The sequence below is a fragment of the Spirosoma sp. SC4-14 genome (assembly GCF_037201965.1).
GTDB lineage: Bacteria > Bacteroidota > Bacteroidia > Cytophagales > Spirosomataceae > Spirosoma.
In genome coordinates this window covers 1,511,447-1,569,117 of record NZ_CP147518.1, presented here as the reverse complement: position 1 = coordinate 1,569,117, position 57,671 = coordinate 1,511,447, and the positions used below count along the sequence as shown (strand labels likewise).

Below are 57,671 nucleotides of genomic sequence, written 5' to 3'. Positions count from 1 at the left end.
GGCATACACATCGCCAAACGCCGACTGGCCCGCTTCCAGCCCCAGCATATCGGGCACAACTGAGCCATCGACCTGACCGCAAATGCCCCGAATCAGTCGGTGCCCGATCTCTTCATTGGGTGCCATCAGAATGTCGCAGGTCGACGTGCCAATGATGCGCACCATAGCATAGGGTTCGATTTCGGCCCCAATAGCCCCCATATGCGCATCGAAAGCGCCTACACCAACCACCACATTAGTCGATAAGCCGAGTTTTTCGGCCCATTCGGCCGATAGGTTTCCCATTGGCTGGTCCGATGTGTAGGTATCCAGGAAGAGCCGGTCGCGCATTCCTCGCAGGAGCGGATCGAGCCGGGTCAGAAATTCGTCGGAAGGCAACCCATCGAACTCACTATGCCACAAGGCTTTATGCCCCGCAGCACAACGCGACCGACATAATGTCAGCGGATTGGTATTGCCGGTCAGTACAGCCGATACCCAGTCGCAGTGTTCGACCCACGAAAAGGCGTGCTGCCGAACAGCTTCATCGACACGAAGCGTCCGTAACATTTTGGCCCAAAACCACTCCGACGAATAAATTCCCCCAACATATTTAGTGTAGTCGGTATCCCAATGATGCGCCAGTGTGTTGATTTCTTCGGCTTCGGCATTGGCTGTGTGGTCTTTCCAGAGAATAAACATCCCGTTGGGGTTTTCGGCAAAATCGGGACGCAGAGCCAGCGGAAGCCCCGTTTCATCGACGGGCCCCGGTGTCGATCCGGTGGTGTCGATCGAGATACCGACCACTTGCTGCCGAACCCCGGCTGGTGCGCTGTTCAACGCGCCTTTGATCGACTCGGCGAGCCCTTCGAGATAATCGAGCGGATGTTGACGAAACTGCGACGTAGCCGGATCGCAATACAGCCCTTTCTTCCAGCGCACATACTCGTGAACATGGGTTCCAACGGCTTCGCCTGTGTGCGCATTAACGATTAGCGCCCGAACCGAGTCGGTACCGAAATCCACGCCGATAACATACTGATTGTTCATTGGTTAAGTAACGTGTGTTTTAGACACAATTTAGGAACGACAAATAGCCTCTGCTATACCCTTCTGACAAGGTGTTAGCCTAGCATACTATCGGGTACAAAATTCCAGAAAGCATGAAATTTACTCTGATACTTATCCTGATTCAGGCGGTATAATACGGCCTTTTTTGTGGTTGAATTCTGATCTTTCTCACCGGTTTCGAGCAGTAATCCTGTCGATAGCAGCTTCCGGCTGAAATTACGCCGATCGAGCGGTATTGTATAGATGGCTTCGTATAGTTTCTGCAATTGCGGTATCGTGAATTTTTCGGGCAATAACTCAAAACCCAATGGATGCAGGGCAGCTTTATAGCGCAGCCGGTCGAGCGCCAGACCAACCATTTCGTTGTGGTCAAAAATCAGGTCGGGCTTCTGGCTTAAACTTATCCAGAAAGCATTGTGGCTCCGAACCGCTTCGGTATCATGATCGGCAATATTGATGAGGGCAAAATAAACAACCGATACAGTACGTTCGGCCGGATCGCGACCTACTTTGCCAAAAACCTGAAGCTGTTCTACATATACATTCGTAAGACCGGTTAACTCATACAGAATTCGACTTGCGCTAACATCAAGATCTTCATTTTCCCGAACAAACCCACCCATAAGCGACCATTTCCCCAACTCGGGTTCAAAATTGCGCTTCACGAGCAACAGTTTTATTTCCTGCCCATCGAAGCCCAAAATAATACAGTCTATAGCAACCAGCAGATGAGGTTGATCAGAATAATAACTCATACTACGATAAATAAATCACCGCTTACGACGTATTTCAGAATAATTTTAATGGGAAAATCCAGATTGTGTCTCTGTGACACGAAATAGCATAACTTATTTGTTATTTACAACTCTATCTTTAAATAAAAAACTACTGCCCCCCTAAAAGCCTATCTAGAAGCTATTGATAAACACTTATTAATTATATGTTACCTGGTTTTATTTCAGCAGGAAAGCCAATATCTTTAACTACCTTTTTAAACAAAAACTCATCAGCGATACTTACCGTATAATCAGCCACCACTCTATGTCATTCACAATTACAACCCAGCCCTTCGGCCCGTTACCGCTTCCGTCTGACCGGAAGCCACTGACCGAGTATATCTTACAATATACCGGTACGGGAGAATTTGCCGCTGTTATTCCAGAGTTTGGCGGTATCCTCCGCCGACTGGTACTTCGTCGGCAAGGGCAGTTATTTGCGCTATTAAAAGCCCCCGAATCGCCACAGGCCTTACTGGCCGACGAATCGTATGCCAGCGCGTTGCTGTTTCCTTTCCCGAGTCGTATTCGGCACGGAATTTATGCCTTTGAAGGGCAACAGTATGCGCTAAAAATGAACGAGGTCAGCCGTAATAATGCGATTCATGGCTTTGTTCATGGGCAGGTGTTTACGGTTATCAATCAGGAAACAACGCCCAACCATGCCAGCCTGACAATCCGTTACGACTACCCTGGCGATGCAACTGGTTATCCGTTTCCGTTTGCGCTAACAGTTACCTATGAACTAACGCGCGCCGATTGGCTAACGCTCGGTAGTAATCCTGAGGCCGATCGGCTGTGTGCCTTGCGCATCAGCTATTCAGCCCTTAACACCGGAACAACCCGCTGTCCTGTTTCCTTTGGCTGGCATCCCTATTTTACGTTCAACAGCGAACCAGTTGATGAACTGACGCTGAGCTTACCGGCCCGAAAAGCCATTGTGCTGGATGGCGACATGATCCCAAACGGGCGTCTACCCGACAGCCGAGCCGAAACATTCAGCCTGCGGGAGCGCCAGTTGGATACACCCTTTATAATCGAACCAACGGGTACCACTCCCAACGGAATCAGCTATGCCGAAACGGTGCTCAACTCAGATCACGCCGGAGTGAAGTTGATAATTGGACAGGAAACGGGTGAAGGCAAACTGAATTATCTGGTCTGCTATACCCCAACCCGGCGCGATAGTGTTGCCATTGAACCGCTTACTGCCAATGTCGATTCGTTCAATAATGGCGAAGGACTAACGATTCTGAATCCGGGCGAAGCCATGACCGGGTCGATGTGGGTACGACTGGAGTAAAAATGCTGGATGCTGGCCATTAGACACTGGCTATTGAATCGTATGCCCAAAGCCTGCTATACAGCATCTAATGTCCAACATCTCTGTAGTTGTTGGCCTTAATGTTTCTGAACGATAAGCAACCTAGTTATACAGTTAGCCAACGAGTATAAACGCCAGCCTATTCGGTTTCCATACATAAAGCCAGTTCGTTACTTTATGCTCAAACCTGCTTTCCGGAAAGACGAAGCCTTACTAGCCGACATTGAAAATGCCCGATTTCAGGCCGACCACCTCCACATCTGGTGGCTGGGGCAGAGTGGTTTTTTGCTTCAATACAACAATCAGCATTTGTTGTTCGACCCCTATTTGTCTGACTCATTGAGTCGGAAATACGCCAACACCGACAAGCCCCATGTTCGGATTGCAGAACAGGTAATTGAGCCGGAAAAACTGACGATGGTCGATGTTGTTACGTCCAGTCATAACCATACTGACCACCTTGATGCAGATACGCTGCTACCACTGATTGACGCTAGCCCTACACTACAGTTTGTTATTCCCGAAGCAAATCGGGCATTTATAGCCGATCGGCTTAAAACACCAGCCAACTGGCCTATTGGCCTAACCGATAAACAAACGGTTGCAGTGGGGGACTTCATTTTCCACGGGGTTCCGGCAGCGCACAACGAACTCGAACGCGATGCCGAAGGACGCTGTAAATTCATGGGCTTTGTAGTCGAACTAGGCCCTTACCGCGTTTATCATTCTGGCGACACACTCTGGTACGATGGCATGGCCGATCTGCTAAACCCGTTCAACCTCGATGTTGCCTTCCTGCCCATCAATGGCAACAAACCCGAACGACGTGTGGCCGGAAACCTCAACCCTGACGAAGCCGCCCGGCTAGGCCGCGATATTGATGCCCGACTTGTTATTCCCCATCACTACGATCTGTTCGAGTTCAATACAGCCGACCCGGCCGATTTTGTCCGAGCCTGCGACCAGTACGGAACACCCTACCGGGTCATGCAACTGGGCGAAGGAATCAGCATTGCCAATAGCCATCCAATGGGTTGATTAGGATCGAAAACGACAATACAGCTTTTTAGACAAGCCCGGTCATACAAAACCGTAGTTTTAACGTATCAGATTATTCATCAGACAAACGCATGAAAATCGTTCCTGCCTTCTGGCTTTCGGGTCTTTGCCTGGCCTGCGCTCTGGCCGCATCGGCCCAAACGAACGCACCCAATTTCAAGATTCAGGTCGTTGATAATCAAATCAGTATTGGTTATGGTTTAGCCATTGGCGATGTTGATGGCGACGGAAAGCCCGACATATTACTGGCCGATCAGAAAGAATTTGTCTGGTATCGGAATCCGGGCGATAAAACCAGTTCCTGGAAACGCTATGTGATGGCTGCCAATCTGACACCTCAGGACAACGTTTGCATTGCCGCCCGTGATCTGGACGGCGATGGTCGGGTAGAGGTAGCTGTAGGTGCCGGATGGAACCCGGCCGAAACCAGCGACAGCACAAAATCGGGAGCCGTTTTTTATCTGATGCGCCCACAAGACCCAACGCAGCACTGGGAAGCCATTCGTTTACCGCATGAAGTGACCACGCACCGGATGCGCTGGGCAAAAACCGGGAAAGATAACTACCAGCTCATTGTAGTTCCGCTACATGGATATGGCAATAAAAATGGGGAAGGGCACGGCGTGCGCATCTGGGGCTATGCCTTCCCAAACGACCCACGATCTACCTGGAAGCGGTATCTGATCGACTCAACCATGCACCTCACCCACAATTTTGAGATTTGGGAAGATGGCGACAACGGGTCGGCAACAGGCATTATTGTTGCCAGCAAAGAAGGCGGAAACATTTTTCAATGGACTAAAAAGAAGTGGCGCTCTTACGATAAGGAAGCAGCCAGCAATTCGCTGCCCCTCCTCAACAACGGCATTGAAGGCATTGGTGAAATCCGACGGCTCAACGGCGGAAAAGCCATTGCCACCATTCAGCCCATGCATGGCAATCTGCTACAGGTCGAGAGCGGCAATTATTCGTTCAAAAAATCGAAGAAACTCACAGAAAAGGAAGTTGATGTGCTCACCGATATGTTTAGCCAGGGCCATGCGCTGGTTTGTGGCGATTTTCTGGGAGCGGGGACCGATCAGATCGTGGCTGGCTGGCGCAATCCTAATGCTGAAGGGAAAGTGGGTATTCGATTGTTTAAACCTGGTGAAAACGATAAAGTGACCGGTTATTCTTTGGACGATAGCGTTCGTATGGCCTGCGAAGACCTACAAGCTGCCGACCTCGACGGCGATGGCGACCTCGACATTATTGCTTCGGGCCGTGCTACACTGAATGTACTGATCTACTGGAATCAGCGGAAGTGAGAGAAAGCTATTCGGTTTATGGTTGCTTCGCCTGTTGAGAACCTAAATGGGCCGAGCAACCATAAACCATAAACGTTTATTGATGCCCTAACTGTCCGGCCAGTTCGCGCAGGGCCGATGCCAGACCTTCTAAACGAGGAGCAATATCGCCCTCCGACCCCATCCGGGTGCTGAATTCAAGCGTCAGCGTAGCCAGTTGATTGAGCAATTGGGCTAACTCGCCGGTATTTACCTGATCGCTTTCCAATTCGGTTTTTACCTGTTCAAGAACATTGGTCAACTCCGTAGCATTATCCGTCTGACGAAGTTGCGCCAACCAGTCGCTAATAACACCTGTTCCACTTTGCGGTATAGCCGCAGTAGAATCCGGGCTCAGAACCTCCATTGTGGAATCGAGCAGATTGGTTGATTCTTCGTGTGATAGCATATCAGAACTGGTGGCTAAAGTTGCGTAAAGCAGTCACTAGCAGACTCAACTGACGGGCCGTTGCCTGATCGACTCTTGGCTCGTGCGACAGAGCCGATGTATGACTGGCCAGACTTAATAACAGATTTCGGATGGTGCTTTCGTCAAATTCTCCTGACTTCAGATGATCGCGCAGGGCTTCTACTTCGGCCAGAATTCGCTCAGCGCCAATATCTCCCCGCAGTGCATTCATCCAGCCCTCAAGCAGCAAAATTCCCTGCTCAGGCGAAATGGCTACTGCATTACCATCTCCGAACGCGCCCAGCGTATCGGTTAGCATTCGGTGTTCGAGAGTTGTTTGAGCTTCTTCCATAATGTAGTGAATTTACTTGTCGTACTCAGTTACAAGAGCCATTTGCTTGTAATCGAATATAGGTGAATTGGCTATAATTTCCCACCAAAACTCCGTAGAATTTTCGATAGGCTTTCTAAACCGCCTGTCCAGACTCCTTCCGAAACTGGTTCTTCGGCTATTTCCTGTGTTTTGTCGGCTAAACTTAGCATCAACTCCCGCACATGCCGATGATCGGGCTGTGGGGCCTGCAATTCATCACGTAACTCATTGAGTTGCCCTTTAATCTGGTCCAGGTTTGGGTCGCCCTCTAACGCCTGTAGCCAACCGTCGATCAGCATAACGCCCTGCGCCTGAGAAATACCACCGTCGCTATCATTTCGAAACGCGCCCAGCGTATCCTCAAGCATTCGCTCTTCCAGTATGTTCGTTCCCATGTGGTTTCGGTTTTCGGTATATCATTTTCGGTATATGGTTTATAGTTGCGCTGCCCAAAAAGAAGGTATGTTCTTATGCTACACAACCATAAACCATCTACCTTTTTTTCACAACTGACTGGCCAGTTTCTGGAGCGCATCGATTACGTGTTCCAACTTGTTAATTGTTGGCGCCTGAAGGTCCGACGCCTGAGTTACCTGCTCAGCATCATCGGCCAGGTCGAGCAGTAGGCCACGAATCCGGTCTATGTCAGGCTTAGAAAATTGCAACAGAGTCTGTAGCTCTTTTAGTTTACCTTCAATCAGCTCGGTACTTTTATTGCCTTCTATAACTTTCAGCCATCCACTAATGAGCTGAACCCCATCGGCGGGTGAAGTTTCAGAACTGTTCCCGGTCAGGTCGATGGTTTGTTCAATCAGACGCTGATCCAATGCATGTGATGCCATGTTTTTTCAGTTTTCCGTTTTCAGCTTAGAGTTTTCAGTGCTTTGCAAGGGTGCTAAACAAGTGAAGCGTTGAAAAATCTAAACGTTAACTAGTTAAAATCTGTCCGGCGAAATTGCGGAGTGCGGTTGACAGCGTTTGTAGGCGCGATTGCAAATCGCCTTCTGCTTTAGGAGTTGCTTTATCGGTCTTATCGGCCAGTTCGTTCAGCAACTGCTGAAGCCGTTTTGGGTTTGGCTGGTCAGACTGTAGTTCATCATGAAGCGCCATAAGTGGCTCCACAAGATCGGTAGTCAGATGATTATTTTTAATCGACGAAAACCAGTCCGTAATGAGCGACATACCTTCCTGGGGCGAAACCGCCTGCCCCTGGTCGAAAGCAGCTACGGTAGCATCGAGCAAGGTAGTTGCCGACGAACCGGTTGTCTGAGAATGTTGATTTGCCATAGTTTTAGCCCTCCAAACTGGAGATGTTTGAATATTGCTATTTAGTAAACCCCTATATCGTCGCTTTGTTTGACCCTCGCTGGGCATTGGTGCTGCCCCTTGCTAATACTGCGAACGCCCACCCGACGAGCCCGTGTCGGTATTGCCGGATTGCGACCGGGTTGCATGATCAGGCATTGTACCACTCGATACCCCCGACGAACGAGTACCAGAGCCGGGGGTATAATCATCGCCCATAGGAACCGTATTTTGTATACTGCCATCATTGCCTATGGTATCGCCCAAAGCCGATGTTCCAACACTACCCGTAGTCGACTCGCCCCCTACCGTACTCGTCATTGGTGCACGCTCACTTTTGCGGGCAGGTGCTGGCGAACCACCAAGCTGCTGGCAGAAATCCTCCAGCGATTCAATTAGCGGAAGCAGCTTGGTTTTCACATCCGACTCGGCTAAACCCGACGTATGTTTCACCTGATTTATCAGGTTTTCGAGAATACCCCGGATGTGCCATCCATTCGGATTACCGCTTTGCAGTTCAGCTTTCAACTCGCTCAGGCCATTGGCCACCGATATGGTATTAGGCTCATTTTCAGTTCGTTTACCATTTCGCAATGTAGTAATCCAGCTATCAATAAGCGAGATACCATCCATTGGCGAAATGCTTGTCACATCGCCATTGAACGCGCCAACAGTGATATCGACAAGGTTAGCAGCATGCTGATTAATTGCCATTTTTTATCTTGGTTTAGGATTAGTAATTCAGATTAAGGTTGGCCGAAGCTTGCAACCTGCCGATGCAGATTTTCCAGCGTTGCAATCAACTGCGAAAGCTCTTCCTGCTCGGCACTGGCTTCGGCTGTTGACGCCACTCGTTTTGTCTGGTCGATCAGTTCCTGCAACAAACTGGCAATTCGCTCATTGTCGGGCCGGTTGTATTTTTGAGCCGTGTGGACCTCCGCTCGCAGGCTTTCGAGCGTGTCGGCAATATCGTCGGTATCGTCGTCGCCCGCTCCATCGAGTCGATTCAGCCACTGGTCAATGATCGACAAACCATCGGTAGCTGTTGTTGCTCCAATACTTCCGTCAAATGTGTTTACGGTTTGCTCAATGAGCGATGCTTGATTTGGGTTCTGCGAAATCATGATATCGTATCGATTAAAGGTCAGTAGGTTAGTTAGCCAGGTTCCGGGCAAAGTCTTTCAGAGCCGTTGACAAGTTCTGCAAGCGTTCTTTATACTCGCCCTGGGCAGCATTGTTTGCCAGATCGATCGTTTCGCCGGAAAGGTCATACAAGATCCGCTCAACATCCCGAATGTTATTCCCGTTGATTGCATCACGTAGCTTTTCGAGCGGCTCGGCAACCCATTGTGTACTCACGTTCGAGCGCACAACTCCAATCCATTCCTGAATCAGATTGACCCCTGTATCGGGCGTTGTGGCAGGAGCACTACCCCCTAATGCCGCCAGAGTATCGTCGAGCATGGTATCAATTTTTTGATCATGATGTGCCATAACGTTGAATCAATTAGTTTTGACAAAAAGAACCGATCCATTCCGGTATTGTTCGGCCAATCGGCATTTTTCCACACAAAGTCTACTAAAAGAATCGATTAAAAATGGATGCAATTCGCCTGCAACCCGACATCCGCTATCAGTTTGCCCGAAGCGGGGGCGCGGGTGGTCAGAACGTTAATAAAGTATCGACTAAAGCCGAATTGCGCTTCAATGTTCGGCATTCGGCCTTGCTGACCGATGAGGAACGAGCCATTCTGGAAGAAAAACTGGCCAATAAACTCACTACCGATGGTGAGCTGGTGCTGACGCATCAAACCGAGCGAACGCAGTTGGCCAATAAGGAGAAAGTAACGAAGAAATTTTATCGCCTGATTGAGAAAGCGTTTGAGAAACCGAAACCCCGCAAGGCAACCAAACCCTCAAAAGCTTCGGTCGATGAACGAATTGCGGAGAAGAAACGAAAAGGCGATGTGAAAACAGCCCGCAAACGGGTAGATTATTAGAGATAGGCTCGTCCGTGATTGTATCGCGGACGAACCAGTTGTCTCAAAAAAGCGATGCCACGGTTCTGAACCGTGGCATCGCTAATGATAATTGATCAATCTACAATTCCCGAATCTGAATATTGCGGTACCAGACTTTTTCTTTCGGGCTATGGTTTTGCAGGGCTATTTTACCTTTGGCGTGTGGCGTTGCATAGGGCCAGTTAGCAAATTTACTCTTGGCAACCAGTTGTTTCCAGTTGTCGGAACCGTATTCATACGCAACCATTTTTTTGCCATTCAGATAATGTTCAACATGATTGTTGTTGACCACAATTCGGCCTTTGTTCCACTCGCCGGGTGCTTTTGCCGCGTCCATATCAGCCGGAGGAATCATATCATAGTTAGCACCAGTTAACTGGGTATCTTTCAACTTGTAAGGCTTTCCATCGCCATCCAGGTAGCCCTTGTCGTCGATGACCTGATATTCAGGGCCCGACATATAGGTTGATTTAATATCGGGGCTGTCAATAATTTTATAGACAACACCACTATTGCTGCCTTTCGGAATTTTGAACTCGAATTCGAGCTCGAAATTTTCATACTCCTTGTCGGTCACCAGGTCGCCACCTGTACCGTCGGGTGTCAGGGCTCCGTCTTCAATATTCCAGCCAACCACACCGTCTTTATGGTAACTGTGCCAGCCTTTAATTTCTTTTCCGTTGAAAAGAGATGTCCACTTTGGTTTTTTAGCCGGAGGTGTTGCTGCCACCAGTGCACTCAGCAGCAGGCAGGGAATTAGTAAGTTTTTCATGGGCTTCATACGATTTAGCGGTTAAAAGTAGAAAAAAACTAACGCGGGTGGAAACCCGCACTTCATATACCTGTTTCCAGTGCATATAAAGTACAGATTCCTACCCGCGCTACTTAGTCTAACTTGTTAACTCAAAAGCGTATTAACTCGCCATATCACGAGCCGCTTCGGGGTCGTTGTATTTTCGGTCGAGGCCTTCTGTTGATTTCTGATCCGAACGATCTGTCCCCGAGATCATATCCTGTGCTGTTACGCTACTTTCGTCCAGCATTTCGCGCGGCATCTTCTGAGTTTCTTTTTTCTCTTCGGGACGTTCACCGGGCTGATATACATCGGCATCCTTGGCATTAACATCATACGGGTGAGCCGAATCACCGGTATCGGGCATTTCGTCCATACCTTCATCGTCGGGCCCACTCGACAATCCTTCGTACTGATTTCCCGGAATGGCTTCGCCGGGTTCTACATCGTTCTCATCAATCAACCCCGATAGTTCTGCCGTGTAAGTCAGAAAATTGGCTGATGCCAGATGATGATAGGCATGGCTCCGGTTCGCATTAACTTCATGCGATCGGTCGGGCTGGTCGGGCTCCTGAATTTCGGGCTGCGCTGGTTTTGGTGTTCCGGGCAGATCCGGTATTTCGGGACCGGGTGCTGGCGGAACCGGCGGTGTTTCCGGAATGCCGGGCACAGGCTGCGTAGGGTCAGGCGATGGTGGCGTTGTAGGAACGGAGTTCAGCAAGGCAGGTTCTGCGATGCCGACTGGTACCATAAACGCGTCGAAAGAACCAGTTGGCGTAGTGTCAGAGCCTTTTTCGGTCCGATCAGTTGGTTCATTTTCCGAAGGCAATCCGGTATTCACCGAATCGCCCGCGTCGGGATTACCCGTCAGTTCAGCTTCGGCAATTGGGTCATTCGGAATATTGCGCTCATCAATCACATCGCCAATGTGCAAAGCTGCGTCTGAGTTTTCGTAGGTTTTCGACCGCTGCTGGTCGCCCTGCAAACTCCGCTCTTCATCGCTGCTATAGCGATTTCGGAGCTGTTCGTCCATAACATCGTCTTCGGTATCACCAATGGGCGTCAACTTACCGTCCACGAGCTTTACCATATTTGTTTCGCCCTGTTCGGTACCGAACATCGCTTCAGCATTTTCGTTAGAAACAAGATTGGCCTGTTGTGCGCCATCGCTAAGGGCTGATGAATTTGAATTCTCCATGACTATAGGTGAATGTTTTTGGTCTATGGAAAACTACCGGGAACGCAAAAGGTTTAGGAATGCGGGGGACTTCGTGCGGGGATAGCAGGGATGGCGGGGAAGTGCTCTCCCTGCTACCCCCGCCCCCCTGCGAAGTTAGACCAGCGCATCGAACAAAATTTCGGCGGGGTGTTTTGCTTTGCGGCCCGTTCCGTCTTTGATCTGATGGCGGCAACTGGTCCCGGCCGCCGAAATAATTGCGTCTTCGGCCTGCCGCACCGCCGGAAACAGCACCAATTCACCAACCTGCATCGACAGCTCATAATGCTCGGTTTCGTAGCCAAACGAACCGGCCATACCACAACAGCCCGACGGAATAAGCTGAACCTGATAGTTGGCCGGAAGTGACAATACTTTTTTTACCGGTACCATCGACGACAACGCCTTCTGATGGCAGTGTCCGTGAATTTTCACCTGCCGGGCTTCGGTCGTAAACAGACTCCGGTCGATCCGCTTCTGATCGGCTTCGCGAGCCAGCCACTCTTCAAACAAAAACACATGCTGGGCAAGCCGCTGGGCATCGGCTTTCAGTTCGGCTGGAACCAAATCAGGGTATTCGTCGCGAAAAGTCAATATAGCCGATGGTTCCAGACCAATCAATGGCGTTTGGTCGGTGACGAGGTCTTTCAGCATGGTCACATTTTTGATGGCTATCTGCCGAGCCTCATCGACCAACCCTTTCGACAGATAGGTACGGCCACTTTCAACATGATCAGGAATGGTGACCGAATAGCCTAACCGCTCCAGCAACTGAATGGCCTTCTGCCCAACTTCCACGTCGTTGTAGTTCGTGAATTCGTCGCAGAAGAGCCAGATGTTTCGCGCGGGGGGCGTTGCGCGGGGAGCGTTGCCCAGGGTGTTCAGAGAATTTCTCTCCGCGCCATCCCCCGCCATTCCCCGCGCAACGCTCCCTGCGCGAAGCCCCCCACCCTTCGCGCTTCGCGCTTTTGCCCACGCCTTCAACGTCACACTGGCCAGCTCAGGCATTGTACGGTTGGGGTGGAAACCAACCGCTTTATTGGCAATACGTCGGAGCGATGGGGTAGTGTAAATGGCATTGTAGGCCCAAGGAGCCAGACTGGCCAACGACATCAGCCGGGTAAAATTGCCGACCAATTTCGCGCGCATGGGAACGCCGTGTTCATGATAATACTGCTGCGTAAATTCGGCTTTCATCCGGCCCATATCGACACTCGATGGGCATTCGGCCTTACAACCTTTGCACGACAGACATAAGTCGAGAATTTCTTTGGCCGCCTGATAATCGAGGTCCGACGGTTTTTGCATGTTGCTGTAAAAGTGCCGGAGAATGTTGGCTCGTGCCCGTGTTGTGTCGCGCTCCCGACGGGTAGCCATATAGCTCGGGCACATGGTCCCGCCCGAAATAGCTGTTTTGCGGCAATCGCCGGAGCCCGAGCATTTTTCGGCCAGTTCCAGCAACCCACCGTCTTTCGAGAAATCAAAAACCGTTTTGGGCTGTGGAATTACCACATCGGCTTCCGACCGCAGCGATTCGTTCATGGGTGGCGTATCGACAACTTTACCGGGGTTGAACGTATTATGCGGGTCCCAAAGGGCCTTCACATCTTTGCATAGCTGGTAGTTTTCCGGGCCCAGCATAAACGCAATACATTCGCCCCGCAACCGTCCATCGCCGTGTTCGCCCGAGAGCGAGCCACCGTATTTTTTGACAAGTTGGGCCGTATCCATCAGCAACGCCCGAAACCGGGCACGCCCCTCCGACGATTTCAGGTTGATCAGCGGCAGTACGTGAATTTCGCCAGCACCCGCGTGGGCTGAATATTCCAGTTTAAGACCATGATTTTCCCAGGCCATCCTGTCCAGTTCATCGATGTAGTTGGGGAGGTCTTCCACATCCACGGCCGTATCTTCGATTACGTTGGCTGGTTTTTCGTCGCCGGGAATGTTGTACATAATACTCAGTCCTGCTTTCCGCAGTGCCCACGGTTTTTTCGTTTCTTCATCGAACAGCACCGGATAGGCATAGCCCAATTTTTTCGCGTTCAGTTCATCGACAAAAGCTTGTGCTTTCTGCGCTACGCCATCTACCGTATCATCGAAAAACTCAACCATCAGAATCGCCTTTGGGTCGCCCTCCACAAAGGTGCGGTTCTTCATTTGTTCGATGTTGGTTTTGGTCAGTTGCAGAATATAATCATCGACCAGTTCCGATGCGTAACAGTGATGCGCCAACGCCACCAGATTAGCTTCCAGCGACTGCCGAATGGTCGTAAAATGCGCGCACACCAGCGCCGTTTCTTTCGGCGGCAACGGCAACAGATTCAGTTTGGCTTCGGTAATAAAGCAAAGCGTCCCCTCCGACCCCGCGATGAGGTTGGCGAAGTTGAAATGGTGGGGAATAGCGGGGGGTAACGGGGCTACACTATCCCCCCGCCCCCCCCTGCTCTCCCCGCCATTCCCCGCGCGAAGCTCCCCGCCCTCTGCCCCCTGTGCAAAGCCCCCCGCCAGCGCATCGAGCGCATAGCCTGTGTTCCGGCGTTTGACGGTGAGCTTGGGATAGCCTTCCTGGATGTGCTGCTGAATGGTTTCGTTGGATAGCCAGTCGCGGAACTGGGTATAGAGTCGTTGTTCGAGCGGACTGGCAACATTTTCGCCCCGGCACTTTGCGTCGAATTGCTCCGGTGTAAGTGACCCGAAAGTCACTTCGGCACCGTCGCTCAGTACGGCCCGAACTTCGAGCAGATGGTCGCGCGTGGTACCCCACACAATCGAATGCAACCCGCAGGAGTTGTTACCAATCATACCCCCGATCATGGCCCGGCTGGCGGTTGAGGTTTCGGGGCCGAACAATAGGCCGTAAGGCTTTAGGTGAGCATTCAGATCGTCGCGGATAACGCCCGGCTGTAGCCGAACCCATTGTTCATTGGCATTGACCTCCAGTATTTGTCCAAAGTACTTCGAAATATCGACCACAATACCGCTTCCTACAACCTGCCCGGCCAGCGATGTTCCGGCCGCCCGTGGAATAAGACCCAGACCGTGCTGCTGCGCAAACCGAAGTAACCGCTTAATGTCGGTAACGGTTTTGGGCAAGGCAACAGCAATGGGCATCTCCTGATAGACTGATGCATCGGTTGCGTAGAGCACCCGCTGTGCGGTGTGTTCGGGCGATTCATCGAAGTAAAGATCTCCCTCAAAATCGGGGAGCAACGTGGCGAAGGGCGGTTTATGAGGAAGACGAAACATAACGGTACTAGAAGAAACGGTTTAGTGGTCTGACGACAAGCGATAAGCCCGAACTAAACCAACCAGAATACAACTAAAAATCAGGATGATAAACAGAAACGAAGGCCACAAAAAAATGCTCTTTTTATGATACATACCCACCCAGAGTATCTGTCCAATCATAACGAAAAACAAGGCAGCTACAATAACCCGAAGCGTTGCCAGTAGGTGATCGAAATTCAGCCGTTGCCTGACAACATTGTCGAGCGAACGTGGTCCCGGAAAATGCATCAGCTCGGGCGGGGTATTTCGGATTACCCATAGAAGACCTACGGCGATTACTCCTACCAAAGCCAGTACCAGCAACGTGGAGGGGCTCCCCCAGCGATTGGCCTGACCCGCTGCGTTAAAGTGAATAGGAATTGGACCCGACAATTGCATTGTCCCGAAAATGGCCAGACCTACCATGCACATCAGAAGAAAAACGGTCAGTCGGTTCGCATTACGCTCGTAGGTGCTCATAGCGCTATCCTGTAAAGGAGTCATTGGTCATTAGTGTATTCTTTCCCAATGACTCCTGACCAATGACTAATTCAGGGATAAAGATACGAAAACGGTAGCGCTTTGTGGAAATGGGTGTTAAAAGCCGCTACCACATTCTTCGATGAGGCAATCACCGACAAATATAGTCTCTAACAACTCGCTCATTTTCTGTAAACAGGAAAGGCCCGCCAGTTCTTTGGCGAGCCTTCAACCGTATCATTGAACAAGATGAAGCGGGCCGTTTCGGCCCCATACTATTTACTGATTCACATAAACGCTACCACTACTGGCCGAAAGCGTTACGGGAATGCCGCCACCATTGAGCGTACCTCTAATCCGGTCTTTGTCGGTATCGCCACTGAAGTTGTTCAGCGGAATTTTGATGTGATTACCACTCAGGTTCAGCGTCAGCCCTTTGTCGAGTGGCATTTTTACACGAACACTTCCGGCACTGGTCGATAACCGAACGTATTCGCCCAGTTTGGCAATGCTCACGTCAACTCCGCCCGCACTGGTGCTGGCATCGATGCTCCCGGCTACATTCGCGAGCCGTACCGAACCGCCCGACGTACCGGCTTTGATTTCGCCCTCAATATCCTCGCCGTTTACGCTGCCACCACTGGTTTGGGCATCAATGGTGCCTTTTACATCCGACAACCGAATGCTGCCGCCCGAGGTATGCAACCGCATTTTGCCCGTCGATTCTTTGGCTTCGATGGAGCCGCCTGAGGTTTGCAGGTCAATATCTTTCCGGCAACGGTCCATATGAATCGACCCGCCCGAGGTTTGTCCGTCGATGTCGCCTTCCAGATCGCTTATATTCAGGCTACCGCCACTGGTCCGAAATTTCTGCGTGCCAGTAAGCGATGCCATATGAATGGAGCCACCCGATGTGCGCAGATCCGTCGATACATTACGGGGTGTGTAGAATTTAAAGCTAATGCTCAGACCGCGTTTCCAGTCGTTGTTTTTCCGTTTGGCGGTGGCCACAATCGTACTGCCTTCCTGCGCAATTGTGATATCGTAGTCCTTCAACCGTTCGGCAATTTCGTCTTTGCTTAGTTTGTCGTTCCAGTTGTTGGCCCGTACATACATTTCGACTTTAGCATTCATGTCGGTGCCGCCTTCAACGGTCAGGCTACCGCCCGAGGTTTCGGCCCGAACTGCGTTTATTTTTCCAGAAAAGGTTTTAACCTGATACGGGGTATCGCCATTGTCGTTTAGGTTCCCTGCGCTGGTCAGGGTTATCAGCGCAAACGTGCCTGCGCTTAGAAGGGTAAGTAGAAACTGTGTGCGTTTCATATGGTTTTGTCTGTTTATGTACCAAAGATGCAGGAAGCACCAGAAAGGTTGCATGAGCCGATTTATGTTCGAATCAAAAGCGTTCGGCCCTGTTCAGGCAACTACCGACAATCTCCGTGCCACTCAATATAACTCACAGAAAATCAATAACTTAATCAACAAAGCTAACTAACCCCTGTCCGCCACCGGACACCAGGCCGTTCGATGACGGACAAATCTTGTATCTATTCTCCAGCATAAGAAACTAAATATTACTATTCCGATAATACAGTAGCCATTTAAGGCCTGCTGGCTCTTATACTTTTGGCTGATTGAAATGATGCGGATTGCTTCTTTTGTTTCTGAATCAACGTTTTAGTCTGATTTATGCAACGCTAAGCCTATCAACTCCGGCACAAAGTTATTCTGATGCAATTGGCAGGCTAAATCAGCCGAAAAACCCTATACAATCTCCTATTAACTCTACTTAGGCGTTGCTTTCCCAGAAGCTATATGGCCTTCATAACTAGTGAAAATTAATCATAAACACTGATTTTGCAGAGTTCTGAACTAGCTACAAATGGGCTTGCAATAAAAAAATAGAATTATATTTTAAGAATTACAATTATTAATATAAATAATCTCTAAAAATTGATTTTATTCAATATTATATCTTGACATTTTATTTTTATCAATACTATATTTGGATTAAAACAAAATTAAATTCGTTTACTATCCCTGTTAATTCCTCTTTTGTCGACCGGTTGTCTGGTCTGTCGGTCTTAGTAACTTTTTACTAGTCCCGTTAGCTTTTCTTTTCTATCCACTCCATCCTATATCGGGGAATCGGGCCATCGTCCGCTACCTGAACGTGTTCGCGTGCGTAATCCAGTTTTCCTTTTTTATAACCGCCCAAAAGCTTAATGAGATGCGAAACAGAAGTTTACCCGTAATGCTGTTCTTCCTGCTGTATCTGCCCGTCCAGCTCCTGGCACAGAGCCGGATCATCAAAGGGATTGTTACGTCGGGAGATGACAATTCGCCGACACCGGGTGTCAATGTCGTGGTGAAAGGTACCGTCATTGGGGTGTCGACCAACGCTGAAGGTGCTTATACGATCTCGGTTCCCGAAAATCAGGCCAAAAATGGTGTGTTGATTTTCTCATTCATTGGCATGAAAACCGCAGAGGTACCCATCGGCAGTAAAACGTCGATCTCGGTAAGCCTTGAGCACGATGCTACCTCACTCGACGAAGTTATTGTTAGTGCGCTGGGATTTAAAGAAAATGCCGACAAACTCGGGTCAACCGCTGCCAAAATCGAAGCCAAAGACATTGTTCGGTCGGGCGAAACGGGTGTCATCAACGGCATGTCGGGCAAAGCGGCTGGAGTACAGATTACTCGTTCGGCCGGCGATCCGGGTGCAGGCTCGTATATCCAGATTCGGGGCCAGAACACCATTACAGGCTCAAACCAGCCACTGGTCATTGTAGATGGGATTCCGATCAGTAACTCGACACTCGGCGATGGGGCTGCTGGCGTAACCCAGCAATCGCGTCTGAACGATATCAACCCCGACGACATTGCGTCGATGCAGATTTTGAAAGGAGCTTCGGCCGCTGCGCTGTGGGGTTCGCGGGCGGCCAATGGCGTAATTGTGATTACGACCAAAAAAGGAGCCAACAGCGACAAGGTCAATATTTCGTATAGCTCTACCGTTTCGTTCGACAAGCCGAACATGCTCCATCCGCTGCAAAGCAACTATGGACAGGGTTCCGACGGTGTCTACAGCCCAACCAGTGCATTTACCTGGGGCGACAAAATTGCAAACCGGGCTGGTGGCGACGACGCAGTGAATATGAATGGCGCTCGTTTTGAAGCGTACAATGGCAAAACGTTTTATCCAATTATCACTAAAAATTCGAAAGAGACATTCAACGATGCCCGCCGGGATATGGTGTTCCGCACGGGTACCTACATCGACAATAACCTGGCCATCAGTGGTGGTAATGAAAAAGGAAATTTTTACCTCAGCGTAGGTGATCTGCGTCAGAAGGGCATCATCAACGGACAAAGCGACTACAACCGGACAACCGTACGGTTCAATTCGGAGCGTCGGTTCAACGACATCATCAAAGCCACCACCAACGCTACCTACGCCCGCACAACCTCCAACCGGATTCAGCGCAGTAACAGCGTAAACGGTCTTTACATCGGTATGCTGCGTACTTCGCCGGATTTCGATAGCCGCTACTATAAGGGTAATTATTTTTCGTCGCCAACGGCCAGTGCCATTCCAAACCGCCAACGGGCTTATCGGAACTACCTGGGTGCCTTAGCGAACCCAATTTATAATGATCCGATGTGGGCGATTCACGAGCTAACCAATTTCTCGGAAGTCGATCGTTTTATTCTTAGCTCCGAACTGTTGATTACGCCTTCGAAATGGTTCGATGTTACGGTTCGTGGTGGTATCGATGCTAACACCGACCACCGCATCACAAATTACCCCGTGAACTCGGCATCAAACAGTGGTCTGGGTACCTATAACGAAGAGATTTATAAAGAGTCGGAAATGAACGGCGATATTATTGGCCGGGCTTTCAAAGATTTCGGAAAAAACATCACCAGCACGCTGATTGTAGGGTTCAATATTAACGACCGCAAATACCTGAATCTGGGGGGCAACATGAATACGTTCATCATTGCCGATGCGCCAGCCAACTTCGGCAATTCGCTCACGTCGAACGATGCTCCTTATCGCACAACCACCCACCGTCGAATGGCTCGTATGTACTCGACCCTGAATCTGGGTTTCTTCAATCAGGTTTTCCTGAATGCATCGGTGGCTGGCGAAGCGGGTTCTACGTTTGGTAGTCAGACCAAGTCGACGTTCTACTACCCATCGGCCGACATTGCGTGGCAGTTTACGCAACTACCTACCCTGCGCGAAAGCAGCCTTCTGTCGTTTGGTAAGCTGCGTGCTTCATATGGGGTTGTGGGTGTGCAGCCCGATGCCTACCGAAACACAACGACCTACGTAACGGCTTCGTTTGCCAGTTGGGCTAACCCACTCAGCGGGTCGGGTTATGGCAATGGAGCCTACGTACGAAGCAGCCGCCAGGGCGATCCGTACCTGCGTCCCGAGCGGAAAACCGAATGGGAACTGGGCACCGATCTGCGCTTTTTCAACAACCGTCTGACAGCGGGGTTCACCTATTACCAAAATAGAATCAACGACCTCCTGCTCGACGTTGCTGCCGCAGGCTCTACCGGTTTTACGTCTAAATACACGAACGCCGGATCGATGGAAAACAAGGGCTGGGAACTGGAGATGAATTACAATCTTCTGAGCAAAAAAGACTTTACCTGGAACATACTGGGCAACCTGAGCGGTAACGTAAACCGGGTCACGAACCTTGCCGGAACCGACATTATTACGCTGGGTGGTTTTAGCAGTACGGCCAGTACGGTAGCGAAAGTTGGCTACGCCATGTCGTCGCTCTATGGGGGGGTATACCAGCGCACCGAAACCGGGTCGCTCCAGTTAAATGCCAATGGTTTCCCACAAATTGCGTCCCAGTTTGGCGTAATCGGCAATCCGAACCCTAACTACCGCGGTGGTTTTGGCACGAACCTTTCCTACAAAAAAGTTTCGCTGAACATTCTGTTCGAAACGTTTCAGGGCGGTGATTTCTATACCGGAACAAAGGGCGTGCTGTATTACTTCGGTACACATGCCGACGTAGGTAATGAGGTAACGTTGACGCAGGATCTGAAAAACTACGCCGGTAAAACCATTACGGCGGGTTCAACCGTACGCGGTGCCATCAAAGATTTCGGAGCAGGACCAGTATTGCTCGATCAGTCGTATTACACGTCAATTGGTGGCGGTTTCAGTACGTTGGTCGAGCAGTTTATTCAGGATGCAAGCTGGACCCGGCTACGGGAGGTTTCGGTAGGATACGTTATTAACTCACCGAAATTCCGTCAGAAAAGCCGGTTGCAATCGATCGATATACGCGTAACGGGTCGGAACCCGATCCTATGGACCAAAATGGTTGGCATTGACCCCGAAACGGCACTCAACGGAGCCAGCAACTCACGCGGTCAGGACTATTTCAACAGTCCGAACACCAAATCGCTGCTTTTCAGCCTCAAAATCACCTACTAGTCCTTAAAGAAGCCTCAAACATGAATCGTAACTATAAATTTGTTCTTACTGCTTTGCTGGGTCTGGAACTGTTCTCCTGCACCTCTATTGTGGAGAACCTCAACGTAGATCCTAACAACCCAACCAGCTCTACGGCCAGCCTGTTGCTGACTGGCACCGAAATTGCCAATATGGCTACGCAGGAAGGTATGGCCAGCCGACTGACTACCATTTGGGACGGCTATGCTTCTGGCGCCGACCGGCAGTGGCTGGATTATTACAACTATAACGTTTCGGCGGGTATCTACGATTCGGACTGGAACCTGGTCTTTACCGGAACCAATGCCAATGCGCTCCTGACCATTAGTCAGGCAACGGCGCTTGGAAACCGCAAAATGGCAGGGATCGCCAAAATTCTGCGGGCCAATGCCCTCGCAACGGGTACAGAGCTTTGGGGCGATATTCCGTTCGACCAGGCGGGCGACATTGCGAAATACCCGAATCCAGCCTTTGAACCTCAGGCAACGGTATACACAAAATTGCTGGCACTGCTCGACGATGCCATCGCCGACCTCAAGTCGGGCGTTGGAACGGTTAGCACCGAAGACATTCATTTTGCGGGTGATGCCACCAAGTGGACGCAGGTTGCCTATACGCTAAAAGCCCGTTTACTAACCGACTCCAGGCAATACGATGCCGCTTATACGGCTGCTCAAAGTGGCGTCAGTACGTATGCAAATTCTCTGTATTCGCCACACGGAACAACCGCCAGCGTAAACCAGAATTCGTATTATTCGTTTCTGGCTTCTACCCGTACTGGCGATATCTACGCTGTGGGGGCCTATAACGTGAGTCTGCTGAATCCGGCCAGTGCCAATTATCGGGGTAATGCGAAGACCGTTGAAACGGCCCGCTATAAATTTTATTACCTGGAGAACGGTGTCAATACGCCCGGCAAAGTTGAACCCAACACATCAGGATCATCCGGTTTTTTTGCTCAAAGCGCCAGTTTCCCGCTCGTCACATACCAGGAAAACATTCTGACGCTGGCCGAAATGGCGCTTCGGAGTGGCAAAGGCTTTACAACGGCACTGGGTCACCTGAACACCTATCGGAGCTTTCTGAATTCGGGTGGCTATATCAACGCAACCTACCTGACCTCGGGGGCCTACAAGTATGAACCCTACGTAGCGGCCGATTTTGAAGCCGGTGGTATCGAAAACCCCGACGGCATCAGCGCCGACAATGCGCTGATGCGCGAAATTCTTCAGGAGCGGTATGTATCGTTCTATGGCCAGCACCTGGGCTGGAACGACGAGCGCCGGACCCGAACTGAAGCTTATGGTATTAAGCTGACACCCAACAACGGGTCGCAGCTTCCGTGGCGGTTCATTTATCCGCAGAATGAGATTAACTCAAACCCAAGTACGCCATCGCCAGTTCCGGCTACGTTCGAAGCACCAGCGATTTATAAATGATTGAATGATTGAATGATTGAATGATTGAATGATTGAATGATTGAATGATTGAATTACTGAATTGCTGAATGTTGGCTACCTACATTCAACAATTCAATCATTCAACAATTCAATCATTCAATCATTTTAATCGCTACCCGACGGTTTTGTGACCGTCCGGATTCGGTTGCATTATCGGCTAATGGTTCGGAACCTCCATACCCTTTTGTTCTGATGCGCTCTTCGGCGATACCATGCCTGATCAGATAAGTAGCAACAACCTTAGCGCGATTTTCGGAAAGAGCCCGATTCAGTCGCGGATCGCCAACATTGTCGGTATGCCCGGCCACTTCAATTCTCCATTTTGGATTGGCTTTCATAGCCCGAACCAACTTATCCAGTTCGGCCGTCGACTCGGGCAACAACACATAGCTGCTCTGCTCAAACTGCACAGAACGTAACACAAACGTTTCGCTAGCGCTTAGTTTCAACTCTGCCTCAGGCGGCTGTTCAGGCCTATTCTGCGACGTAGCTGGTTTCGCAGGCATTGCAACCGGTTTGGCCATTACAACTGGTTTCGCAACAGGGCGGGTTACTGGTTTAGGCGTTCGCTTAGCCAGATTCTTCCCGGCGTTTGGCTTTGCTGGTTGAATAGCCGGTTTTTTGGGCGAAACCTTAACAGTGGCCAGTGGTAGTTTTACGGCTGGAATCGATCGGCTGAAATACTGGGTCGTTATCGGTTCGCCAATATCCTCCGAAAAACTGAACATTGGTTTTTTATAGTCTGGTCGCTGCCAGTACAGAACAATCTCCCCTTCCAGCATGTCGTTGAAAAAATCGACCCGAAAATCATAGTACTGTCCTCCCTGCAACACAACGCTCCCTTTGAAGCTTTTGGAATCATTAAGTTGCCATGCATCCATGACTTTATGATTACCCACCCAGATTCGGATACCATCGTCGACTTTTGCAAAAAAGGTATACCGGCCTGTTACGGGAGCCAGTAATTTCCCTGTCCACCGAATGGAGTAGTACGAGATACCAAGGCCAGTTATCGGACGCTGATTTCGCCAGTTGAAATTAATGGCGGGATCGATACGGGTCGCTACCCTTCGCTCAAAGTTAGTTCCAGTATAATAGTCACCTCTCAGCCCCTGTTGTGCTGCGACTTGCCTGCCTGCCAGAACAGTAAACAAGGCTAAAGCCATCGCCAGTTGTCTCATAGGTAAATGGTGTATCTGTACTACACAGGCTAACCCTCGCCAACCAATACGAAATCCGGGCTATTCGGTCCGCAGACTATTTGCCGGATTGGTTAAAGCTGTTCGGTAGGTCCGCCAGCCAATCGTTACTCCACCTAACAACAACATTGCTCCAAAGCAACCGCCCAGCGTTCCTATTCCTATGGTAACGTGATAGGCAAACGTCATCAAAAAGAAACTGGCAGCCAGATAGCCTAGTGGTAGTGCAATAGCGCCAGCAATTAATAGTAATTTCAGAAAATCCCACGACAATAGCCAAACCACCTGATCGACACGGGCTCCCATCACTTTCCGAACGCCCACTTCTTTGGTACGCAGTTCGGTGGTGTAGGTTACCATACCTAACAACCCCAGACAGGCAATAGACAACGCCAGCCCGATCAGTAGCCCCATAAAGGTAACATCGTCGGTATGATCATGCCGAGTCTTCAGGAAATCGTCGTACCACACTCCGGCAAAAGGCTCATACGGATTCAATCGTTTCCATATCTGGGCAATATTCTCCTGAACAACGTCCGGGTTTCCGCCCGTAACCTGAACCAGCAGATACCGAAACTGGTCGGGCTGATAGCGAATAATGAGCGGTGAGATTTTTCGGGCCAGCGTCATAAACATAAAATTATTCAACACGCCAGCCACCTGCACGTCGGTGCTATCGTTTAGCCACAGCGTTTGCCCGACCGCAGCCCCTGCTTCCTTTAATCCAAATACCCGAACGGCCTCTTCATTGATCAGCACCAGCCGCGACGCCGAATCGGCGACAGATACGGGAAGATTTTGACCGGCTATCAGTTTCAGTCCCGTAGCCGGTACCAGATTCGCATCACCTGCTAAAAGACTTACTCTCGATGAGTCGCCCCCCGAAGGTTGTCGATGAACCACTTGTCCGTTTCCCCTATAATCGCCCAGAAGATCCGATGTGGGCGCAACATGCGCTACCCCGGCCAGCGTATTAATTTCGGTCTTAATTCGCTGAAAAGGAAACCCATTGAGCGGTACCACAAACACATTTTCCCGCGCAAACCCATAATCGGCACTGCCCATATAATGCTGTTGCCTGGCCATTGCCAGCAAGGCAATCATGGCGAACAGCGAAATGGAAAACTGCGCCACAATCAGCGACTTACGAAGGGTAATTCCCCGAAAAATTCGTAATCCGGTCTGGCTCCGAAGTACCTGCGCCGGTTGGAAACCCGACAGCACGTTGGCGGGTAGCAAGCCTGCCAACAGTCCCGTCAGAATACTAAAGGCAACAAAAATGGCCCAAACCGTAGTGCTCTGCTCCCATTCAACCCCACCAATCAGCCATTGTTGCACAAACGGCATCGGTTTAATCAACTGAAGCATTCCGTAGGCCAGCGCAAGCCCAAACAACGAAAGCATTGCCGATTCGGCCATAAACTGCCCCATCAACTGCCAGCGTAAGGCACCGGATACTTTTCGGATACCCACTTCCCGCGCACGGCTCAACGACCGGGCCAGTGTGAGGTTGATGTAATTAAACGTAGCCAGTAACAACGTCAATAGCCCAACGCCCAGCTCGGTCTCTAATTTCCCGGCCGACGGTTCATAGGTCGAATACATCAGTTCTTCGCGGGCGGGCGACAGTGTGGCCAGCGATTGCCGACGAAACGTATAGCCTTTTTCATTCACAAACCGCAGTCCCTTTGTTGCCCGACTTGCCAGGCTGGGTAATACCTCATCTAATGCCTGGGCGGTTGTTCCTGGTTTCAGCATCACGTAGGTGTATCCCTGCGAATAGTTTTTCCAGCTAGTCAGTGCCTGCTGCGATTGCGCATCCGAAAGCGCCGACATGGCAACCAGAACATCGAAATCAAGGTGTGTTTTTGTTGGAGTATCGGCCAGAACACCCACAATCGACAAGGTTCCCAACGTTTGGTGTTCCATCGCTTTACCAACAGGGTTTTCGCTTCCGAAAAAACGTTCGGCTGTTTTTTTAGTTACCACAACCGTTCCGGGGGAAGTGGCAGGCCGCCCGGCAACCAATTTAAACCCAAACACGCGAAAGAACCCTGGATCAATAAGGCTATAGACCACAGGCAACTGCTTCCGATTGGCCGTAAAGTCGCCGTTATTACGAATCACCCGCGTAGTTTCTTCCACAAACGGATAATCGTGTTTAAGTACTTCGGCAAGCGGCATGGGCGTAGTAGCAAACCCATACTCATCGCTATTACGGGTTGTCACGTCGGTCAGAATACGGTAAGTTCGGTTGGGATGCGGATGGAACGAATCGTAGTCGAAAGCACCTTTGATATCGATCATGGCCAGCATACATACCAGCATTCCCGAAGCCAGGCCGAAGATGTTGATAAATGAAAACAAGTTATGTTTCCAAAGATTTCGAAAGGCGGTTTTAAAGAAGTTATGTAGCATAGCAGCCCCTCTGCCCCCGAAGGGGGAGTTGTTACTCAGTTTAGTGCCCCCTTTGGGGGTTAGGAGGCTGTTTTTATTCCGACCGTAATGATTTCACAGGATTCATCAGTGCGGCTTTTATACTCTGAAAACTCACCGTTAGCAGCGCAATACCAATAGCCAGCATACCCGCCAGCACGAACACCCACCACGCCAGATCAACTTTAAAGGCAAAAGCCTGTAGCCAACGATCAGCAGCCCAATACATCAGCGGACTGGCAATCAGAATGGCCAGTACAACCAGTTGAAGAAAATCGCGGGAAAGCAGAACAAGAATATTTGTTACCGATGCACCCAGTACCTTACGCACGCCAATTTCTTTGGTACGCCGTTCGGTCGTGAACGCGACCAGGCCAAACAACCCCAGACAGGACACCAGCACCGTTAGACCGGCAAAGCCATTAAACACCGACATCATCAATTGATCCCGGCGGTATTTTGCATCATAGGATTCATCCAGAAACGAATACTCAAACGGAAAATTCGGAAAGTGCTCCTGCCAGATTGCCTTCACAACTGGCAGGTTGGCTGGCTGTAGCTTCATCATAACAGTATTGTTTGGGAACGTGTTGTAGATCATCACCAGCGGCTCAACCGCATTGTGCAGCGAGTGATAATTGAAGTTTTTAACCACGCCAACGACTTCTCCTTTATGTCCGAATCCTTCAATAGCCTGCCCAACGCCATTTTTCCAGCCCGCCATTTTCACAAACGCTTCGTTGACCAGAAAACCCCCGTTCAGGTCGGCTTTGGAACGCGACGACAGATTGCGCCCGGCTTTTAGTTTGATGCATAGCAGTGGCAAAAACCGATCGTCTATAAACATATAACTACCCATCAGTTCGCGTTTCTTACCGTTCGACTGAATCTTGGTAGATGCCATTGCCATCGGGCCGTCCGACAAACCCGACCCCAGCGTTACATCGCCAACTTCACTGCGCTGTTTCAGGCTGTTAGCCAGCGCCGGAGCACCCGCCCGCACCAGCGAATCGTCGGGAAGGTTGATGTTCAGGATTTGATCTTTTGTGAACCCAAGATCATAATGAAGCATGTAGTTCATCTGGCGATGAATCACCAGCACACCGGCAATCATACAAACGGCCAGCACAAACTGAAACACAATGATCGACTTTCGTAACCAGGCTCGTTGTCCGTAGCCAATCAGGTTTCCTTTTAGCACCTGCACGGGCTGATATCCCGACAATACGAAAGCCGGATACATACCACCCAATACCGTAACAATGAGCCAGATCATACTCACCAGCCCCAGCGTTTCCTGCCACGACAGGCGCAACTGAATGCTGAGCAATTTGTTGAAGAACGGAATCGCAATCTGCATCAGCCCAACGGCAACTACGAGTGCCATGCCGCTCAACAAAAACGACTCGAACAGAAACTGACGAACCAACTGATTCCGCAGAGCACCGTTTGCTTTCCGAATACCTACTTCCTTTGCGCGTTCGGTGGCTTTGGCCGTTAGCAGATTAATGTAGTTGAGCAAGGCAATGGTAAGCACAAACACGGCCAGAAATGCAAACAGGTAGCTATATTGCTTATTGCCCTTAGGCGTATCTTCCAGATTGCCCTGGCTGTAGTGAACATCGGTCAGCCGCTCAACCGGGAAACTGATGAAATAGCCTTCTGCTCCTGCTTTCTTCAGTTCAGGATCCACACTATTTTTGGCAATCAGCGCCAGTTTTTTCCTAAAATCGGCCAGATTGGGTTGCTGCTTAAAGAGTACGAACGTAAAGACCGGAAAATCCTCTTCGAGCCAGTTTTTAGGCACACCCCCTTTTTGCGACAGCAACATTTTAACGGGCAGATCGGTATTGCTGGGCTGGTTTGCCACTACGCCCGTAATCTGATACGTTTCCTTATTGATCTGGATCGTTTGGCCGAGCAGGTCGGTTCGTCCAAAAAACCGATTGGCAACGCTCTCGGTAATGACTACGCAGTTTGGGCTGGCTAATGCAGTTGCGGGATTTCCGACGATAAAATCGAAGGCAAATACCGAAAACACATCACGGTCGGCAAAATACACATCAGACTCACCGACCAGCTTATCTTTTGTTCGGACAATAGCGCCGGTCGGCTTAAAACGAACGGCTGTTTCAACCTCCGGGTAGTCACGCTTGAGCACATGGGCCAGCAACAGCGGCCCCGACGCTATAGCCACTGGCGACTCCGGTGTTTTCAGGATGGTTGTTACCCGAACAATGCGGTCGGCATTGGGATGATAGGTATCGTACGAAAATTCGTGGTTAACATACAACACCATAATCAGACAGGCAGCCAGGCCAATAGCCAGCCCTCCTACGTTCAGTCCTGTATACAGTTTATTCCGCCACAGGTTTCGAACAGCGATTTTGAGGTAGTTTCGTAGCATAACAGCCCCCCTGCCCCCGAAGGGGGAGTTATTATTCGGTTAATGCCCCCTTTGGGGGTTAGGAGGCTGTTTTTACTCGGACCGAAGTGATTTTACGGGATTCATCAGCGCGGCTTTCACGCTCTGGAAACTCACCGTAAGCAATGCTATCACGGTGGCCAGTAATCCCGCCAGAACAAATACCCACCAGTGAATATCGATGCGGTAGGCGAAATCCTGAAGCCAGCGACTCATGGCATACCAGGCAATGGGTGTTGCAATGACAATAGAAGCCAGTACCAGTTTTAGGAAATCGCGGGAAAGCAGCAGCACAATGCTGCCGACAGATGCACCCAATACTTTGCGAACGCCGATTTCCTTGGTGCGTTGCTCAGCCGCAAAAGCCGCTAACCCAAACAGCCCAAGGCAGGCAATCAGAACGGCCAGAATGGTGAAGGTCAGCAATACTTCTCCCTGTTTCTGTTCGGCTTTATACTGTTGCGAAAAATTCTCATCGAGAAAATGAAAGTCCAGCGTAGCCGATGGGTCGAAGGTGCGATAAACCGATTGAATGTAGGCCAGTGCTTCGGTCGTTTGGGCAGGTTTGATCCGAACATACAGGTTATCTTTGTCGAGCGGAGCAGGCAATCCCAGTACTAGTGGTTCAATCTTGTGTTGGAGCGAGTACGTATGAAAATCCTTCACCACACCCACCACACGGGCTTCGGCCGTATGCTTTTCGCTATCGATGTAGTATTTCACCCGCTTTCCAATGGGGTCTTTCCAGCCAAGTTGTTTCATCAACGTTTCGTTGATCATGACCGCTCCAAACAAATCGCTCTTGAACGCTTCCGAAAAACTACGACCATACAACACTTTGATGCCCAGGGTTTTAAAATAATCGGAATCGACCGTAAACTCCTCAACAATCTGCGTACCGGGTGGCATCGCTCCATTCTGCTCGAAAAACATGCCTGCTCCACCAATATTGTTATTACCGATTGGATTACTGGCGGCAGATGCACTCTCGATCAGCGGGCTTTGCGTAAGCTGTTCTTTCAAGGCATCGATTCGCTGACGAACGTCCTGGCTGTCGACATGGAATGTAAGCACCTGATCTTTAGCGAATCCCAGATCTTTATGCTGCACATAGCTCATTTGCTGATAGACAATAGCCGAACAGGCAATCAGGGCTACCGTAGCCACAAACTGAAACACCACCAGCGACTGCTTAAAGGCGGCACTCCCTATCTGATTTCCGACCTGCCCTTTCAGCGCCGATACGGGCCGAAAACTGGCTAACATCAAGGCCGGATACAGCCCGCTCAGGACGCCTATCAAAATCGACAGCCCGGCCACAATCAGCATTGTATTGAGCCACCCGCCAGCCGACAGTGTTTTGCCTGCAATCTGGTTGAAATAGGGCAAGGCCATTGTCATTAAAAATGCGCTAACCAGTCCAGCCATAAACGTCATTAGCGTGGATTCGGTCAGAAACTGGCCAATGAGCTGTAGCCGATACGAACCGATCGATTTCCGAACGCCGACCTCACGAATGCGCTTCAGCGACCGGGCCGTATAGAGGTTGACGTAGTTGATACTGGCAATGATCAGAATCAGAATGGCGACTGCGGCAAATACATAAACCGTGGTTACGTTGCCATTGGGGCTTATCTCGTAGTCAAGATGTGAGTGCAGGTGAATGGACGTAATGGGCTGAAGTTCCATCCGGTAATCCAGCTCCCCCATTTCTTTCTTAATGTATTTCTGGTAAAAGCCGGGCAGTTTAGCTTCCAGCGCTTTGTAGTCGCTGCCTTTGGTCAGAAGCAGATAGGTATAGAGTTCGAAGTTCTCCCAACCATTCGTATAAGTTTCCGGCAACGACCGCAGGGCGCTGAATTGCAGGTGCGAATTTGCCGGAACATCGTCTATAACGCCCGTTACGGTATTCGGGAAATGATTGCTGAACTCAACGACCCGCCCAACAGCTTTTCGGGCATCGCCAAATAAATTTTCGGCTGCGGTTTTGGTTAAAACAATGCTCTGTGGTTTGCTCAGTGCCGTTGCCGGATCGCCATACAGCATTGGAAAGGTAAAAACATCGAAAAAGGTTTTGTCCGTAAAAAAGATATTGCCGAGTTCCAGTTTCTTATCGTCGACGGTGATCACGCCCCCCCCTTCTGCATTGATCCGTACAGTCTTCTCAATTTCGGGATAGTCGTTTTTAAGCGCAGTTGCATACGGGGCCGATGTAGGTGCCAGTTGCAGATTACCACCGGGCCATTGTGCATAGTGCACAACCCGAACAATGCGGTCGGCGTTGCGATGAAAACGGTCATAGCTCAGTTCGTCGAACACATACAGCGCCATAAGCCATACTGCCGCCATGCCAATGCCTAACCCAACGATATTCAGTCCGCTAAACAGCTTACTTTTCCAGAGTGTACGGGCAGTAATTTTCAGATAGTTAAGTAGCATCGTTCTGATTCGTTTAGGTTTCGTGATACTAATGATGGCCCAAACAGCGTACCAAAAATATAACACACACTAAGTCAGCAATTTACAAAAACATACCCACGGAGGATGTCCGTAAGCGGACGCCGATGCGGACAGGCTGAACCGTAGCGATGGTCCGGCGGGATGTCTGAACCTGGAATTACAGGATTTGAACGATTTTTCTGTTTTTCGCTTGTTTGAAATGATGGTTGCAAGGTATATATAGCCTTGCAGATGAGCCTGTTAAAAAACGTTAAGGTTATCGGTTAGTTCTTGGCTCGTTCGCGATGCACTGCCTTACTCGTTATTCTTGAGCACAGTCGAGAGCTGAACATTGGCCATTTTCCAGCTTTGCATACTAACGGCAAAAGCGGCAGTTAGCAGAACCAGCGCGTTGGCGGCTAGGTACGGCAATAAGCCTGGCCGGTAAGATCCCGTAAATTCCTGCGTGTTCTGAAGGGTCAATTGTACACCCATCATCGTAATTGCATTAGCCACAACACCCGCCATCAGGAGCAGCAAAACAAACTCCCGATTGACTAACAGCAAAATATTGGCTACCGATGCACCTAACACTTTTCGCACGCCCACTTCTTTGAGTCGTTTTGCAAAATGCTGGGCCGCCAGCCCATATAGGCCCATGCAGGCAATCAAAAGCGCCAATCCGGCCAGATACCCAAATCCGTTGGCAAGATTCTGAAAGGTTGTGTTGAAGGCATCGAACACCTCTTTCTGATAAAACATGGAAACCGTTGTGTTCGGGAATTTCGACTGCCAGAGCCGTTCCAGGTCAGCTTTTACGCCCGGACCATGGTTCGGATCAAAGCGCAGAGCCAGGTATTGGTATTGAGGCTGCCGGGCCGAGAAAAATACTGCTGGCCGCGCTACTCCCGAACCAAACAGTTTAAAATCCCGCACAACGCCAGCAATGGTTACTACTTGCTGGTCTACCCGAATCGTCTTGCCGATAGCACCATCTTTCCAGCGATGGTGCCGTACAAACGTTTCGTTTACCACTACCGATTCTGCATTTTCAGCCAGTCGATGTTCGTCGAAAAACTGTCCGGTAGCCAGTTGAAGTCCCAGCGTTTCGAAATAACCAGGCCCCACATTATACCGAACAACGTTTTCCTGCCTATCGCCAACGCGAATAGCCTGTAATGCCATGGATTCGCCGACATGATATTCGGCACCCGCCACAAGGCTGACCGCAGGGTTTCTGACCAGCTCATTTCTCAGAATGGTATATTGCGTACTATCGGTCAGCCGCACGGCCAATGTCTGATCCGGGTTATAACCCCAGTCGAGATTTTTCCATTGTATACCCGCACTCGTAAACACAACGCCGACAATAACGGCCACAAAAGCCAGTACAAACTGACCAACCAGCAGTACACGGCTAAAGGCACCTTTGTTTCCAAATTTCTGTCTGCCCGCAAAAACAGCAATAGGTCTGAAAGCCGAAACGTATAAGGCCGGATAGCCGCCCGATGCAACGGCTGTAAATAGCAGTATACCGGCCATAAATAGCCACAAAGGAGCATTCTGCGAAAACGCCAGCGAGATGGTCATTACCATCAGATCGTTGAACAGGGGGATCAGAAAAACGGTAGTAATGAGCAGTGATAGCAGTAAAGCAATAAAACACAGCAGCAGATTTTCGATCATGAACTGAACGATGAGCTGCTGTCGAGTGCCTCCCATCACCTTCCGAACACCGATCTCCTTAAGCCGCTGCGTTACGGCTCCCAATGAAATATTGATGTAGTTGAAGCAGGACACGCCCATCATCAACAAGGCAATAGCCGAAAAAATAAGAGTTGCCATCGGATGATTAGCCTCTGCGGGTCGGCGCCTTACGTCGTATGCTTTGGGAGCTGGATTGCGAAGGTTATCAAAGACAAATGACGTGATTGGCTCGTCGGTATTTTTCGAATTATAAAGCGCAACATACCGGTCTAATTGGCGGGCTAGTGTGGGCACATAACGCTTGTCCGGTACCTCAACAAATACCCCACTGATGTGGGTTGTCCAGTCCTGGTTTTTAAGCCCATCATGAACCGAGTGGTAGCCTGTCAGCAGGGCGAATGCGAAGCCAATATTATTGGGAAACGTCTCTGCCACACCCCTAACCACAAATTGTTTATGCTCCCTGCTGGCCGTAATAATAGTAAATGGCTGACCAATGGGAATCTGGTTCGGAAAATACTTTTCTGCCATTTCGCTGCTTAGAATGATGGCAGCAGGATCGGCTAAGGCCGTTGGACTTCCGTATTTCAGCGGAAATGTAAACAGATGGAAAAAGTTAGTATCGGCATACGTAATCAACTCGTCGACTACACTCCCCTTTGTCAGCACCTGAACGCCTTCGCGTTGCACCCGAACGGTTTGTTTTACCTGAGGAAAATCGGCCCGTAAAGCTGCAGCAATGGGGGCAGGCGCATCGCCATACACCTCCGTTTCGTTGTCGACCTCCCGCGTATACTCCACCATGAAGATCCGATCACCTTTTGTGTGAAAACTATCCAGTGTCCAGAAGTTTTTCAGGATCAGAAAAACGGTGATGGCACACGCCAGGGCAATCGATAGCCCCACAACGTTAATCAGTGAAGTGGTCCGGTTCGAAACCAGGTTTCGATAGGCGAGAATGAAGTAGGTTTTTAGCATAACAGCCCCCCCTACCCCGAAAGAGGAATTATTACTCAGTTAAAGGCCCCCTTTGGGGGTTAGGGGGCTGTTTTTATTCGGACCGAAGTGATTTTACGGGATTCATCAGGGCGGCTTTGATACTCTGGAAACTTACTGTTGCTACGGCAATAGTGGTAGCTAGTAAACCCGCCAGGGCAAAAATCCACCAGTCGAGGTCAATTTTATAGGCAAAATGCTGAAGCCAGTTATGCATCCCCACCCAGGCCAGTGGCGATGCAATTACAATAGCAATCAGAACGAGTTTCATGAAATCGCCCGAAAGGAGCAGAACAATACTAGCTACCGATGCGCCCAGCACTTTCCGCACCCCAATTTCCTTCGTCCGCTGCTCGGTAGTATACGCTGCCAATCCAAATAATCCGAGGCAGGCAATAAAAATAGCCAGTGCCGACGCCAGCGAAAATACCTGTCCATACTGCTGCTCACTCTGGTACTGCTCGTTAAACCGCTGATCAACGAAATAATAGTCGAACGGATTGCCCGGATAACTGGCTTTGTAGAGTCGTTCCAGCTCAGCTATCTTATCCTGAATTCGGCCGCCCTTATCAGGGTCCATAGCCAGTTGAATACTCAGGTCGCTAACCGACCGACGCGGCATAAAAATAACTGGTTCAATAGCCCGCTGTAAGCCCAGATGATGGTAGTCTTTTACAACGCCAACAACCTCATAGGATTGCCCCCAATTGATGATCTGACCAACGGCTTTCTCGGCTGATGCAAAGCCCAACTGGCGGGCAGCGGTTTCGTTGATCATGAGTTTGCCGCTTTTCTCCCAGCCCAATTCAGCCTCCCGAACGGTAAAATTGCGGCCAGCCGCTAACCCAATTTCGTAGGTTTTCAGAAACCGGTCGTCGATGATTCCCATCGCATAGCTTTTCTTCCCGTCATCGGGGCGGGGATTTTGTTTCGTAATACCACTCGCGTTGAAGTTGTAATAGCTGCCCGGCACAATCGTTGTCTGGCAGAAGCTCCTCACGTAAGGCAGTTGCGATAGCTGATCCTCCAGCAGGGCCATACGGGGCGCAAACGATCCTTCGCCAATTTCCGGGCGCTTGATCACAACACGCTGCGTTAGTTGGGCACCCAGGTCTTTGTTTTGCATATACTGCAACTGCCGGTAAAGCCCCAGCGTAACAATAACCAGTGCCACCGATGCGCTAAACTGAGCAACAACCAGCATTTGCCGTAACCAGCCCCCTTTGCCTTTCTGAACGGCTCCTTTCAGGGTCTGTATCGGCTGAAACGATGTCAGCGTAACCGCCACATAGCCGCCCGAAGCGAGTGCCCCCAGCAACAGTAATGCTACCCCTACCACCCAGAAACGACCAATGCTGAGGCTACTTAGCGACAAATCTTTCTGGACAAACTCATTGACAGGCTGTTGCAGCAATGAAACCAGTGTCAGCGCTAGTCCAAATCCAACGACATTTAGCAGCAGCGATTCGCCCAGAAATTGCCCGATCAGTTGCCCACGACCGGCTCCAACCACCTTCCGAACGCCCACTTCTTTAGCTCGTTTCAACGCACCCGCCGTCGATAAGTTGATGTAATTAAACCAGGCAATCAGCAAAATAAGACCAGCAATGCCGCTTAGCAGATAGACAAACCCCAGGCTCCCCGTAGTTCGGTAAGGCTCATTCAGCGAAGCAGCCAAATGAATGTTTCGGGCGGGTTGCAGGAGAAACACACGTTCGTCTTCTGGCCGGATCTTTTTACTAAAAGCATTGAACTTGGCCACCAGAGCGCGATAATCGGTATTGGCCGGGAGTTGCAAAAATGTGGTCAGATACGACCCATCGAAACCGTCGAGACGCGCCCAGTCATTGTCATTGAGATTAGCTGGATTGGCCAGCGTTTGCAGCGAAAAAACAACATCGAATTTCAGATCCGAATTTTGCGGCATATCGGCAAAAACCGCCGTGACCATATAGGGTGTTTTGCCAAACTGATTGCTCAGGAGAAGCTTTTGCCCAATTGGGTTGGTATCGCCAAAGTATTTGCGGGCCTGCGACACCGACACCGCTACCGTGTTGGGCTGGCTAAGCGCCGACTTAGCAACTCCCCGCACCAGCGGGAAGGTAAAAAGCGTGAAGAAACTGGCGTCGGCATAACCAAGCTTATTCTCACGAAACGACTGCTGCGAGCGAGCTGCACTGGTATTCATAACTGTTACGATACCATTAGCCGAATTTTCGGCGATGCGGCAAAAATCCTGCACCTCTGGAAACTGCTGTTTGGCCAGGGGCGCTACGGCCGGGGCCATATCGACCTCAACATCGCCCGACTTCGTTTGCGACAACAGTCGGTAGAGCGTTGGTAAGTTTTGGTGAAACCCATTGACACTACGTTCATAGGCAACGTATTCCAGAATGAACGCAAAGGCGGCAATACCTAATGCCATACCGGCACTATTAATGAGCGAGAACACCCGGTTTTTCCGTAAGCTGCGCAGAGCGATTTTGAGGTAGTTTTTGAACATAGCAGCCTCCCTACCCCCGAAGGGGGAGTTGTTATTCGGTTAATGCCCCCTTTGAGGGTTAGGGGGCTGTTTTTATTCTGATCGAAGTGATTTCACCGGGTTCATCAACGCGGCTTTCACGCTCTGGAAACTTATGGTTAACAAAGCAATACCAACTGCCAACACGGCTGCCAGCAGAAATACCCAACCGCTGAGAGAGGTATGGTAAGCAAAGCCATCGAGCCATTGCAGCATGGCCCAACCAGCCACAGGCGATGCAATAAGGATAGCAATGCCAACCAGCTTTAAAAAGTCTTTCGACAGTAAGGCAACCAGACTCGATACCGATGCGCCCAGCACTTTGCGAACGCCAATTTCTTTCGTTCGTTGCTCGGCCATAAACATCGACAAGCCCAATAAGCCCAGACACGAAATCAGAATAGCGACACTGGCAAATACACTAAACAGCGTCTGCTGAGTACGCTCGCGGGCATAGAGCCGGTCAAACCGCGTATCCAGAAACTGATAGTCGAATGGGCGTCCAGGAAAATACCGTTTCCAGATTTCTTCTACGTGGCTAACCCCCGCCGGAATATTTCCCGAGAGCGGAATCGAGAGCCAGTTCATATTACGGGGGTTCATGATCATGGCAATGGCCGACATTTTCTGATGCAACGATTCGAAGTGAAAATCTTTCGTCACACCAATAATCTGCCCCTTAACTGGCCCATAGCGAAACGCTTTCCCAATAGCCTGTTGTGGTGTCCAGCCCAGCAACCGGGCTCCCGTTTCGTTAAGAATAATCATTGAGGTATCGGTGGAGTAGCCACGGGAGAAATTACGACCGGCCGCCATCGGAATCTGATAGGCAGGAATAAAATCATAATCGATCTGTAAACTGCGTAAATTGATCGTTACCGGGGCCATCGTGTCGCCTTTTTGTGCTGAAGCCCCATTCGAATCGAGCAGACGTCCCGACGGTATTCGCGACGATCGACCCACTTCGCGCACTATACCGGTTTCTTTCAGTTGCTGTTTAAAGGCTTCGTAGTTGGTTGTCGAATCCCCTACATCGGACAGCAGTAGCATCTGATCTTTCTGATAGCCAAGCCGGTAATCCTGAATATATTTCATCTGGCTATATACCACTGCGGTACTGATAATCAGCGCCACCGCAATAGCAAACTGCGTAACAACCAGCATCTGACGTAGTTTACCGGTTCGAAGTGCCGATGTAATTTGCCCTTTCAGAACCCCCAACGGCCGGAACGACGTCAGGAAAAACGCCGGATAGCTACCTGCTATCAGGCCCGTAAGTAGTGTAATAGCAACCAGAATCGTTAAAAAGACGGGATCGACCAGTTGAGAAAATTCAAGCTGTTTTTCGGTAAAATTATTGAGTGCGGGAAGGCAAATCAGTACCAGCACTATAGCGATGGCCAGTGCAAACAAAACCACTACAATCGATTCGCTCAGGAACTGACTGATGAGCTGGCCGCGCAAGGCCCCTACAACCTTGCGCATCCCAACCTCACGCGCCCGTCCGGCCGAACGGGCAGTTGCCAGATTCATATAATTGATGCAGGCAATCAGCAAAATGAACAAACCAATGGCCGAAAACAGGTAAACATATTTAATATCGCCGGTAGGCTCAATTTCGGAGTCGGTATGCGAATACAGATGAATGTCTTTCAGATTCTGTAAAGTTAACTCCGAGAAGGTCGATGGTTTTCTGCCATCGAAGGGAGGCACGTATTTATTCTGAAACTCCGGAAAAGCGGCTTCCATCCGCTTTGGATCGGCCCCTTCGCGCAGCAGCACATAGGTGTTAAACGAGTTATTCCCCCAGTTGGTCCGTAGCCCTTCGGCCCCATATACACGTGGATCATTCAGGGTTGAAAACGATAGCAGAAAATTCGGATGAAAATGCGACTGGGCCGGTAAGGGTTCAAAAACGCCCGTTACGGTCAGATCGTACTGGTTATCGAGCCGTACGGTTTTACCGATGGGGTTTTCTTTTCCGAAATACTTTTCGGCCATCGGTCGGGAAAACATAATCGAAAACGGATTTACCAGTGCCCGCTCGGGGTTACCGCTCGTAACCTGAAAACTAAACACCTTAAAGAGATTCGCTTCTGCAAAAAACAGCTCCCGTTCGTTAAATGAGTGTTCGCCATAGTTAATCAGCGAATTATTATCGAGTGTCCGAACAACTTGTTCGACTTCGGGAAAGTCCTGCTTAATCAATGGCCCAAATGGCGGAGCCGCCTGCGCCAGCTTCAGCGAGGGTGTCCCCTCCGACGATATAAACGTTCGGGCAACACGGTAAATCCGGTCGGCATTGGCATTGTATCGGTCATAGTTCAGCTCGTCGCGAACATAGAGCGCAATCAACAGGAAACAGGCCAGTCCCACAGCTACCCCTGTAACATTGATAAAACTGAATGATTTGTGTTTTAGCAAATTGCGCAGGGCAATCTTGATGTAGTTGCGAAACATGACTTTAAAAGTTTTTTAGTTTACTGTTTTCAGTTTATAGTTTTCAAGAAAACTATAAACTGAAAACTTCCTTCAAATCGCTCCAACCATCAGCTTACGCTGAATTTCCCGATCGCCTTTTTTGACGAAGGCAATGGGCACAAAATCGTCGGTTGGTGCGCCGATGTAATAGAGCGTCCAGTCCTGATCGTAGTGCGAAATCATTTCGCGCAGGCACTCCACCCGGTCAAAAGTCGGGACGTTGCAATCCCCCCAATAAAAAAGCTCGACGCGATAATGAAGCTCATGTTTTTTGCCGTTAATCGTCACGTCGATTTCGATCTCCTGTTTTCCAGGCGTAGAAGGAATAGGTATAGCGATGTGTGCCATAATGGTTTAGATTTAGAAAAAGTTAGCGATAGAACAGGTTACAGGTTAGCGTTTATAGTTTACAGTGCTTCCCTCAAGATACCTCCTACTACGAAGCACTGTAAACTATAAACTGAAAACTTTATTTACGACTCTTTGCCGGTACGCCTATCTCTTTTTCAATTCCTTCAATCAGGCGTTGCCGTTCTTCTTTCGATTTATTGTGGGCATCAATTTTACGTTCATACGTAATGTCTTCTCCGTCGCGCTGAAACCGATAGCGCAGGTATAGCTGGCCCGAATTGGCGTTATAGCGCACTTCTTTCGTGTAGGGATTCTTCCCGCCGACAGCCATTGCAACATGATCAGCGCCATTAACGGATTCGCCGACATTGTCGCTGCTAAGCATCGTTATAGATTCGCTGTGCAAACGAGGTTCCCGCGGGGGGCGTGGTGCTCGCGGCTCACGGGGTGCTGCCGGTGCCCGGGGTGGCCTTGGCGGATCGGGTGTGCCAACATTCAGCGAGTCCAGAATTCGGTGGCGCAGGGCATCCCGCTCCGTTTTACTTAAGTCCGACACATCGAAGGTACGGTCGTAGTCAATAGTCTGACCATCGACGATACCGTTTACCCGAATCGACAGCGTTTTACCATCGTCGTTGATATTACGATTGATTGAGTTGCGTTTCTGAGCGAACACAAATGAACTGGATAGCACCAGAATCGCGGTTACGAATGTTTTCATAGTGTTTTTATGCGAAATAATTTCTGGAATAATACCTTACAAACCCAAGTCCTTAGCTCAATGCCTGCTGCGATTTACTCCGACCGAAGCGATTTTACTGGATTCACCAGTGCAGCCCGCATAGCCTGATAGGCCACAGTTATAAAAGCAATGAGAACGGCCAACAATCCAGCCACCATAAATACCCACCACGGAATAGCAATCTTGTAGGCAAAATTCTGGAGCCATTTGTTCATAGCCCACCAGCCAATGGGCGAGGCAATCAGAATGGCAATGGCCACCAGTGCCAGAAAATCGCGGGAGAGCAGCAGAACAATATTGGCTACCGACGCGCCCAGTACTTTACGAACGCCAATTTCTTTGGTGCGCTGCTGAGCCGCAAACGCAGCCAGACCAAACAAACCCAGACACGAAATCAGAATAGAAATCACGGTGAAGTAGCCCACAATACGCGACGTGCGGGCTTCGGCTGCATAATTCTTCTGAAAATCTTCGTTGAGAAATGTGTACGTAAAGGGTTCGTCGGGGCGCAGTGTTTTCCACTTTTGCTCCAGAAAGCCCAGCACCTGCCCCATATTGGCCGTCTTGACGTGCACTATAATGTAATTGAAATCGGGCTGGCGGTTCAGCAGAAACGTAAACGGCTGGATCGTTTGACGGAGGTTTTCGAAATGAAAATCCTTCAGTACACCCACAATCTCGAAATGGTGCGTTTGACCCTGCCAATCGAAATTCAGCTTTTGTCCAATGGCTTTATTCAGCGGAATCTGAAATTTACGTAGCGTCGCTTCATTCACCACGAGCCGATTGGCGGTATCGCCCGGAAACTGGTGAGAAAACATCCGACCCGCAGCCAGTTTGAAGCCCATTGTTTGCAGATAGTCATAATCGACCTGATTCGTTTTGACGCTTTGACCGTTCAGCGCCGTTTGTTCGGGTTTGTATAAAAGAAAGTCAGTCGCATTATTTATACCGGGATAGTATTGAGTTCCGGCCGCGCCAACTATCTGATTGTTTTGCAGAATTTCGTTTCGATACGCTGTATAAATTTCGTGTGCTTCCCGGCTGCTGAGCGAAATTGCTATCTGCTGATCCTGGGTGAAACCTAGCGATGTGTTTCGCAGAAAACGCATTTGTTCCTGAATCACGAACGTAGCCAGAACCAGCCCCACCGAAATCACAAACTGAAACACCACCAGCCCGCGACGTAGCGCAACTGCCGATAACGTATTGGTAAACTTGCCTTTCAGTACCTGCGCCGGATTGAACATCGACAGGTAGAAGGCAGGGTAGCTCCCGGCCAATAAACCCGTCAGGAGCGCAAGGCCAACAAACGTCAGAATAATGCGCGGCTCGAATAGCTCCGAAAACTCCAAAGACTTATTAGTCAACTGATTAAATACGGGCAACATGATAATAACCAGTGCTACCGCAATACTTAAAGCTAACAGGGAAAGCACCATAGATTCGCCCAGAAACTGCCCGATCAAGGAACCACGCTCGGCTCCCATCACCTTCCGAACCCCAACTTCAGCCGCCCGTTTGGCAGAGCGGGCGGTACTTAGATTCATGAAATTAATGCAGGCAATCAGGAGGGTAAACAGCGCAATTGATGCCAGAATGTACAGATAGGTTGTGGTATTGGTTGGCGTAACAATGGTATTTATTTCGTCAAAGAGATGTATATCGGGCACCGGAACCAGAAACAGCTTTTTGTCGAAACCCACATTTTTCAGATCATTGGCGGCATACTTTGCCATAAAGGCTGGAAACTTTTGCTGCAATTTCCCCGGATCTGCACCGGGGCGTAGCTTCAGGTACGTGACGAACATGTTGTTGCAGCAGAAATCCACTTTCCCCTCGCGCAAAAAACCACCGACCCATCCTGCCGAAATCGGTAAAAAGAATTTGGCGTCGATATGCGATCGGGCGCTTTCGTCGCGATAAACGCCCGTAACTTTAAAGTCTTCGCCATTACCCGATGTACCGCCAATCCGAATCAGTTTATTCAGGGCAGGGCCATTGCCAAATAACTTATGGGCGAGTTCTTCCGACAGCACTACCGAATGCTGATCAATGAGGGCAGTATGCGCGTTGCCCTCGGTAAATGAGTATGAGAACAAGTCGAAAAACGTTGAATCGACCTGATAACCTTTTGTTTCGTAGAATGCCTTGACCGATTTGCCGTTTTCCCGAATCTGCAACAAGGCTTTATCATCGATCAGGTTGATCCATAAGCGGGCTACCTGTTCAATTTCCGGAAATTCTGACTTCAGCGCAAATGCATAGGGAGCCGACGCGGTCGAATTCTTCTCCATACTGGCCCCTTTATTGCCCTTACCAACGATAGTTTCCTGCGCCATCAGGTACAGTCTGTCTGCATGTTCCTGATACTTATCATACGACAATTCGCTACGGATGTACAGCAACAACAACATACAGCAGGTCATCCCGACCGAAAGGCCGAATATGTTGATTGCCGAGAATGATTTGCTTCTCAGCAGATTCCGAACAGCGATTTTAAGATAGTTTAGCAGCATAAGGCGTCGGGCCTGGGATGTAGGGCAAGGGGCTGGGGGTAAATAGACTCCCCCTGGCCTACATCCCAGGCGAATTCGTTAGCTATCGCTAACGGGCGCAACTACTATGCCACGACAAAAAAAAGCCTAATGCCATTAATTAAGGGCACTAGGCCAATCTGAAGTGTCCGAATCCGTACAATACTGTCCGCTTGTAGTGGCGGAGAAACGGAGCATTGCGGGAATCCTGATCAAGACTGACAATTCAACTTGTTCGTCTTTAAATAGGGTCTTTTTCCCGTTGCATACAGATAGCCACAACCATACCTTTAGCTATGCCACTAACCTATACCCACCATGCGAGCCGTAATCATTATTTTTTCTTTATGCTTCATCTTTGCCGGACTAACCGACTGTAGGAACTCCGATGGAAGCGATGCAAACATTGTATCGATTATTCGAGATACGCTAAAAAGCGATCCCGTATTGGACTGGACGGTCCACCGAGCCGATTCCGTTCTTTTTCAGGAAGCACTCGTTATACCAACAGAAATTGAGAATAATGGTACGGACGAAATCACGATTTACATCCGGGCGTTTAAAAACAAGTTTCATACTCTGTTAGAAGACTCCACCTGGGTACTCGGGTATGTTTCGGAAAACACAGCACCCGATAAGCAGCAATTGCCGGGGCCAACCATTAAAACAATGAATGGAAAAGCCGCAAAAATTACCTGGGTGAATCAGCTCAAGGAAACCATACAGGACAACCCCGCTTATGGCTTTCCTCATAACTCACTGAAATACTATCCGTTACTTTATGATACCCGAGAATTACACGACACTGACTCGGGAGCGGCTATACCTATGATCACCAAATCATTGTATCCGCCTAAAATTGCGGAATTGGCTATGGGCCATACAATGTCAATGATGTTCAATTCAACTTATTATGCAACCACGGTTCACCTGCATGGTGCCAACCTTGCCTGGCGTAATGACGGTCATCCGGCTTCCAGTATCGTCAGGCAGGCAGGTGAGATGCCTAGCCCTATTGATTTTGGTCTATTCGGCCCCTATGAGTCAACCAAACAAGCCGTACACTATTCATATCCTAACACATTCCCGGAAGCGAATTACGATACAGCAGATACTACGCAGGGCAAGCATGGAGCCATATTATGGTACCACGATCATAGTATTATGCGAACGGTAGCGAATGTTTATATGGGATTGGCAGGAGCTTATATTATTGAAGGAACAGGTGAAGACTCGACCCGACAGTACTACCTCCAACAATCGGAACAGACCAGGCAAACGTTTAAACAGGCAAAAAAAGGTTCGGTGCCAGTACTAAACAAGGACATTTCCGAAATACCCGACATCCCTTTATTAATCAGTGATAAGATGTTTACTAAAAAAGGACGATTGTATTACGAATCCAAATTGGATAGTGGTAGCCGTCGGCCCGAATTTTTTGGCAATGCAATTACCGTTAACGGCAAAGCCTGGCCTTATTTTGATGTAAAACGCCAGCTCTACCGGTTCCGAATACTTAACACCTCCAGTTCTCGTTTTTACAGGCTAGCGCTCGCTCAGTGGCGCAATGGAGAAGTAAGTCTGGCAAAAATTGATACGGCTACTTTTGTGCAGATCGGCACTGAAGGTGGTCCATTGATTAGCCAGGTAGGCATCACTTCCAACAAACCCCTAATGCTGGCCCCCGGCGAACGCGCTGATGTGCAGATCAATTTTAGTGGATTCGGTAGTTCAGCCCCCGACTCACTGGTGCTGCTTAACCTGGCCAACGATGCCCCTTATCAGGAAGTAGCTGATCAAGACAACATTCCAATTGCTTCCGTTAAAGCTGCCGCCAAAACGTACACAAACTTTGTTTTACAATTTCGAATACAAGCTAATCAGAGTGCAAACAAGATTACGAATACGGAATTGGCGAAACGAATGCAGCAGTTGCATCAGGACTCGACTTTTCGAAAACTGCTCTATAAGCTGGATGTGTTCTCAACTCACCAACCGACCGTCAGAAAAAGCTCAGGTCGAAGCCGTGTCAAAACGGTAATGGACTCATTACCGGGCCAAATTCTAGCTCAGCTAGACAGCACCAAAACATACCATATACACAGTTTATCTATCACAGAATCAGGATCTTATAAGGAATTACCGACAGCAGTAAAACGTTTTTATGAGCTTGCTCCTGACATGAAAGCGGATACCGCCTTTCCGATGGCTTTTCTGAACGAAAGTGAGTGGAATATGGAAGCCAATAAAGTGGACAGTAACTCAGCTCCGCATTTGGCAATCAAGCGGGTTCAAAATAAAACCAACGAAATCTGGGCTATCACAAACTACACATCCGACACGCACCCCATCCATATCCACCTGAATCGTTTCCGGATACTAGGCAGAACCGACAAAGAAGGAGTATTCATGGACAAAGAATCCCAGGAAAAAGGCTGGAAAGATGTGGTTCGGGCAAAGCCAGATACGACAACAACCTACCTGTGGGTCACGTATGCCTTAAGTGATGACGAAAGCGATTCACTTGTGCAATTTGTATACCATTGTCATATTCTTGAACACGAAGATGTCAGTATGATGCGTCGGCTTCTGATTGAAAATTCGGATGTAGTCCCGGAAAGACAAAAAAAGCAGGCCCAACTCAAACCGGCTACCGATAAATTCAATATTCCCATCTGCTACGGCCAGCAAGGTCTGCTAGCCAGTCAAACCCAGTTACCAACTCGTCGATCTTACGCCTATGCAGCCCGTAAAAAAACCATATAAAACGGTTCCTCTTAAACACAAAGCCGCTATTGCCGCTGAGTCTATGGCTCCTCCGGCTCACAGACTATCTTATAAACCCGGAGGCCATGTGTTAGGGGCGGTTGAGGTTGCCCCCGTCTACTGGGGGAATTTTTGGACAACAAACACGGGGCTTCAATTGGTCGACCAACTGGATCAGTTTTTTGATTTTATCCTTACCAGCTCATTAATGGATATGCTTAGGGAATATTCAATACCAACAATTCCAATCGGGCATGGGCGAAGAATACAGTCTGTCACTTTCACTGACCATGAACCGGGTGTACCTAAAGATCAGGGCCGGGAAGTTAGCGACCAGGAAATTCAACAGCAACTAAGTCAATTAATAAACAATAATCGTTTACCGACCGTCACAGCAAACACACTTTACTTCATTTTTCTTCCTGAACAGGTGGTCTCGACCGATGGTGGCGATAAGTCGTGCGAGGTATACTGCGGCTACCATAGTCACATTCATAAGCACATATTTTATGCAGTTGTGCCATTTCCTGCCTGCGAAGGCTGCTCATTTGGAACCGTACTGGATACACTTACGAAAGTTAGCAGTCACGAACTTGCCGAAGCAGTAACCAATCCTGCGTCCGAATCCTGGTGGGATTTTAATACGGGCGAAGAAATTGGCGATATCTGTAACAATACGACATCTCACATCAGCGGCTTTTTAGTGCAGGCAGAATGGTCTAATCAACAAAGTGCCTGCGTTTTCACTCCAATACATGCCTAAACCATCATGAACTATATTATTCTTGTCCTGGCCGGTTTCCTACTAGCAAGTTGTGCTACTACTTCGCCCAAATCGATGAAATCGGAAGATGAACGGTTTGTTGTTAAACCTATTGTGAAAAGTGATTTTACGAAAAAACCATCAGACTTAAACCAGGTTTCGCCTTCCAACAAAAATCCAATTGGAGTAGTCATTGCAGCAGCAGGTATTATTATCAATGTAGCCAGTAAAATGTTGGATAACGCCAGCAAGAAATTCACAGCCGACTATGAAAACCTGGCTAGTATTGATGATTTCTATACGACTGGCACGCTGGATTTAACCTATAGTGGCATTTTTCTGTCTCGCTTTGCTAAAATCGAAGGGAAGGAAAAAAATGTGTTTAACATGAAACTAAAGATCATTCAATCGAAAGATGGATCAGCCTTCAAGTTTCAACCCTTTTTTCCCAACTTAAGCTATTCAAAATGTAAAGTCAAAGCAGATTCTATTGATATTCTGGTTAAAGTAGTAGTCGAATCGACCTGGGTTGGTTCGGACGGCAATCCCCATAAGGAGATAATGGGCAACGATGAATTCCTGATTTCGGGCGTCAAATTTATTGACGACATGGATCGTGACACAAATACAAATGAATCTCCTCCTATGCCCGTGGGTCATTGGATTGCGAACATACCACGTTCGAGGCCCGATGGTCGGGGAAATTGTACTATTAAAGTGACAGTTATTGAAACAGACAATTTCGGAAAACGCTCAAAAGCCATTGCTGAATTTCTGTCAACTAACAAAGACGATATAACGGCCATTTTTGATGCCTTAAAACCATAATCTATAAACTCATCTCAAAAAATTGAGTACTCATTTATAGCTATGTCACGGCTCTCGATCAACTAAGCCATGGCACCAATATTCTGCAATACGCCCTTTGTCCCTGCCCCAAGCTCTCTGCCCCCCGCTACCTATTCCGCCCGCAGCGACTTCACCGGATTCATCAGCGCAGCCCGGACAGACTGGTAGGCTACTGTGGCGAAAGCGATCAGAATAGCTACGATACCCGCAGCCAGAAACGCCCACCAGGGCATGTCGATCCGGTAGGCAAAATCGGCTAGCCAGCGGTTCATGGCATACCAGGCAATGGGCGACGCAATCAGAATAGCCACTACCACCAGCAACAAAAAATCTTTAGCCAGTAGCATCACCAGACCCGGAACCGATGCGCCTAAAACCTTACGAACGCCAATTTCTTTGGTCCGCAGCCGGATAATATACATCGCCAGCCCAAGCAACCCCATGCAGGCGATAAAAATGGCGAGCAAAGCAAATAATCCGAAAATCTGCTGGGCCACCTGCTCCGACTGGTAGAGTGCCTTCCAGTCGTTTTCCAGAAACGAATAATGGAAAGGCTGATCGGGTAAATAGCGCTTCCAGACCTGCTCCATCTGGCTCACAACCGGAGCCGGATCATCGGCTTTTATCCGAACGACAAGTTCATTGTTTACCCGGTTAAATAGCCGTTCGTTAAGCACAAACAGCGGACTAATGCGCTGGTGCAACGAGCCAAAATGAAAATTACGTACCACCCCCACAATGGTATACGTAACCGGCGGGCCACCGCGCTGCGTAAAATTGTCGGGGCTGATCAGTTGCTTGCCAACGGGATCGGTCAGGTTCATTTGCCGAACAGCCTCTTCGTTCAGAATGACCGACAGCGAATCGTTGAACTGGCGGTTGAAAGGTCGGCCAGCCAGCATGGTCATTCCAAGCGTTTGCACATATTGATCATCAACTACGCAACCTTTGCCCGTAATGGTTTCGTTATCGCCATTCTTGCGGAAGGTTATCCCGAAAAATTGTTCTTCGCCCGGAACGCTGGACGTTCCACCCATACCGGCAACACCCGATAGTCGGGCCACTTCCTGTTTGAAAGACTCCGTATTTTTATCCAGAAAAAATGCACCCGGAATCGTCACTACCGATTCTTTGGTAAAGCCTAGCTCTTTGCGTTGAATAAAATTCAACTGACTGAACACTACAATGGTGCTTACAATCAGCAATACCGATACCGCAAATTGAAATACTACCAGCCCGTTCCGAAGCAGATGTCCCTGCCGGGTCGATGCAAATTTGCCCTTCAGCACCTTAATCGGATCGAACGCCGACAAAACACCCGCCGGATAGCTACCCGCCAGCAAACCAACTATGGCGGCTCCCATCAGGAGTATAGGAAAGGTCTGCCAATCGACTATCGACCATAATGTGAGCGACTTACCCGCCAGATTATTAAAGGGTGCTAACGCCAGAGCAACCAGCACCAATGCCACAAACAAGCTAAAAAAGCTCAATAGAACCGACTCGGTCAGAAATTGCGTAGCCAGTTGACGGGTAGTTGACCCTAACGATTTCCGAATTCCTACTTCCCTTGCCCGCTCCGACGACCGGGCTGTAGCCAGATTCATGAAATTGATGCAGGCAATGATAAGCACAAAAGCAGCTATGACCGAAAAAATAGAAACCAACGATCGGCTACCGTTTGGCTGATGTTCGGCTTCCAGATGAGAATCGAGATGAATGCTGCGGAGTGGTTGCAGGAAATAGAAGTAGCCATTACCCGCTTTCACATAGTCGCGATACGAAACACCAAAATTACGCTCGATCTCACCAGCTGCGTATTTTTCGACTACCGCTGGTATTTTACGCTGCACCACATCAGGATCGACGTTTGGCCGAAGCAGCAGGTAAGTATGCGCCGAAAAGCTGATGTGGTTTGGCTGTTCGTTCTGAAGGCCCCGCGTAGAGGCCAGAAAATTAAACGTAAAATGCGCATTCCGAGCCGGATCGGCACAAACGCCCGTTATTTCCAGTTTAGGCCCCTGCACAATTTCCAGCACCTTCCCAATTGGGTTTGCCCGCCCAAAAAGTCGACGAGCGGTTTGTTCGGTCAGCACAACAGTATTCGGGCGAGTGAGTGCCCGGTCGGCACGGCCACGCAGAAATGGCATCTGGAATACCTGAAAAAATGTAGAATCGACACCAAGTACCCCCCGCTCTTCAACAGTCCGCCCGTCGATTTTAAACAGCGTTGGATTATTATTAGCCCCGAAATTGAACACGCGGGTGGTTTGTTCAATTTCGGGGATCTCTTTCTTTACCGATTGAGCATACGACGGCGGTATGATCGCATACTTCGTGCTACGGCCGGGGTATTTTCGTTCCAGCGCCATACGGTAAATCCGGTCGCCGTTGGTCCAGTGCCGGTCATAACTCAACTCATCTGTAACGTACAGCAGAATCAGCAGGCAACTGGCCATACCAATAGCCAGCCCTGCCACATTGATGGCGGTATTGATCTGGTGCTTCGCCAGATTCCGCAGAGCGATTTTGAGGTAGTTTAGTAGCATAACAGCCCCCCTGCCCCCGAAGGGGGAGTTGTTACTCGGTTTAATGCCCCCTTTGGGGGTTAGGGGGCTGTTTTATTCCGACCGAAGCGATTTTACAGGATTAACCAATGCCGCTTTTATACTCTGATAGACTACTGTTGTCCAGCAGATTAGCAGCGTAAGCAGGCAAGATAAAACAAAGACCCAGATACCCATATCGGTTTTATACGGAAAATTCTGTAGCCACTTGTACATCGAATACCAGGCAATCGGAATGGCGATAGGAAACGAGAATAACACCAGGCGAGTGAAGTCTTTCGACAACAGTAGCACCACACTCGATACCGACGCCCCCAGTACTTTGCGAACGCCAATTTCCTTGATCCGCTGTTCGGTTGTGAAGGTAGCCAGACCAAACAAACCCAGGCAGGCAATCAGGATGGTGAGAGCCGAGAATGTCGAGAAAATCCGGCCCCGCAGCTCGTCGGCATGGTAGGCCGATTCGAAATCCTGATCGAGAAACCGATACTCGAACAAACGATCAGGATAGGTTTCGCGCCACTTCTGGCCAATGAAAGCCACCGTTTTATCGACGTTCTGCGGCTGAATTTTTATGTGAATCACCGAGTTGGCCCGGCGACACAGCATGATCATGGGCTCAATGGGGTTGTAGAGTGACTGCTGATGAAAATCTTTCACCACACCAATCACCTGCGTCGTTGGCGGCCCCGGCTGCCCGTTCTGCGGCAGGCTGCCCAGAATCACTTTTTTGCCCAGCGGCTCTTTCCACCCCATACGCTCCACCGCTGCCTGATTAACGATAACCGAGTTAAGCGTATCGGCCGGAATTTTGTCCGAAAAATCGCGGCCACTTACCAGTTTCATGCCCATCGTTTTCAGGTAATCGTAGTCAACCTGAACGGGTTTAAATCCCATCTCTTTCAAACCCGTATTCGACTCGACCGTAAAAATAACCCGACCGCCAATGTTGCTCGTTGGCGACGAAGCCGTAGCCACTTCCCGAATGTTTGGATTGCTCAGTAACGTATTCCGCAAGGCGTTATATTGTGCTCTGGGCTGGCGGTCCTGGTAGTCGATAGTCAATACCTGTTCGCGGTCGTAGCCCAAATCATGGTTCTGCATAAAGCCCAGTTGCTTATACACGATCCAGGTACAGATCAGCATAATGAGCGAAATTGAAAACTGAGCCACAACCAGTGCCTTCCGAAAAAAGCTGCCGCCTTTGCTGTTGAATGACCCTTTCAGTACTGTCGCAGGCTCAAACGACGACAGATAGAACGCCGGATAGCTTCCACTAATGAATCCGGTAAAAACCACAATAGCCAGCACAATCAGCAAAAACTGAGGTCGTAACAATTCCACAAACTGAATCTCTTTCCCGGAAACCGAATTGAAAAACGGGAGCAAAAGCAGTACCAGCAACAAACTCGCCACCATTGCCAGCACCGTCATCAGTACGGACTCGGTCAGGAACTGGGCCATCAGCCGGTTTCGCAATGATCCCATTACTTTCCGAAGTCCCACTTCTTTGGCGCGTTTGGCCGAGCGGGCCGTCGCCAGATTCATATAATTGATACTGGCAATCAGCAGCATGAAAAAGGCTACGGCACTAAATGTATACACATAGCCGATATTACCGCTTGATTCGCCTTCCATATTCGAGTATAAATGAATACGGGTTAGTGGCTGCAACTCATAGGTAACCTTAATTCCCATCCGTTTAAAGATGGGTCCGATGTACTTGTCGTAGACCTGCGGAAATTTACTTTCCAGAATCTTCGTATCGAAGTTTTCGGGCAATAGCAGATAACTATACAGGTAAAAACCTCCCCAGTTGGTAGCCTGGCTCCGTTCGTTCTGACCAATGGAAAGCAGGCCATTGAACGTAAAGTGTGAGTTTTTCGGAATGTCTTCCAGAACACCCGTTACTTTATAGAACGTCGTATCGTTTGTTTGCAACGACTGCCCCAGCGCACTCTTCGAACCAAAAAATTTCTGGGCGGCCTTTTCCGTCAAGACAACACTGCCCGGCTGGCTGAGGGCCGTTCGGGGGTCGCCTTCAACGAACTTGTAACTAAACACATCGAACACGGTCGAATCGGCGGCATAAATATCGTCTTCATAAAACCGCTTCTCACCCTGCCGGAACATAACCCGGCCATACGGAAAGAAGCGTACATAGTTTTTGATAAAGGGATAATCCTGCTTGAGCGTAGTTGCCAGCGCAGGCTGCGTACTGCTCCAGCGATTCACTTTATCGGGTTCGGTAATGTGCGAAACGATTCGATAAATCTGCGAAGCCTTAGCCTGATCGCGGTCATAGCTCAGCTCATCGGTTACGTACAACAACAGCAGTAATCCACAGGTGACACCGATGGTCAGGCCCAGGATGTTGATGAGGCTATAGAATTTGTCTTTCCGCAAATTCCGCCAGGCGATTTTAAGATAGTTCAGTAGCATAGCAGCCCCCCTACCCCCGAAGGAGGAGTTGTTACTCGGTTTAATGCCCCCTTTGGGGGTTAGGGGGCTGTTTCTATTCCGACCGTAATGATTTTACGGGATTCATCAGTGCCGCTTTAATGCTTTGAAAACTAACCGTTACCAGTGCAATGCTTACGGCAAATACGCCAGCCAGGGCAAACATCCACCACTGAATGTTGATTTTATACGCAAAATCGGCCAGCCATTTCTGCATCACATACCAGGCAATCGGTGAGGCAATTACCAACGCAAACACAACAAGCTTGACAAAGTCGACCGAGAACAAGCCGAAAATATGCATCGCCGATGCGCCTAACACTTTCCGAACACCGACTTCTTTAGTGCGGGATTCGGCCATAAAGGCCACAACACCATACAAGCCCAGGCAGCCGATAAAAATGGCGATACCCGCCAGAAGTTGAAACAGCGAATAAAGCCGCTCTTCGGTCTTGTAGAAATTGGCCAACGTTTCGTCCAGAAACTCATACTTGAATACAAACGCCGGAAAGGTAGCGGTCCAGGCACTTTCAACTTTGTTCAGAAGCTGGTGAATAGCCGCTGTTCCGCCCTGCCGGGCCGACAGTTTGATGGCCAATGTTCGATAGCCCACGCGGAACGTTGTGAGCAAACTTGGCTCCGTCTGCTGACGCAACGAAAATGTATTGAAATCCCGAACCACCCCCACAATTGGTTTCTTAACATCTTCGCCGTTGACCCGCATATATTTACCGATCACCTGCTCGGGTTTCTGAAAGCCCAACCGTTTCATAAACGACTCATTAATTACAAACTCGCGCATGGTATCGGCGGGTTGATACATCCGGCCGGCCAGTAGTTTCAGCCCGTATGTTCGTACATAAGCCGTATCGGCCGGACGCATCAATACACCATAATCCGGTTCTTTTTCATCATTTTCGAAGCGGAAACCCGTTGTCCAGTTACCATTCGATGAGGGTGTTGTCATCCCATAACTCAACGATTTTATCCCTGGCAAACCAACTAGTTTGGCATATAGATTTTCTAACTGCCCTGGTTCATTTTCGGGAATCGGTATGGTTAGAACGGCCTCCCGGCTAAATCCCAGATCAACTGACCGGAAATAGTGCATTTGCGAGTAAACGATAATGGTGCCAATAATCAGGATTTGCGAAATAGCAAACTGACCGACAATAAGCCCCCGGCGAAGTGTTAACTGCCCACTTCCGGCCGAACGCATTTTTCCTTTAAGGGCTAGAATTGGTTGATAGCCCGACAAAATCAGCGCCGGATAGACGCCAGCAAACAGGGTCGTAAGCAGCCCTAATCCCAACAGAAAGCCAAGCGCGATTGGGTCGAAAATTGTAACGGCTCCCGGTTTAATATTCAGTAACTCGCCCACATACGGCAAGGCTACCTGGGCAACCAGCAGCGCCAAAACAACGGCCAGAGCAGTCAGCACACCGGTTTCGCTCAAAAATTGACGCACCAGTTGACCGCGCGTACTCCCCAGCACCTTACGAACGCCAACCTCACGGGCGCGCCGAATAGCCTGCGCCGTGGCCAGATTGACAAAATTGATGCAGGCCGTTACCAGAATAAACAGCCCAATCAGCACCATAGCCCAGATCATTTCTTTGCTGATCGTTCGATTGGCATAGTTGCTGGTGCGCTTATCGAAATGAATGTCGGTTAAAGGTTGAAGTTGATACACCAGCCGGGCCACATTTTCGGGCGCGTGGTATTTCTTCACAAAGCCGACCAGTTGTTTTTCGAGCCATTCCGGCGAGGTAGCTGTCGGCAGTAGCATATAAATCTGCGCCCCACTGTAAGTCGATTGCCAGTCGTCCCAGTTCGTACTGGCACCATATTGTTTTAGCGAGGCAAATGAAAGCAGCACGTCAAATGGCATACTGGTCGTAACGGGCGGATTCTGCACGACGCCGGTTACCACAAAATCCATTTTGTTATCGACACGAATGGTCTTGCCGATCGGATTAGCATTACCGAAATATTTATGCGCAATTCGATCCGACAAGACTACCGTCCCCGGATTGGTCAGGGCGGTTGCAGGATTGCCACTTTCCCATTTCAGATCGAACAATCGGCTGTATTGCGGTTCTACAAACGCTACAACCCCATCCGTTTCCTGAAACTTGCTTTTGGCCGGGTCAGTAGCTGTTCCTAAAGCAATTACAGGCTCCTTGATTCGATTAACCATTGTTAGCTGGTTTTTCAGATCAGGGAAGTCATTCCGCAACGCGGCCAGTGCCGGTAAAGGCATACCCACATTCGGCCGGTCGTTGTTGGCCTGTTTGTCAACCCCAATAATCCGATAAATCCGGTCGGCATCAGGATTCTGCCGATCGAAGCTCAATTCATAGCGTATGGCCATAAAAAGCAGCAAACAACAGGCCAGGCCTAATGTTAGTCCTAACACATTGATGAGCGAATAACTCCAGTTGCGCTTTAACGCACGCAGGGCCGTTTTGATGATATTTTTTAGCATAGAGCGAGGGGATTAGGGACTGTTTTTACTCAGACCGTAATGATTTTACGGGATTCATCAGTGCCGCTTTAATGCTTTGAAAACTAACCGTTACCAGTGCAATGCCAATAACCAGCAACCCCGCCAGCAGGAATATTCCCAACGACAGGTCGATACGATACGCAAACCCTTTCAGCCATTCATCGACTCCCCACCACGCCAGTGGCGATGCAATGAGCACGGCTATGATGATCAAAATCAGAAAATCTCGCGACAGCAGGGTAACAATATTAGCTACCGATGCGCCCAACACTTTCCGCACACCAATTTCTTTGGTGCGCCGTTCGGCGGTGAACGTTACCAGGCCAAACAGCCCAAGGCAACTGATCAATACGGCAATACCGGTAGCGAGCGTGATGAGCTTGCTCAGATTGCGCTCTTTGCCGTAAAGTTCAGCGACGGATTCATCGAAAAACTTCGCTTCGAATGGCTCATCGGGATAGGTGTCGACCCAGAGTTTCTGAATCTGAGCCAGTGTCTGATCGAAAGAAGCCGCTCCGCTCTGACGAAACCGCACATTGAAAACATGCAGATTACTCTTGTGGCTCATCAGCGCCGTGGGCTGAATGGTATTGTGTAGCGTACGATGATTAAAATCACGAATGACCCCAACAATAGGCATCTTACCTAACAGCTTTCCTATTGCCTGCGACGGCTTCTGAAAACCCATATAGCGGGCCAGCGTTTCGTTAATGACAAATTCTCTGGCCGTATCACTTGCCAGCAGATTTCGGCCCGCCAGCACTTTCAATCCGTATAGGTCAACAAAATTGGTGTCGACCTCCTTGCGGTATACATTCACCTTCGACGTTCCCTTTCTGGAAGCAAACTCCAGTGTCGATGTCGACCATCCTCCCGAAAGTGGTGTCTGGTTGGCCATGCTAACCTGCTCAACGCCCGCCAGCTTCCGAATCCGGTCGGCGAGTGTGAAGCGAATATTGTTGTGGTCGCCGTTAAAAAAGGAAGTGATTGGAGTTGAGAACGTAACGATGGCTTCGCGCTGAAATCCCTGATCCGAATTGATCATGAATCGCAGTTGCTGACCGACCAGCAAAGCTCCGATAATAAATACCTGTGCCACAGTGAACTGCCCCACAATCAATCCTTTTCGCAATGCAGCATTACCCGTAGCCTGCCCAACCCGATTTTGTAAGGTTGTTACGGGCGACAGTCGCGCTAGTAGTGCGCCGGGATACACCCCCGCCAGCAGCGCCGTGATAAGTGCTACACCGAGCAGAAAAAGATACAGACCAGGGCTAAGCAGATCGAGCACAACGCCTTTCGGTACAATGTCGCCCAGATAAGTCAGAGCACCCTGCGCCAATCCGATCGACACAATGGCCGCCAGTAGGGTCAACAGCAAGGTTTCACCTAAAAATTGAGCCATAAGCTGTTTGCGCTCGCTACCCAGCGTTTTTCGAATGCCAATTTCTTTGGCTCGCTGGGTCGATTGTGCCGTGGCCAGGTTAATGAAGTTGACGCAAGCCAACAGCAACAGAAACCCGCCAACCAGCCCCAGAATCAACAACGTTGGCCGGTGCGCTACATGCTGGCCGCTAGCATAATCGGCATTGAAATGAATATCGGACAGCGGCTGAAGCCACAACCAGCGATTACCCGGATCGTCGTCAGGGGCGACATTGGCCTCGGCCAGCTTTGTAATCTGTTCTCCAAAGCGTTTAGGGTCGGTACCCGGTGCCAGCTTAATCAAACATTGCGACGATGAGTTGGTATTATTCCATTGATCATACCCCAGATTATCCCGACGTTTCTTGCTGGTGGTTTGGGTAGCCAGTGAAATAAAACCCTGAAAATCAAAATCACTGGGCGTATCCAGATCTTTTATCAATCCCGATACGGTCAGCGTAAGCGTGTCGCGATACTGCTGGCCAATGAGCCGACGGCCAATAATAGCCGGACTGGCATCGCCAAAATACAGCTTAGCCTGTCGTTCGGTGAGCACGATCTGCCCTGGCTTCGACAACGACGCTTTTGGTGAACCCGCTAACCACTGCCGGGGCAAAATTTCAAAAAAGGCAGCATCAGCGCTGGCAAGCCAGTCATGTCCATGTTTGGGTGCCTGAAAACGGGCGGGGTCGGCTCCTTCACGGGGTACTTCAACCGTCGGAAAACTGCTTGAATGAAACGCAGCTACGGTTTCTATACCTGCCATTTTCGTTCGCACTGCCTCGGGAATAGGTGCCGATAAACCGGGGTTGTAATAGAATTCGTCGCCAAACTTAAACTTCGATACTAGCCGGTACACCTGTTCACTATCGGGCACCCGCTTGTCGAAACTGAGTTCGAACTGCACGATGAGGTAAATAACCAGGCACGCAGCAATACCCACTGACAAACCGACCACATTGAGAATCGTTGTCAGACGATTGCGCCCAAGATTGCGCAGAGCGATTTTGAGGTAGTTTGTAAGCATAGCAGCCCCCCTACCCCCGAAGGGGGAGTTGTTATTCGGTTAATGCCCCCTTTGGGGGTTAGGGGGCTGTTTTTATTCCGATCGAAGTGATTTTACGGGGTTCATCAACGCGGCCCGAATACTTTGAAAACTAACCGTTAGGAACGCAACCAGAGCGGCCAGCACGCCCGCCAGCACAAACACCCACCACTCAATAGCGATGCGATAGGCAAAGCCTTGTAACCACTCATTCATGGCATACCAGGCAATAGGTGCAGCTACCAGAATAGCCACTAGTACCAGCTTCAGGAAATCTTTCGATAACAGGCCAACAATATTGAACACCGATGCGCCCAGCACTTTGCGAACACCAATTTCCTTCGTTCGCTGTTCGGCCGTAAAGGCCGCCAGACCGAACAATCCCAGACAGGCAATCAGAATAGCCAATGCCGAAAACACCAGTACCACCGTTGCCGTCCGTTGCTCGGCGCGGTAGAGCGTATTCAGATATTCATCAAGGAATGTGAATTCAAAGGCAGAATCGGGCATGTCTTTCTGAAAAACCCGCTCCAGTTGGCGCATGGTTTCTGATAGCTGCGCCGTATGGGTTTTAACCAGCAAATACGGGCGCCCCTCCGTATTGGCATTATGAAAGGCATAGGCGCCAATGGGCTGGTGAAGCGATTCGAAATGAAAATCATCGACCACGCCAACAATTTCGGCACGATCCCAGCCAAAGAGGTTATGCGCTTTCTGGCCAATTGCTTTCTGAGGAGTGAAGCCTAAATAATCGACGGCCGTTTTGTTCAGCACCACCTGCACCGTGGTGTCTTTTTCATTTTTCAGAGCGGGCAATGTTTTGCCAGCCAGCAGTTTCAGTCCCAGCACATTCAAAAACTCCGCCCCTACCCGATTGGTCTTGATGGCCATCCCTTCGCTCGAATTCGTATTCTGGTTATCGGCTTTGGTGATCACTCGACCACTGCCGCCACTCCCCGGAAAAGTCTGCGCCCGGCATACATCGACCACACTGCTCAGCGTCCGGTAGTCGTTCATCAGTGCGTCGATCTGCTGTTTGTCCTTAGCTCCCGATGTCATGATGGCCAGTACCTGAGTGGGCTCGTAGCCCAATTTCTG

At 49.6% G+C, this 57,671-nt stretch carries 39 protein-coding genes (2 of these 39 running past the window's edge); 9 read left to right on the top strand and 30 right to left on the bottom strand.

The features are described from left to right. Nucleotides 1–1,029, bottom strand: the 5' portion of a protein-coding gene (locus tag WBJ53_RS06370) for a ribulokinase (RefSeq protein ID WP_338875233.1). 606 nt of this gene lie to the left of the window's left edge; only the first 1,029 of its 1,635 coding nucleotides appear in the window; it begins with the start codon at nt 1,027–1,029; the stop codon falls past the left edge of the window. 74 nt (nt 1,030–1,103) lie between these two features. Continuing rightward, nucleotides 1,104–1,805 carry an NUDIX domain-containing protein gene (locus tag WBJ53_RS06365; RefSeq protein WP_338875232.1) on the bottom strand — a complete coding sequence of 234 codons (702 nt, stop codon included), beginning with the start codon at nt 1,803–1,805 and terminating at the stop codon, nt 1,104–1,106. A 286-nt stretch (nt 1,806–2,091) separates the two neighbouring features. Between WBJ53_RS06365 and WBJ53_RS06360 the strand changes: the two genes are divergently transcribed. The 3 genes from WBJ53_RS06360 (at nt 2,092) to WBJ53_RS06350 (ending at nt 5,516) form a co-directional block, all read left to right on the top strand. Further along, nucleotides 2,092–3,129 carry an aldose 1-epimerase gene (locus WBJ53_RS06360; protein ID WP_338875231.1) on the top strand — a complete coding sequence of 346 codons (1,038 nt, stop codon included), beginning with the start codon at nt 2,092–2,094 and terminating at the stop codon, nt 3,127–3,129. A 198-nt stretch (nt 3,130–3,327) separates the two neighbouring features. Continuing rightward, a complete protein-coding gene (locus WBJ53_RS06355) occupies nt 3,328–4,188 on the top strand; it encodes an MBL fold metallo-hydrolase (RefSeq protein WP_338875229.1) in 861 nt (286 codons plus the stop codon). Between the two features lie 92 nt (nt 4,189–4,280). Beyond that, nucleotides 4,281–5,516, top strand: coding sequence for a VCBS repeat-containing protein (locus WBJ53_RS06350; RefSeq protein ID WP_338875228.1), 1,236 nt, complete (start codon nt 4,281–4,283; stop codon nt 5,514–5,516). A 76-nt stretch (nt 5,517–5,592) separates the two neighbouring features. Here WBJ53_RS06350 and WBJ53_RS06345 read toward each other — a convergent pair whose 3' ends face one another. The 8 genes from WBJ53_RS06345 to WBJ53_RS06310 form a co-directional block, all read right to left on the bottom strand. Then, complete coding sequence (locus WBJ53_RS06345; RefSeq protein WP_338875227.1) at nt 5,593–5,943, bottom strand: hypothetical protein; 351 nt, start codon at nt 5,941–5,943, stop codon at nt 5,593–5,595. 1 nt (nt 5,944) lies between these two features. Continuing rightward, the gene (locus WBJ53_RS06340) at nt 5,945–6,295 is read right to left on the bottom strand and encodes a hypothetical protein (RefSeq protein ID WP_338875226.1); all 351 of its coding nucleotides are present in this window, start codon (nt 6,293–6,295) and stop codon (nt 5,945–5,947) included. Nucleotides 6,296–6,366: 71 nt separating this feature from the next. Continuing rightward, nucleotides 6,367–6,711 carry a hypothetical protein gene (locus tag WBJ53_RS06335; RefSeq protein ID WP_338875225.1) on the bottom strand — a complete coding sequence of 115 codons (345 nt, stop codon included), beginning with the start codon at nt 6,709–6,711 and terminating at the stop codon, nt 6,367–6,369. Between the two features lie 108 nt (nt 6,712–6,819). Then, entirely contained in the window at nt 6,820–7,158 is a 339-nt protein-coding gene (locus tag WBJ53_RS06330) for a hypothetical protein (RefSeq protein ID WP_338875224.1), read from the bottom strand. Between the two features lie 85 nt (nt 7,159–7,243). Then, a complete protein-coding gene (locus tag WBJ53_RS06325) occupies nt 7,244–7,603 on the bottom strand; it encodes a hypothetical protein (protein WP_338875223.1) in 360 nt (119 codons plus the stop codon). A gap of 102 nt (nt 7,604–7,705) precedes the next feature. Next, nucleotides 7,706–8,335, bottom strand: coding sequence for a hypothetical protein (locus tag WBJ53_RS06320; RefSeq protein WP_338875222.1), 630 nt, complete (start codon nt 8,333–8,335; stop codon nt 7,706–7,708). Nucleotides 8,336–8,367: 32 nt separating this feature from the next. Next, nucleotides 8,368–8,745 carry a hypothetical protein gene (locus WBJ53_RS06315; protein ID WP_338875221.1) on the bottom strand — a complete coding sequence of 126 codons (378 nt, stop codon included), beginning with the start codon at nt 8,743–8,745 and terminating at the stop codon, nt 8,368–8,370. A gap of 28 nt (nt 8,746–8,773) precedes the next feature. Then, complete coding sequence (locus WBJ53_RS06310) at nt 8,774–9,115, bottom strand: hypothetical protein (protein ID WP_338875220.1); 342 nt, start codon at nt 9,113–9,115, stop codon at nt 8,774–8,776. Nucleotides 9,116–9,219: 104 nt separating this feature from the next. Between WBJ53_RS06310 and arfB the strand changes: the two genes are divergently transcribed. Continuing rightward, nucleotides 9,220–9,621, top strand: coding sequence for an alternative ribosome rescue aminoacyl-tRNA hydrolase ArfB (gene arfB / locus WBJ53_RS06305; RefSeq protein ID WP_338875219.1), 402 nt, complete (start codon nt 9,220–9,222; stop codon nt 9,619–9,621). 100 nt (nt 9,622–9,721) lie between these two features. Here the strand turns inward: arfB and WBJ53_RS06300 are convergent, their stop codons facing one another. The 5 genes from WBJ53_RS06300 to WBJ53_RS06280 all read right to left on the bottom strand — a co-directional run bounded on the left by WBJ53_RS06300 (nt 9,722) and on the right by WBJ53_RS06280 (nt 16,724). Then, entirely contained in the window at nt 9,722–10,414 is a 693-nt protein-coding gene (locus WBJ53_RS06300; protein WP_338875218.1) for a DUF1080 domain-containing protein, read from the bottom strand. A gap of 142 nt (nt 10,415–10,556) precedes the next feature. Continuing rightward, nucleotides 10,557–11,633 (bottom strand): hypothetical protein, encoded by a 1,077-nt coding sequence (locus tag WBJ53_RS06295; protein ID WP_338875217.1) that lies wholly within the window; start codon nt 11,631–11,633, stop codon nt 10,557–10,559. 135 nt (nt 11,634–11,768) lie between these two features. Continuing rightward, the gene (locus WBJ53_RS06290) at nt 11,769–14,900 is read right to left on the bottom strand and encodes an FAD-linked oxidase C-terminal domain-containing protein (RefSeq protein ID WP_338875216.1); all 3,132 of its coding nucleotides are present in this window, start codon (nt 14,898–14,900) and stop codon (nt 11,769–11,771) included. Nucleotides 14,901–14,921: 21 nt separating this feature from the next. Then, nucleotides 14,922–15,425, bottom strand: coding sequence for a DUF1648 domain-containing protein (locus tag WBJ53_RS06285; RefSeq protein ID WP_338875215.1), 504 nt, complete (start codon nt 15,423–15,425; stop codon nt 14,922–14,924). Nucleotides 15,426–15,680: 255 nt separating this feature from the next. Then, entirely contained in the window at nt 15,681–16,724 is a 1,044-nt protein-coding gene (locus tag WBJ53_RS06280) for a hypothetical protein (protein ID WP_338875214.1), read from the bottom strand. A 907-nt stretch (nt 16,725–17,631) separates the two neighbouring features. Here WBJ53_RS06280 and WBJ53_RS06275 point away from each other — a divergent pair. Continuing rightward, nucleotides 17,632–20,877, top strand: coding sequence for a SusC/RagA family TonB-linked outer membrane protein (locus WBJ53_RS06275; RefSeq protein ID WP_338875213.1), 3,246 nt, complete (start codon nt 17,632–17,634; stop codon nt 20,875–20,877). 20 nt (nt 20,878–20,897) lie between these two features. Next, a complete protein-coding gene (locus WBJ53_RS06270) occupies nt 20,898–22,334 on the top strand; it encodes a SusD/RagB family nutrient-binding outer membrane lipoprotein (RefSeq protein ID WP_338875212.1) in 1,437 nt (478 codons plus the stop codon). A gap of 113 nt (nt 22,335–22,447) precedes the next feature. Here the strand turns inward: WBJ53_RS06270 and WBJ53_RS06265 are convergent, their stop codons facing one another. From WBJ53_RS06265 to WBJ53_RS06220, 10 genes are all read right to left on the bottom strand, one after another. Next, complete coding sequence (locus WBJ53_RS06265) at nt 22,448–23,536, bottom strand: PA14 domain-containing protein (RefSeq protein WP_338875211.1); 1,089 nt, start codon at nt 23,534–23,536, stop codon at nt 22,448–22,450. A 60-nt stretch (nt 23,537–23,596) separates the two neighbouring features. Next, complete coding sequence (locus WBJ53_RS06260; RefSeq protein WP_338875210.1) at nt 23,597–25,972, bottom strand: ABC transporter permease; 2,376 nt, start codon at nt 25,970–25,972, stop codon at nt 23,597–23,599. A gap of 73 nt (nt 25,973–26,045) precedes the next feature. Continuing rightward, entirely contained in the window at nt 26,046–28,397 is a 2,352-nt protein-coding gene (locus WBJ53_RS06255; protein ID WP_338875209.1) for an ABC transporter permease, read from the bottom strand. Nucleotides 28,398–28,469: 72 nt separating this feature from the next. Then, a complete protein-coding gene (locus WBJ53_RS06250; protein ID WP_338875208.1) occupies nt 28,470–30,854 on the bottom strand; it encodes an ABC transporter permease in 2,385 nt (794 codons plus the stop codon). Between the two features lie 315 nt (nt 30,855–31,169). Next, nucleotides 31,170–33,539: an ABC transporter permease gene (locus WBJ53_RS06245; protein WP_338875207.1), complete on the bottom strand. Its 2,370-nt coding sequence runs from the start codon at nt 33,537–33,539 to the stop codon at nt 31,170–31,172. A 73-nt stretch (nt 33,540–33,612) separates the two neighbouring features. Then, nucleotides 33,613–36,060 (bottom strand): ABC transporter permease, encoded by a 2,448-nt coding sequence (locus WBJ53_RS06240; protein ID WP_338875206.1) that lies wholly within the window; start codon nt 36,058–36,060, stop codon nt 33,613–33,615. Nucleotides 36,061–36,132: 72 nt separating this feature from the next. Then, nucleotides 36,133–38,538 carry an ABC transporter permease gene (locus tag WBJ53_RS06235; RefSeq protein ID WP_338875205.1) on the bottom strand — a complete coding sequence of 802 codons (2,406 nt, stop codon included), beginning with the start codon at nt 38,536–38,538 and terminating at the stop codon, nt 36,133–36,135. A 72-nt stretch (nt 38,539–38,610) separates the two neighbouring features. Next, nucleotides 38,611–38,907: a hypothetical protein gene (locus tag WBJ53_RS06230; RefSeq protein ID WP_338875204.1), complete on the bottom strand. Its 297-nt coding sequence runs from the start codon at nt 38,905–38,907 to the stop codon at nt 38,611–38,613. Nucleotides 38,908–39,028: 121 nt separating this feature from the next. Beyond that, nucleotides 39,029–39,631 (bottom strand): hypothetical protein, encoded by a 603-nt coding sequence (locus tag WBJ53_RS06225; RefSeq protein WP_338875203.1) that lies wholly within the window; start codon nt 39,629–39,631, stop codon nt 39,029–39,031. 74 nt (nt 39,632–39,705) lie between these two features. Beyond that, complete coding sequence (locus WBJ53_RS06220; RefSeq protein ID WP_338875202.1) at nt 39,706–42,171, bottom strand: ABC transporter permease; 2,466 nt, start codon at nt 42,169–42,171, stop codon at nt 39,706–39,708. A gap of 336 nt (nt 42,172–42,507) precedes the next feature. Between WBJ53_RS06220 and WBJ53_RS06215 the strand changes: the two genes are divergently transcribed. From WBJ53_RS06215 to WBJ53_RS06205, 3 genes are read left to right on the top strand one after another with little or no spacing between them, the layout of a single operon-like run. Next, nucleotides 42,508–44,955 carry a multicopper oxidase domain-containing protein gene (locus tag WBJ53_RS06215; RefSeq protein WP_338875201.1) on the top strand — a complete coding sequence of 816 codons (2,448 nt, stop codon included), beginning with the start codon at nt 42,508–42,510 and terminating at the stop codon, nt 44,953–44,955. Then, nucleotides 44,930–45,718 carry a hypothetical protein gene (locus WBJ53_RS06210; RefSeq protein ID WP_338875200.1) on the top strand — a complete coding sequence of 263 codons (789 nt, stop codon included), beginning with the start codon at nt 44,930–44,932 and terminating at the stop codon, nt 45,716–45,718. The genes WBJ53_RS06215 and WBJ53_RS06210 overlap by 26 nt, the downstream gene beginning before the upstream one ends. 6 nt (nt 45,719–45,724) lie before the next feature. Then, nucleotides 45,725–46,546 (top strand): hypothetical protein, encoded by an 822-nt coding sequence (locus WBJ53_RS06205; RefSeq protein ID WP_338875199.1) that lies wholly within the window; start codon nt 45,725–45,727, stop codon nt 46,544–46,546. A 131-nt stretch (nt 46,547–46,677) separates the two neighbouring features. Here the strand turns inward: WBJ53_RS06205 and WBJ53_RS06200 are convergent, their stop codons facing one another. From WBJ53_RS06200 to WBJ53_RS06180, 5 genes are all read right to left on the bottom strand, one after another. Beyond that, nucleotides 46,678–49,116 (bottom strand): ABC transporter permease, encoded by a 2,439-nt coding sequence (locus tag WBJ53_RS06200; protein ID WP_338875198.1) that lies wholly within the window; start codon nt 49,114–49,116, stop codon nt 46,678–46,680. A 72-nt stretch (nt 49,117–49,188) separates the two neighbouring features. Next, nucleotides 49,189–51,576, bottom strand: a complete 2,388-nt coding sequence (locus WBJ53_RS06195) for an ABC transporter permease (RefSeq protein ID WP_338875197.1) — start codon at nt 51,574–51,576, stop codon at nt 49,189–49,191. 73 nt (nt 51,577–51,649) lie between these two features. Next, nucleotides 51,650–54,082: an ABC transporter permease gene (locus WBJ53_RS06190; protein ID WP_338875196.1), complete on the bottom strand. Its 2,433-nt coding sequence runs from the start codon at nt 54,080–54,082 to the stop codon at nt 51,650–51,652. A gap of 25 nt (nt 54,083–54,107) precedes the next feature. After that, complete coding sequence (locus WBJ53_RS06185) at nt 54,108–56,555, bottom strand: ABC transporter permease (protein ID WP_338875195.1); 2,448 nt, start codon at nt 56,553–56,555, stop codon at nt 54,108–54,110. 72 nt (nt 56,556–56,627) lie between these two features. After that, nucleotides 56,628–57,671 carry the end of an ABC transporter permease gene (locus tag WBJ53_RS06180; RefSeq protein WP_338875194.1) on the bottom strand. It continues 1,359 nt past the right edge of the window, so only the last 1,044 of its 2,403 coding nucleotides appear in the window; the start codon falls outside the window, past its right edge; the stop codon is at nt 56,628–56,630.

Bases quoted from the DNA above. Each gene is read 5' to 3' on its own strand.
- WBJ53_RS06365 (WP_338875232.1), bottom strand. From the start codon at position 1,805: ATGAGTTATTATTCTGATCAACCTCATCTGCTGGTTGCTATAGACTGT.
- WBJ53_RS06360 (WP_338875231.1), top strand. From the start codon at position 2,092: ATGTCATTCACAATTACAACCCAGCCCTTCGGCCCGTTACCGCTTCCG.
- WBJ53_RS06355 (WP_338875229.1), top strand. From the start codon at position 3,328: ATGCTCAAACCTGCTTTCCGGAAAGACGAAGCCTTACTAGCCGACATT.
- WBJ53_RS06350 (WP_338875228.1), top strand. From the start codon at position 4,281: ATGAAAATCGTTCCTGCCTTCTGGCTTTCGGGTCTTTGCCTGGCCTGC.
- WBJ53_RS06345 (WP_338875227.1), bottom strand. From the start codon at position 5,943: ATGCTATCACACGAAGAATCAACCAATCTGCTCGATTCCACAATGGAG.
- WBJ53_RS06340 (WP_338875226.1), bottom strand. From the start codon at position 6,295: ATGGAAGAAGCTCAAACAACTCTCGAACACCGAATGCTAACCGATACG.
- WBJ53_RS06335 (WP_338875225.1), bottom strand. From the start codon at position 6,711: ATGGGAACGAACATACTGGAAGAGCGAATGCTTGAGGATACGCTGGGC.
- WBJ53_RS06330 (WP_338875224.1), bottom strand. From the start codon at position 7,158: ATGGCATCACATGCATTGGATCAGCGTCTGATTGAACAAACCATCGAC.
- WBJ53_RS06325 (WP_338875223.1), bottom strand. From the start codon at position 7,603: ATGGCAAATCAACATTCTCAGACAACCGGTTCGTCGGCAACTACCTTG.
- WBJ53_RS06320 (WP_338875222.1), bottom strand. From the start codon at position 8,335: ATGGCAATTAATCAGCATGCTGCTAACCTTGTCGATATCACTGTTGGC.
- WBJ53_RS06315 (WP_338875221.1), bottom strand. From the start codon at position 8,745: ATGATTTCGCAGAACCCAAATCAAGCATCGCTCATTGAGCAAACCGTA.
- WBJ53_RS06310 (WP_338875220.1), bottom strand. From the start codon at position 9,115: ATGGCACATCATGATCAAAAAATTGATACCATGCTCGACGATACTCTG.
- arfB (WP_338875219.1), top strand. From the start codon at position 9,220: ATGGATGCAATTCGCCTGCAACCCGACATCCGCTATCAGTTTGCCCGA.
- WBJ53_RS06300 (WP_338875218.1), bottom strand. From the start codon at position 10,414: ATGAAAAACTTACTAATTCCCTGCCTGCTGCTGAGTGCACTGGTGGCA.
- WBJ53_RS06295 (WP_338875217.1), bottom strand. From the start codon at position 11,633: ATGGAGAATTCAAATTCATCAGCCCTTAGCGATGGCGCACAACAGGCC.
- WBJ53_RS06290 (WP_338875216.1), bottom strand. From the start codon at position 14,900: ATGTTTCGTCTTCCTCATAAACCGCCCTTCGCCACGTTGCTCCCCGAT.
- WBJ53_RS06285 (WP_338875215.1), bottom strand. From the start codon at position 15,425: ATGACTCCTTTACAGGATAGCGCTATGAGCACCTACGAGCGTAATGCG.
- WBJ53_RS06280 (WP_338875214.1), bottom strand. From the start codon at position 16,724: ATGAAACGCACACAGTTTCTACTTACCCTTCTAAGCGCAGGCACGTTT.
- WBJ53_RS06275 (WP_338875213.1), top strand. From the start codon at position 17,632: ATGCGAAACAGAAGTTTACCCGTAATGCTGTTCTTCCTGCTGTATCTG.
- WBJ53_RS06270 (WP_338875212.1), top strand. From the start codon at position 20,898: ATGAATCGTAACTATAAATTTGTTCTTACTGCTTTGCTGGGTCTGGAA.
- WBJ53_RS06265 (WP_338875211.1), bottom strand. From the start codon at position 23,536: ATGAGACAACTGGCGATGGCTTTAGCCTTGTTTACTGTTCTGGCAGGC.
- WBJ53_RS06260 (WP_338875210.1), bottom strand. From the start codon at position 25,972: ATGCTACATAACTTCTTTAAAACCGCCTTTCGAAATCTTTGGAAACAT.
- WBJ53_RS06255 (WP_338875209.1), bottom strand. From the start codon at position 28,397: ATGCTACGAAACTACCTCAAAATCGCTGTTCGAAACCTGTGGCGGAAT.
- WBJ53_RS06250 (WP_338875208.1), bottom strand. From the start codon at position 30,854: ATGCTACTTAACTATCTGAAAATTACTGCCCGTACACTCTGGAAAAGT.
- WBJ53_RS06245 (WP_338875207.1), bottom strand. From the start codon at position 33,539: ATGCTAAAAACCTACTTCATTCTCGCCTATCGAAACCTGGTTTCGAAC.
- WBJ53_RS06240 (WP_338875206.1), bottom strand. From the start codon at position 36,060: ATGTTCAAAAACTACCTCAAAATCGCTCTGCGCAGCTTACGGAAAAAC.
- WBJ53_RS06235 (WP_338875205.1), bottom strand. From the start codon at position 38,538: ATGTTTCGCAACTACATCAAGATTGCCCTGCGCAATTTGCTAAAACAC.
- WBJ53_RS06230 (WP_338875204.1), bottom strand. From the start codon at position 38,907: ATGGCACACATCGCTATACCTATTCCTTCTACGCCTGGAAAACAGGAG.
- WBJ53_RS06225 (WP_338875203.1), bottom strand. From the start codon at position 39,631: ATGAAAACATTCGTAACCGCGATTCTGGTGCTATCCAGTTCATTTGTG.
- WBJ53_RS06220 (WP_338875202.1), bottom strand. From the start codon at position 42,171: ATGCTGCTAAACTATCTTAAAATCGCTGTTCGGAATCTGCTGAGAAGC.
- WBJ53_RS06215 (WP_338875201.1), top strand. From the start codon at position 42,508: ATGCGAGCCGTAATCATTATTTTTTCTTTATGCTTCATCTTTGCCGGA.
- WBJ53_RS06210 (WP_338875200.1), top strand. From the start codon at position 44,930: ATGCAGCCCGTAAAAAAACCATATAAAACGGTTCCTCTTAAACACAAA.
- WBJ53_RS06205 (WP_338875199.1), top strand. From the start codon at position 45,725: ATGAACTATATTATTCTTGTCCTGGCCGGTTTCCTACTAGCAAGTTGT.
- WBJ53_RS06200 (WP_338875198.1), bottom strand. From the start codon at position 49,116: ATGCTACTAAACTACCTCAAAATCGCTCTGCGGAATCTGGCGAAGCAC.
- WBJ53_RS06195 (WP_338875197.1), bottom strand. From the start codon at position 51,576: ATGCTACTGAACTATCTTAAAATCGCCTGGCGGAATTTGCGGAAAGAC.
- WBJ53_RS06190 (WP_338875196.1), bottom strand. From the start codon at position 54,082: ATGCTAAAAAATATCATCAAAACGGCCCTGCGTGCGTTAAAGCGCAAC.
- WBJ53_RS06185 (WP_338875195.1), bottom strand. From the start codon at position 56,555: ATGCTTACAAACTACCTCAAAATCGCTCTGCGCAATCTTGGGCGCAAT.